The following is a 56,599-nucleotide window of genomic DNA, read 5'->3' as shown; positions in this document are numbered from 1 at the left end:
ACTTGCTACCGTTAAGCTTTGCCGCGCGGGTGGTCCTCCTGGGCAGAAGCCGCGCCGGAAGTATTTGAACAACGAGACGAGCAGAACGGCAATCGCAATGAAATCAGACAATATCGATGTGATGGAGCGCTTGCGCCGCGACCTGGAAGACAGCTATGACGAGGAATTCGAACTGGAGCTGGACGACAGGATCGAGGACGCGGCTAAGAATGCAGAGACCGGCGCCATCAATGACGCGCGCGAAGAGCGCCGTCATTACTTCCGCGAGCTGTTTCGCCTTCAGGGCGAACTGGTCAAGCTGCAGGACTGGGTGGTGGCCAGCGGCCATCGGGTGGTTATTGTTTTCGAAGGACGGGATGCCGCGGGCAAGGGAGGCATCATCAAGCGCATTACGCAGCGCCTGAATCCGCGCGTCTGCCGGGTTGCGGCATTGCCGGCGCCCAACGACCGGGAACGCACCCAATGGTACTTCCAGCGCTATGTCGCCCATCTGCCGGCCGCCGGCGAGATTGTATTGTTCGACCGCAGCTGGTACAACCGGGCCGGCGTGGAGCGGGTCATGGGATTTTGCGACGATGCGCAGTATGAAGAATTCTTCCGCTCGGCGCCCGAGTTCGAACGCATGCTGGTGCGTTCCGGCATTCAACTCATCAAGTACTGGTTCTCGATTTCGGACGAGGAACAGGAGTCCCGTTTCCTTGGCCGCATCCATGACCCGCTGAAGCAATGGAAGCTGAGTCCGATGGACCTGGAGTCGCGCCGGCGCTGGGAAGATTACACCCGCGCCAAGGAAGTCATGTTTGAACGCACTCACATGCCCGAGGCGCCCTGGTGGGTCGTGCCGGCCGACAACAAGAAGAAAGCGCGTCTCAACTGCATCCATCATCTGCTGAGCCAGATTCCCTATCAGGAGATCGAGCATTCGCCGATCATATTGCCGGAGCGAAAACGGCATGAGGATTATGCGCGCCGGCCGGTTCCGCACGAGATTTGCGTGCCCCAGATTTATTGAAACAAGCGGATCCGCCTGCGGTGCTGTCATGCCGTTTCACTGCGAGTCCGGTTCGGCGAGCCGCGTGCCGAATGTGCGTTGACATTGCTTTAACGCAAACGACGCTGCTGAGAATTGGCGTACATCTAGAGCGGATTGCAGGCGGATGGTCGGTCGCCTCGGCTTGTCCTGGGCGCACGGCGCTTCTCCCGCCTTGCCATGCATCCCAAGGCAAGGCGATTCCTCCGTACACCCACCGGCAATCCGTCTGGGCGTGGTCCAGGCATGCGTGGCTCAAGCCGCGCACTGGATGCCGGCTTCAATGAAATCTTTCGCCGATACCGTTCTCCACCTCTCTCATCGATTGGCTTGGGACCGGTGTTGGCTTGCCAAGGAATTCCGACTTTATGCGTCCTTCACTGCGTGAGATTGTTCGTCCCCTGGTCCGCCCTTTCCTGGGCAACGGCAAGCCGCTGGAAACTCCTGATGCGTCCGGCACTCCCGGCATGCCGCTCCCTTCGCCTCCACTGGAAGCCGGTTCGCAGAACGTGCGCGCACCGGTGCGGCGACCGATCGATATCCGCCCGGAATGCTATCAGGCTTGTCCTACGGTCAACAGCGGATGGCCGATGGCCTTCGTTGTTCAGGACCGGTCCGACTATGACTGGCTTGAACGGATGATTCACGAGACCGGTTATTACGAAGAGTCCAGGCCATGGGGCTACAACCTTGATGTCGACAAGAGGACGATGGCGCTGATTGCCTCGTATTTTTCGCCCGGCATCGCGCTCGATATCGGCTGCAATACCGGCGCGGTCATGCAGGCGATGCTTGAGCTCGGGGTGTCGTCCCATGGCGTCGACATCAGCAACTTTGTCAAAAGCAAGGCTCCGGAATCGGTCAGGGACAATATCTTCGTCGGTGACATTCTCACCATCGAAATGCCCGCGACATACGACCTGGTGCTGGCGCTGGATATTTTCGAACACCTCAATCCAAACCGCCTGAGCAGCTATCTGGAAAAGCTGGCCTCGCTTCTGGATGACGACGGCTACGTCTTTCTCAATTCGCCCGCGTGGGGGCCGGATCGCAATTACGGCACCGTCTTTCCGCTCGGGCATTCGGAATACACCGATGCCTATCCATCCTGGAGCGAACAGGCCGAGCGCAGGGAATTGTTCGACAGGTTCCCGGTGGATGAAAACGGCATTCCGCATATGGGGCATCTCATCTGGGCGGGCAGCGCATGGTGGGAGGATCAATTCAATGCCCACGGCCTTTACCGCCAGGATGCAGTCGAGGTGGCGATCCATCAGAAATTCGACTGGTATTTCAATCTTGCATCGATTGCCCGCCGCTCCTTCTATGTGCTTTCAAAGCACAAGCAGAATCCCAACAACGAGACGGTGGTTTCGCGGATTCACGGCTGGGATAAAGGCTCGGTCGTATACAAGTAACTTTGCCCGGGTATCCCCACAGGATGGGCGGCAGCGCATCCCGGCTGCCGTCATTACATTCGGGGATACGCTGCGGAATGGGCGAATCAATGCTTGTAAGGCGGCTTCACGCGAGTGAAGTCCTTCCACAGCTTGCGTATGCCCGAGCCGCTGCCGTAAATGCCGGCGGCCAGATAACCCCTCGCAAACGATGCCTCGACCGCCGAGGCGGGATGCGACAGATGCAATTGCGCCAGCAGTTCGGTTCCGACGGCGGCATCGTTGAGCCAGCCGAGTTCTTCCTGCATCGCCGAGAGCGCGGAAAGATAGTGGTTCACGCGCTGCTTCGGATAAAGTGAGGCAAAGAATTCACTGGCATAGCGCGCCTTTTTGGCGGCAATGCGCACGCGGTGGCGGGATTCCGGTTCATTGTCGTCAAGACGCTTGCCCCGCTTGAGCAGACGGCGCTCATTGTGCCTGAGCATGGCCTTGGCGAATTTCGAAACCGGCGCGTCGAACTGCCCGGCTTCGCCGTCGCCGAGACTGTCCCGCCAGTGCCTGCCGGCCAGCCATTCGGCAAGCTGCAATTGCAGCCGGGTGTACTCGACCGAGCCGACTTCCTCCGCGGCCTGCATGCGATACCTCGAGGCATTCTCGGCGGCTGCGGCGGTCAGTTCGCCGATATCGATATCCGTGGGAGCGTGCACCGCCACCCGTTCCAGCGTGGACCCGGCCAGCACCTGCCAATCCCGCGCGGCGCCGAGGCGCGTCGCCAGCTGCCTGAGTTCTTCCTGGATGACCGCGGGGCAGGCGATGATGTCTTCGAACATGTCCAGCGCCGAACGCAGGCGGCGCAATCCCACCCGCATCTGGTGCAGGCTCTCGGCATCGGTGTCGTGCATCACCCTTTGTTCGTTGCCGTGAACCTGTGCAAGGCAATTCGTGACAATCGCAATGAAGGCCTGTTCGATCGTCATGTCCGTCTTCAGCTTCAGCTTTTCCGCCTTCACGACCTTGGGCTTGGCGCGAGCCAGCAGTGCATAGCCGCGCTCGGCCTTGCTCAGCGAGCCGATGCGCATCGGGACTGCGTCGAGCAGTTCCAGCGCAAAGGCGAACAGGTGCTGCGGCGAACCGGACTTGACTTCCAGTTCTATTTCGGAAACCGGCTCGCGTTTATCCCCGTGCACGATATGTCCGCGGTCGATGGCCATTTCGACTTCGGTGCCCGCCGGCAGGCGCAGCTGGCGGATGGTGCGCTCGATGTCCAGTGTGAAGATGGGCTGCAGCTTGTCTTGCAGTCCAGGCTGGTCGAGGATTTTTGTCACGCCCGGATTGCCATCGGCCATGCGTTTCAGGGCGTTGATATCGGGATGGTCCGTGTCGATGCCGGCCTCCCACTCATCGCGCCGATGCAGGCCGGACTGCACGCTGCCGCCGGCCTTCAGGGTTTGCATGCGCTTGCCCGCCGCCTTGCGGACCCGCAGGCCCATGCCGTTGCTCATCAGGTCGTAGCCAGGCGTGTCGAAATACACATCCTTCTGCGCCTGTATCACGGGCTTGCCGACCGAGACCCGGTTCAGCGATTGCAGATCTTCAAGTTTTCCAAGCAGGCTCTCATCGACCAAAAGCTTCATTTCAGTTTCCATCAGGCGCCCTCTATACGAATTGTTATTTACGATTATTCAATGAAAACCGGCCATCGGTGCTGACTTAGTACAAGCCGCCTCCCGCACAAGCGTCCCCTCGCTGCGGCTGTCATTGGTCAAGACAGAGAGCAAGGGCGAGGCATTGGCCGCAGCAAGGAAAGTCAGCTCGGGCGGTCCGGCATGCGAACGAACTTCACCGGCCCGGCCGAGCGGGGGATGGCAACCAGATGGGAGGGATGTGTCACGGCGTAGTTGCAGATGCGTGGCCCCGAGGGAATTCTTTCACTGTACTCGACGACGACGCTGCCATCCTTCCGGTACACGCGTTGAATGCGAACCGCATGGCAGCCGTTCGGACGCTCGCCGGTAAAAATGCCGACGACCATCTCCTCGCTGAAATCAATGCGAGGCAAGGGATAGGGATGATGGCGGTTGGCCTTGTGCTCGGCCCAGAGCCGGGACCAGGTTCGCTGGTCCCGCACGGTGACCGTCATTCCCGCGTCCAGGCCGGAATAGATATCGGAGTCGACCGTTTCCCAGGGAATCGGACCGTCGCTGCGCAAGCCTAGGCCGGCACATGCGCAAAGCAGAACGGAAGCCGCCATTACCGGCAGCCGGTTCATGAAATTTTCCAGGTCATCACGGCGCACTCCATGAATGGGATTGTGTATTGGAGGTTTTTCATTGCCGAAAATTTCATCGGGACGTCATCAACCTAGAAAGGTGACGTCTGGACACTTAATAGGCTTGTCATATTTCTCCACGACAATACGCGCATTCCCAACGACAATGAGCAACATTACAAGCGCATGACTATTCGACAACGCATTACCCTGCTGGTCGTCCTGATGTTTGCCGCGATATGCGGGATTGGCGGCTATGCCTTTCAGCAATTCCGACAGGGCGCCACGCAAGTCAGGCTGGTTACCGAAGGCGTCGTGCCGAGCGCACTCGCATCGGCCGACCTGGTTTCGCGCCTGAAGGATGTGCAGCTCGCCACCATCGTCCTTGCCAGTGCGCCGGACAGGCAGATGATGGAGCAGGCGAAGGAAAAACTGGCCGCTTCCCGGAAGCAGCTGCGCGAGGCGATCGCGCACCAGGTGGCGCAGGCCGCCGGCAGCCGCCAGAAAGGCCTGATGGAACAGGCTGGCGAAAGCCTCGACAATTATCTGTCCGCCATCGAAGAGACCATGCGGTTCAAGGATGCCGGCAAGAATGAACTTGCCCAGGCCAACCTGTTCGGCAATGTCGTCCAGTACCAGGGCGAGCTGGAACAGATCGTCGATACCCTGCGCATCGAAAAGAACCGCGCGAAGGATGACGCGATCATTGCGCTCAATGACAATCTCGCGACCACCACCACCACGCTCTCGGTGGTGACTCTGCTGGCGGCATTGATCCTGTCGGCCGTCGGCATGCTGCTCTACCGCCGCATCACCGGCCCCATCAGCAGGATGCAGGCAATGATGAGCGAAATCGCCGCCAGCCAGGATTTCACCCGCCGCGTGCCGGTGCAGACCATGGATGAAATCGGCCGCTCCATCGTCGCCTTCAACGGCATGATCGAGAAGATCGAGGAAAGCTCGGCCCAGGTCAGGCAGAAGACCGCCGACATCCAGGCCATGCTGGAAAACATGCCGCAGGGGATCCTGACCGTGGTCGAGGGCGTGCGCGTGCATCCGGAATATTCCGCCCATCTTGAAACCATCCTGGAAACGGATGACATCATCGGCCGCAACCTGATGGACCTGCTCTTTTCCGGTGCCAACCTGGGCGCCGACGCCCTGGCCCAGATCGATGCCGCCGTCCGTGCCAGCATCGGCGAAGATGCGATGAACTTCGAGTTCAACCAGCATCTGCTGGTGGGCGAGTTTGAAAAGACCATGGCCGATGGCCGCGTCAAGGTCCTCGACCTGAGCTGGTCGCCGATCACCGACGACACCGATACGACGGTGCGCCTGATGCTGTGCGTGCGCGACGTCACCGAACTGCGCAAGCTGGCGGCCGAGGCCGGCGAGCAGAAGCGCAAGCTGGAAATCATCGGCGAAGTGCTGGCGGTGAGCCAGGAAAAATTCCATGAATTCATTGTCGGGTCGATGAAATTCGTCACCGAGAATGAAGTCATCATCCGCGAGCATCCCGAGCTGCATGCCGATGCCGTGGCGCAGCTGTTCCGCAACATGCATACCATCAAGGGCAATGCGCGCACTTATGGATTGAACCACCTGACCAATGTCGTCCATCTGGCCGAACAGACCTGTGAAGAACTGCGCAAGCCGCGGCCCAAGCTGGCCTGGGACCAGAGCATGATGCTGCAGGAACTGTTCAAGGTGCGCGACATGGTCGAACTGTATGCGGACATCAATGAATTCAGTCTCGGCCGCAAGGGGCCTGGCTTGCGTGCCGGCGCCGGGCGCTACCTGATGGTCGACCAGGAGCATGTGCTCGAAAGCCTGCACCGCCTGGAAACGGTCAACACGGCCAACCTGCACGAGCTGCTGTCGGCGCATGAAACGGTGCGCAGGAATCTGCGGCTGCTCGGTACGGAGACGCTTGCCGAAACGCTCGGCAATGTGCTTGACTCGCTGCCCTCGCTCGCTTCCGAGCTGGACAAGGAAACCCCGACAGTAAAGATCATCGACAACGGTTACCGGGTACGCACCCAGGCAGGCGGTGTACTGAAGAATGTCTTCATGCACCTGATCCGCAATGCGATGGACCACGGGCTGGAAGTTGCCGAAGTCCGCAGGCTGCAGGGCAAAACGCCTGCCGGCACGATTCACATCAGCGCGGACGTGGCGGGCGGCATGCTGAGGCTGGAACTCGGCGACGATGGCCGCGGCCTGGCGCTGTCACGCATTCGCCGCATCGCGGCCGACAAGGGCCTGATCCATCCGGCCGCCACCTTGAGCGACGAGGAAGTCGCACAGCTGATCTTCCGGCCCGGCTTCTCCACCGCGGCGCAGGTCACGGAAATTTCAGGGCGGGGCGTCGGCATGGATGCGGTGCAGGATTTCGTGCGGCGCGAACATGGCAGCATCGAAATCCAGTTCTGCGACGACCGGGCCGGCGCCGACTACCGGCAGTTCCGCACCATCGTGATGCTGCCGGCCGGCATGGCGGTGGCCGGCGACATGCCGCCGGCTGCGCTTGCGCCGGCTGACAACGGCACTCGCGGCAACACGGCAGCAGGAGCGCAATTGGGAAACGAACAGCACGCCGGCATGCCAGAAGCTAGCGCGGCGCAAAAGGAAGCAGTGTGATCGAGCAATATCTGATGGGCGGGATTGCCGGCGGCATTCTCGCCGCCATGCTGGCGATGGTCCGGCTGAAGACAATACGCGCGCAGGCCGAAGCCGAAATTCGGCGCGCAGGCGATGAGCAGCTTGCGGCCCTGGCGCAGGCGGAAGCCAGGCATGCAGCCGAGCTTGCGCAACGCGAGCGTACGCTCGACATGCAGCAGGCCGAGATCGCGCAGCTGCAGGAGCTTGCCGAAGAACAGGCGCGGCGGATCGGAGAGCAGGAAACCTCGCTCCGGGATGCCGCCGAACGGCAGAACAGCTGGAGCGCCGAAGCCGCGCGCATCACCTCGGAAGCCGCCCGGCTCAAGGGGCTGGCGGCCACGTTCGAGCGCTGGCATGAACAAATGGATTCGCTGATGGCGCAGAATCAGGACATGCATGCCAAGAACCAGGAGCTGGCATCCATCGTCAAGCATGTCGTGATCGTATCGCTGAACGCCTCCATCGAGGCTTCCCGCGCCGGGCAGGCAGGCCGGGGCTTTGCGGTGGTTGCCCATGAAGTCAGGTCGCTGGCGCTGCGCACCGAAGGCCTGTCGCGCGATTACAGCAACAGCCTGCATCGCAACGACATGACCACGACGGCCACCTTCCAGGACATCCAGGCCGGCGGCAAGATGATCATGGCATCGCTCAGCAGCATCGAGGCCTGTGCCGGGCAATTGCAGCAAAAGCTGGAATGGGCATCCGCATGATCAGCGAACAGGCCAGGAAAAGCCTGGACGGCATTTTCATCAGGGCGGTGCAATCCAGGCTGGCGCTGCACGCAGGCGACACCTGCGAAGTCAGGGCCATTTCCGATGGCGCATCCCATGCGCCGGATGGACAGAGCATGGTGGTGCTGACAATCTCGTCGCTGCATTTCCGCCTGCTGATGATGTTTCATTTCGACGAGTCGCCGCAGGCGCTGGCTTACTTCGCGGGCGATGCCGAAGGCAAGCCATTCCGCGAAATCTTTTATGAAACCGCCAATCTGTGCTGCGGCGCGGTCAATCAGGAATTGCTCAAGCATTTCCCCGACCTCGGCATGTCGACGCCTTTCACGCTCGACAGTCGCTGCGCACTGTTCCTGCGCGAACTCAATCCCGGCTTCACGGCCCGCTATGCCATCGTCATCAACGACTCGCTGCGCCTGTCGGCAACGCTCTGCCTGTGCGATTACGCAAGCATGGACTTTTCCTGGGACGGCAGCGCAGTCGAAGACGTCTCGGGCGAACTCGAATTGTTTTAACCGATGTTTTGAAGAAGGAATAAGAAAATGGCCAAGGTACTGGTTGTAGATGATTCAAGCACCGTGCGCGATGAAGTCGCCGGTTTCCTCAAGAAAAGCGGGCTCGATGTCGCCACCGCGGTGGACGGCAAGGATGGCCTGTCGAAAGTGAAGGCCTTGCCGGGCATCCGGCTGGTGGTGTGCGACGTCAACATGCCCAACATGGACGGCCTGACCATGGTGGAGAAGGTCCGCAACGAACTGGGCAACAAGAGCGTGAACATCGTCATGCTGACGACCGAAAGCAGCCCCGCCATGAAGGAACGCGGCAAGGCGGCCGGCGTCAAGGGATGGATCGTCAAGCCGTTCAAGGGCGAGGCGGTGCTGGAGTCCTTCCGCAAACTGGCCAGTTAAAAGACTTGATGCGCATCGGCATGCCACATGCCGGCGCGCCTTGCAGTCGCCGGTGCTGTTCCTCCGGGCTTGCCGTATCCGCCGATCCCGCATAATCTAGGACGTATTGCATAAGCCTCGCAAGCGGTTCAAGTCGCGTTGCGTCGATTAGAGCGTTTTCGCCTTGACCTGCCTGCCAATCCCGGACCGATCAGCAGTTTGGAAAACACAACTTAGCCCCTCTCCCGCAGGCGGGAGAGGGGTTGGGGTGAGGGCGATTGCAAGGGCCTGAAAGGTCTAACTATTTCTCTCACTCCGCGCCAAGACCCGCACGATCGACAAGGCGCGTCTCCAGCGCCACTTTCGCTTCCAGATACGCCGCCCTGCGCAGCACGCATGTCGCTTCGCGTTTCTTCAACTCCTCTTCCGCCAGTCCGGGCGCTGTCAGCGCCGTAAGGCATGTCGCATAATCCTGCATCGCCTGCCGCAATGACGCCGTCAGCGCGTCGACACTGATGACTCCGACTGGCTGCTTGTCTCCGTATTGTCGAGGAGTTCCCGCAGCGGATTGGAATTCCGCAGCGGCGCCCGTCTTGATGAACTTCATGTTCATATTCAGTAAGGCTGGTGAGGATTCATTGCATCGGCGATGGCATGTACCGTCGCGCGTAGCGGCTATCGAGGTTGGGCGGGGGAGTAGAACCAGCTGGTCTGCGCAGTGGACATTGGTATCCCTGGCCGATTTGTCGCAGACCCATGCCGAGGCGGGTTGAATTTGCCAGTCCGCTCAGTCCCGCGTCTTCGATGAGAACCTGGTAACGCAAGCGCTGCACTTCATTGATTTCCTCCAAGGCGCTCGCAATGCTTAATGACAGGCCGGGCGATTTGGTGCCGGGAGCGTCAAGCATGGTATTCAGTTGTTGCATCAGGTGCCCTTTCATTGGAACAACACCAGACTAAACACTGAATGCTTCACTCGTATTACGAATGCGTGTCAATTTCGTGACGGCGTAAGCGTGTCATTTGCAAGCCGGGACGGACTGACTCGTCGAGGCGAAGTCCAAGAACCCTTCCCCGGCGTGATCAGAGCGATGATCGACGAGAATCCATCCTTCGGGTATCGGGCAGTGGCGCACCTGCTGAACTTAAACAAAATACAGGCAAGTCTTGCCATCGGTGGCGAAAGCGCCGAACGAACGGTGGGCAACAGATCTGTGTCGAGTTTGGACTGGCCAAGACGGCTGGGCGGTGTTGGCCCTGGTGATTGACTGTCATACCAGAGAGTTACTGGGTTGGCATCTATCACGCTCCGGGAAAGCCAAGACCGCTGAGTCTGCGCCCGAACAAGCGCGGACCACCCGCCACGGGACCCCGGGACGTGTGGCTGTAACGTTCCTGCTTCGTTCCGATAGCGGCTTGGCCTCTACCAGCCGCAGCTACGCGGCACGTTAATGTTTATTTGCAACACATGAAAGCGATTTGGGTCGCGTTTGGACGAGGCGGAGGGCCGGCGAGCTAGGACTCCGGCCGTCAATCTTGAAGTGCGGAATTATTTACTGCAACAGCTTCAACAGCTTCCTGCACAGTGCCGCGCAGGATAATTTGTTTGCACCGCTGTGGCGCTATGGACTGACACCGCATCCTTTCTTTGCAACCACTATTCCGCGCCGCTCGAGGAATGCCGCGCGGAGATGCGCCGTAGTCGTTTTCGCTTCCGGCGAAAATCTGCGCGGCGCTCAATATTGCCAATTCCAAGGAGCAAGTTTCTGATTGTGGAAAGTGTTTATCCACTGCTCCGTATGGAGAGGGGACCACCTGCCGCCCAATGCACCGGCTCCGCGCAAGGCATTGCGGAAACTTCTCTCAAGACGATCCAGAGTCTTGGAATTGCATTTACCCGCATTGCGCCTGACGGCCCGGAGTTCGTTCTGTATCAACTTTGCCGCGAGATCGCTGTTTGGACGTTCACTCGTCCCAAAGTTGCCGGCATCGATCTTTCGCTTCGTGCTGATACCGTTGCTGTTGAGCTGGTTGATGAGGGATGCCAGCAGATGTGCCCGATGGTCAGGATTGCGAATCGTTGCCGGCAGCAATTCGGCCAGCATCTTGATGGCCTTGCGTTGCAGGTCGTAGTTGACGCTGGCGGACTGCAGCAAGTGCGGAAGGTGAAGGTCAATAAAGGTCCCCAGCACGGCAACCCGGTCCACGGGCTCAAGATCCCTAATCTTATGATTGATCATGCGAAGAACATGGTTCTCGTCATGGTATCGCTTGCCCATTTCAAAGGGTACAAGATAGCGTCCGTTGCTATCCACGGCAGTGTAATCGCGGCAAACGCTCCGCATCAGTCCGACGAGCGTATTCCTGTCACGCCGGGATGTATTCGAAAGAAGTACGCGATTCTTATTCCAGCTCTTATGCTGGGTTTCGGGGGCGTATGGCCGGGCTTTCGCCAACTTTTCCTGTTCGTTGTACTGCAGGTAGGCCTGATTGATCACGGCCGGCCGGCGACGGGGAGGGGCGATATGTCCCGCATGCTGTTGAGACACGGGCTGCGTCGTGGAAGGGCGGCGCGCTTGTTCACCTCGAGGTTCGACGCGAGTGAAAACCGGATCACTCGGCCCGTATGGCCGCGTAAATCCCGACGGGAAGTTGGCATGGCGCATTCGGCCTCAGCGGAATAAGTGAAGGTTTGGCCGCTCGTCATGCATCCTCATGGCTTCTCTGGCTGCCTTGACGAATTGGTTACATAGTGTTGAGGATAAATCCTTCCTGAAGCCCATATTGCCGTGCAATGAAAATTGTTGAAGATCATGGTCGATAAGCCGCCGCCGGTACCGACGAATCTTCCTCCCGCCCTTCCTTTCATGTCTAACGGAAAAATGAAGCTCCATAAACGAAGCTCCATTAAGGTGCGGAAGTTTTGCTGAACGCAATGCCGGTAGAGGAAACGGCAGTTAAGGTTGTGGGATGCACATTGGTGCCAAAACAGGAAAACCCCCATGAACCTCGAAAAAGTGGTTTTTGCGTTCTTTATCGTGTTTGCCGCCACGCTAAACTTCGGCTTCTTCCTCGGCGATATCGACCGGCCGGAGCTCCACAATATTTATGAACTGTTCGCGGCCATCGTCGTGAACATGATCGCCACCGTGCTCAAGTTCGGCGACCGTACCCAGATCGGCGCGGTTCTGCTGTCGACCAGTCTTGTGGCCGACATCCAGCTGATCGCGGCCGCCGTGCTATGGGCGGTGGTGGTGCATGTCACGGGCACCGGCATGACTCCGGAACATACGTCCAGCGTGGTTTCGCTCTCGGGCGGGGCATTGCTGGCCAACATCGTCTCGCTGATCATGCTCATCGTGGAAACCGTGATGATGCGTCGCTGAACCCTGTCGCGACTCAGGGCATAGCAGACATGAACAGCGTTTTCTTCCTCGTCCTGCGGCGCATGCGCGCGCCGCTGATCCTGCTGATCGTGTTCTATGCGATATCGGTGCTGGGCCTGACGCTCGTGCCCGGCGTGAACGATGACGGCACGCCCGCGCCGCCGCTGAGCTTCTTCCATGCATTCTATTTCATCAGCTACACCGCGACCACCATCGGTTTCGGCGAAATACCCCGCGCCTTTTCCGACGGCCAGCGTCTGTGGGTCACGGTGTGCGTCTACCTCACCGTGATCGGCTGGTCCTACTCCATTCTTACGCTGCTGGCGCTGGTGCAGGACAAGGCATTTCAGAACACGCTGATCACCAGCCGTTTCGCGCGGCGCGTGGCGCGCATCCATACGCCGTTCTATCTGGTGTGCGGCTGCGGGGAAACCGGCAGCCTGATCTGCCGCGCCCTCGACATTCTTGGCCACGATTTCGTCATCCTGGACAAGGATGGGCAACGGATTGAAGAACTGGAGCTGGAAGAATTCATTACCAATGATCCGGCGCTGGCGGCAGACGCCAGCGTCACCAGCAACCTGCTGCTGGCCGGGCTTCGGCACCGCTGGTGCCAGGGCGTGCTGGCGGTGACCAATGACGAGAACGCCAATCTTGCCATCGCCATCAACGTCCGGCTGCTGAATCCGTCGATACCGGTGCTGGCCCGCGTGCGCAGCCCGCTGATCGCCGACAACATGGCATCCTTCGGCACCGATCATATCGTCAATGCCTATGAGCGCTTTGCCCAATACCTTGGCCTTGCCGTGGCGTCGCCCGAACGATTCCGCCTGATCGAGGTGCTGACCGGGCTGCCAGGCACGCCGCTGCCCGAAGTGCATCGTCCGCCCCATGGGCACTGGATCATCTGCGGCTACGGCACCTTCGGCCGGGCCATCGAACGTTGCATGCAACTGCCGGGCATCCAGCTGACCTTCATCGATCCGCGTGCCTCCGGTCCGGGATGCGAGCGCATCGTGCGGGGCACCGGCACCGAGGCCAGCGTGCTGGAAAACGCCGGCATCCGCCAGGCCAGCGGCATTGTGGCCGGCAGCGACGACGACCTGAAGAATCTGGCGATCGCCATGATGGCCAAGCAGATGAATCCGGATATCTTCGTGGTTACCCGGCGCAATCATGCCGCCAGCGATGTCCTGTTCGATACCTTCGACGCCGACTTCAGCATGGTGCATACGCGGGTGGTGGCGCAGGAATGCATCTCCGTACTCACTACGCCGCTATTGGCGCGCTTTCTCGCCGGCGTGCGCTCCGCCGAGGCCGACTGGAGCCGGGAGCTGACCGTGCGCATCGAGTCCATCTGCGGCAATGTGGTACCGGAGGTGTGGGGGATCATGATCGATGCCGACGGCGCCTCAGCGGTGCACAAGGCCTTGAAGAAAGGCCGGCGTATCGTCATTGACCAGATCATCCGCGACAATGCCGATTGCCAGCACAGGCTCCCGCTCGTGGTGCTGATGCTGATCCGCGGTGGAAATCAGCAACTGCTTCCCGATGCCGACTGCGCGCTGCAGCCGGGAGATGCCCTGCTGCTGGCAGGCCGGCATGAAGCGCGCTCGATCATGACATTGACGATGCAGAACGCCAACGCGCTGCAATACGTCCTGACCGGGCGTGACGAGTTTGCGCAGACGGCGTGATTGGCCGCGTGGCGCACGCTGCTAACGCTGCTGACCGAGAGCATGGGCGCAATGACTGCGCCCTCGCACTTTATTCCTTGAAATAGACCACCTGATGCGTCGCGGCCAGCAGCTTGCCGTCGCTGCTCCAGACTTCGGCGCTCTGGTCAAAGAATCCTTGTCCGAAGTGCAATGCCTTCGCAATGCCGAGCAGCGGCTCCGTGCCCTGGGCCTGAAGCCGGGCGGCGTCGGCGTGGAAATAGGTGGTGAGCGCCACCGTGCCGATAGGTACCCATTTCGGACGGCGCACGAAGAGGCGGGGGAAGAAGGCATCGCAGAGCGCCGACAGGGATACAAAATCCAGGGGGCGGGGCGGCTGGTCGCGAATCCAGAGCCGGCTTTGGGAGGGATGACCGTCTTGCACGGCGGAGTCGGGGCCGCCGTCGATGAAGCGCATCTCGTAACGGCTGGTCCAGGCGGCGCGTGGGATCGCGGGAGCTTCCGCCAGGCCGGAAGCCGCAGGCACGTCGGGGAAACGCGCATCGGTCGCGCTCCAGGTATCGCGGCGCAGCGCGGTGACTGCCGTCGCAAAGGCCGCGACCTGGCCTTCCTGCGTCAGTTCCACCGACCAGTGCTGGGTGGTGCGATTGGTGCGCAAGGGCCGGGCCCTGACCATGAAGCCGCCGTCCGCGATCGGCGCCGCATAATGAACAGTGAGCGATACCGGATCGCCCAGCAGGGCCGGATCGCTCATGACGGCATTCAGCAGGGTGGCGCCGATTACGCCGCCGAAAGGACCGACCATGTTGCCATAGGCGGGATGGGTGCGGCCCGTAAAGCCGCCGTCGCCGGTTGGCGTCAGCGCGATGGCGGCGTCGAATTCATGCGTCGATGCGTTGTGTGTCTCCATAATGCTCCTTGTTGTTGGGTCTGCAGGCGCCCGGGGTGCGGATGGCACATTGTAAGAGCGGATGGGAAAGCCCGCTGACCGCTCCCGACATTCACGCCGCGATCTCCTTTCCGGCATTGACGCAGGCATCTCCAGTGCTGTCATCCATCTCGCTCACGTCATTGTTCGAGGCGGCGCATCGAAACGATGCATGGCATGCCGCACGTTCGCGGTGCATCGCATGTTGTCATGCTCTCTTGTAATGCAGCGGGCCCCAGTTTGAGGCGCGGAATACCCGATTTTCCCAGGCTGCGCCTTGAAACCGCTTGGCATGCTGATTGCTAAAGCTAATGCAAAGCAATTGTGCTTTATCAAAATGGAGTCCAATGCCGGTCTCCATGGACAATGGTGTCCTGTGGATCGAAACACGGCGGCCGACGCCTGTGGGTCGATGCACGCAAACGGTGGTTTGCCTATGTCAGAGTCAATCAGCAAGCATCTTCATCCTCACGATCCGCCAGAACTCGGCACGCGTCTTATCGCCTCCACAGGCATTCACTTCCATTTTCCTTGCACGTCCCGTCCGGGCGCAGGTATGCGCGTCAATGCGCATGGCATTGCGCGACAAACACGCCGGTCGCGCCCGCATTGCTGAACACGCAGAGGGATCGATCGCTGACGCCCTGCTGATGCCCTTGCGGCTGGTGCTCTTATCAATCGCATCGCGCCGCAATGCGGGCAAACCTGGCGGACCAGAGGGATAGGGCCAACGCATGTCCATCGCCGCCGACATCACCGACTGGACCTCGAAACACCGCTGAACAACACGACCTTGCAGAGGGAGAAATTCATGAAAATCATCGTCATCGGCCACGGCATGGTAGGCCACAAATTCCTCGAAAGCCTCGATGAAGCAGGCTTGCGCGATGCCGACGTCACGGTGCTGTGCGAAGAGCCGCGCGCGGCCTACGACCGCGTCCACCTGTCCGAATTTTTCGCCGGCAAGTCGGCCGACGATCTCTCCCTCGTGGCGCCCGGCTTCTTCGAGCGCGGCAACCTGCTCCTCAGACTCAATACCCGCGCCGCCGCCATCGACCGTCAGGCCAGGACGGTGACGACCGCCAGCGGCGAGGTGCTCCCCTACGACAAGCTCATCCTCGCCACCGGCTCCTATCCTTTCGTGCCCGCCATTCCCGGCAAGGACCGTGCTGACTGCTTCGTCTACCGCACCATCGAAGACCTGGAAGCCATGCTTGAATGCGGCGCCCGTTCGCGCAGCGGCGTGGTCGTCGGCGGCGGCCTTCTGGGCCTGGAGTGCGCGAAGGCCCTGCGCGACATGCAGCTGCAGACGCACGTGGTCGAATTCTCGCCGCGCCTGATGGCCGTGCAGGTTGATGATGCCGGCGGCCGCACCCTGCGCAACAAGATTGAAGACCTCGGCGTGCAGGTGCATGTCCAGAAGAACACCGTCGAGATCATCGACGGCGAACAGGCGAAGCACCGCATGGTGTTTGCCGACGGCAGCCACCTCGAGACCGACATGATCGTGTTCTCCGCCGGCATCCGTCCGCGCGATGAACTCGCCCGCGCCAGCGGCCTGGACATCGGCGCGCGCGGCGGCATTGCGATCGATAACCAGTGCCTCACCTCCGACAAGAACATCTATGCCATCGGTGAATGCGCCGCCTGGAACGGCCAAGTATTCGGCCTGGTCGCGCCGGGTTACGACATGGCCCGCATCGCCGCGAAACACCTGGCCGGCCAGGAAGCGACATTCGCCGGCGCCGACATGAGCACCAAGCTCAAGCTCATGGGCGTGGACGTGGCCAGCATCGGCGACTGCATGGGCAGCATCGCCGGCAGCCGCGCCTACCAGTTCAACGACGAGCGCAAGCAGATCTACAAGAAAATCGTCGTCTCCGACTGCGGCAAGCAGTTGCTGGGCGCGGTGCTGGTTGGCGATGCCGCCGAATACGGCACCCTGCTGCAGATGATGCTCAACCGGATCGAGCTGCCGAAGGATCCGGAATTCCTGATTCTGCCGCAGAGCGACGGCAAGGCCAAGCCAGGCCTTGGCGTGGACGCGCTGCCGGCTTCGGCGCAGATCTGCTCCTGCAACAATGTCTCCAAGGGCCAGCTGTGCGAGGCGGTTGCCGGCGGCGCCGTCACCATTGGCGAACTCAAGTCCTGCACCAAGGCAGGCACCGCCTGCGGCGGCTGCGTGCCGCTGGTGACGCAGGTGATGAAGGCCGAGATGAAGAAGCAGGGCCTGGCGGTCAACAACCACCTGTGCGAACACTTTCCGTATTCGCGCCAGGAACTGTTCCACCTGATCCGCGTCGGCAAGATCAAGACGTTCGGCGCATTGCTGGCCGCGCATGGAAAGGGCCTGGGCTGCGATATCTGCAAGCCGGTCGCCGCCAACATCTTCGCCTCCTGCTGGAATGACTTCCTGCTCAACCAGGAACACGCCAGCCTGCAGGATTCCAACGACTACTTCCTCGGCAACATCCAGAAGGACGGAACCTACTCGGTGGTGCCGCGCATGGCGGGCGGAGAAGTCACTCCCGACGGGCTGATCGCGGTCGGCCAGGTGGCCAAGAAATACGGCCTGTACACCAAGATCACCGGCGGCCAGCGGGTGGATCTGTTCGGCGCCAGGGTCGACCAGCTGCCCGCGATCTGGGAAGAACTGATCGGCGCCGGCTTCGAATCCGGGCATGCGTACGGCAAGTCGCTGCGCACGGTGAAGTCCTGCGTCGGCTCGACCTGGTGCCGTTATGGCGTGGACGACAGCGTCGGCCTGGCGATTGAACTGGAAAACCGCTACAAGGGCCTGCGCGCGCCGCACAAGATCAAGTTCGGCGTATCGGGGTGCACGCGTGAATGCGCCGAGGCGCAGGGCAAGGACGTGGGCGTGATCGCCACCGAGAAGGGCTGGAACCTGTATGTGTGCGGCAACGGCGGCATGAAGCCTCGCCATGCCGAGCTGCTGGCATCGGATTTGTCAAAGGAGCAACTGGTGAAATACATCGACCGCTTCCTGATGTTCTACATCCGCACCGCCGACCGCCTGCAGCGCACCAGCGTCTGGCGCGACAACCTCGAAGGCGGCCTGGACTACCTGAAGGAAGTCGTTGTGAACGACAAACTCGGGCTGGCGGTGGAACTGGAAGCGGATATGCAGCACGTAGTAAACACGTATGCCTGCGAATGGAAGAACGCGGTCAATGATGAACAAACCCGCAAGCGCTTCAGGCAATTCGTCAACAGCGACATCGCCGACGAGAACGTGGTGTTTGTCGAAGAGCGAGGTCAGATCCGTCCGGCGCGTCCGGATGAGCGCAAGTCCACGTTCCCGATCATCCCGATTGCCACGGTTGAAGAAACAGCTTGAGAGAGGAATAACGAAAATGGAAGCGATGCTGGAAGCAGTATTGGACGATGCCACAACGGAAGCAGTCATCGGAAACGCGGGCATGACCTGGAATGCGGTGTGTTCGATCGATGAGATCGTGCCCAACACCGGGATCTGCGCACTGGTGCAGGGGCGTCATGTGGCGATATTCCGCTTGCTCGGCGACGCGGAGCAGGTCTTCGCGATCGACAACTTCGACCCGAATGCGCAGGCCAGCGTGCTCTCGCGCGGACTGGTCGGCAACCTCGGCAGCAGGATCGTGGTGGCATCGCCCATCTACAAGCACCACTTCGATCTGGAGACCGGCGAATGCCTGGAAGCGCCGGAGAACTCCGTGGCTGCCTACCGGGTACGGGTGGAGAACCGTACCGTCTGGGTTAGGGCGTGAGGCCTGTCGATCGGCTGGGGCTTGGCGCCTGAGGCCAGGGCCATTCAAGGCAAATAGCAGAAGCAGTCTGAAACCGAGCTTGCGCTTCCCGCCTCCTCTACCTGCCATGGCTGGCGGTAGGGAAGGGGGGAAGGCTTGACCTGCTTCGCCTTGAAGAAATGGAAGGCGCCCTGCCCGCGGCAAGCAGCGCTTCAGCTCTTCAGCGCTTCAACACTCCCAAGGTCATAACAATTCAATTCATCGTAATCAACAGGGAAGGAAACATCATGGCCTATCTAGCGCCTTCGGAATTCGTCACCAAGATGGTCGACGCAGGGGAATCGAAAATCTACATGGCAACACGCGACACCCTGATCCGTGCCTACATGGCTGGCGCGATCCTCGCGCTTGCGGCCGTGTTCGCCGTCACCATCTCGGTCCAGACCGGCCAGCCCCTGCTGGGCGCGGTATTGTTCCCGGTGGGTTTCTGCATGATCTACCTGCTTGGCTTTGATCTGCTGACCGGCGTGTTCGTGCTGACCCCATTGGCCTACCTCGACAAGCGGCCCGGCGTCACCATCAAGGCGATTCTGAAAAACTGGGGCCTGGTTTTCCTTGGCAACTTTGCCGGCGCCATTACGGTGGCGGTGATGATGGCCATCATCTTCACCAACGGCTTCTCCACGGAGCCCAGCAAGGTAGGCCATGCGATCGGCGTCATCGGCGAGAGCCGCACGCTCGGTTATGCGGAATACGGCGCGGCCGGCATGCTGACGCTTTTCATCCGCGGCATGCTGTGCAACTGGATGGTGTCTACCGGCGTCGTCGGCGCGATGATTTCCACCACCGTCAGCGGCAAGGTCATCTCCATGTGGATGCCCATCATGCTGTTCTTCTACATGACCTTTGAACACTCGGTGGTCAACATGTTTCTGTTTCCCTCCGGTCTCCTGCTCGGCGCTCACTTCTCACTGATGGATTACCTGATCTGGAACGAAATTCCGACCGTGCTCGGCAACCTGGTCGGCGGCCTGGCCTTCACCGGCCTGACGCTGTACACCACCCATATCAGGACCGCGCCGAAGCGGACTTTCAAATAATCGTTCGCGTTACCACACGATTCCGGTGGATTTCGCCATTGATTCGCGGCGGCGGCATCGGAATGAAAGGAATGAAATCGCCCCAGACCCGTTCGGACCTGGGGCTTTTTTACACACTCGGCACAGCACATGAGCGACCAGTTACAGATCTCCATCGGCCAGTACTCCGACAAGGGACGCAAGCCGGGCAACCAGGATTTCCATGGCGCCTGCCTGCCGAAGGAGCCCCAGCTGAGCATGAAAGGCATCGCCATTGCGCTGGCCGACGGCATCAGCAGCAGCGACGTCAGCCATATCGCCAGCCAGTCCGCGGTAACCAGCATCCTGGAAGACTATTACTGCACTTCCGACGCGTGGTCGGTGAAGACCTCGATAGAACGCGTCCTGGTCGCGACCAATTCCTGGCTGCATGCGCAGACCCAGCAAAGCCAGTACCGTTTCGACAAGGACCGGGGCTACGTCTGCACGCTGAGTGCGATGGTCATCAAGTCGAATACCGCACATCTCTTTCATGTCGGCGACGCCCGCATCTACCGGGTATGCGGCAACGCGCTCGAGCAGCTCACCAATGATCACCGGGTCTGGGTATCGACGGAAACAAGCTACCTGGGCAGGGCGCTCGGCATCGACGCGCATGTCGACATTGATTACCGGGCATTGGAAGTGGCGGCGGGCGATGTATTCGCGCTGGCAACCGACGGCGTGTACGAGCATGTCGATGCCGCATTCATTGTTGCCGAAATCGCACGCGCGGGCGATGACCTCGATGGCGCGGCGCGGCGCATTGCGGAGGAGGCCTTGCGCCGCGGCAGTTCCGACAATCTTACGGTGCAGATCGTGCGGGTTGATGCCTTGCCCAGTCCGGAGGCCAACGAGATCTACAGGCAGTTGTCGGCGCTGCCTTTCCCGCCGCTGCTGGAAGCGCGCGCGATATTCGACGGCTACAGGATCCTCCGCGAAGTGCATGCCAGCAGCCGCAGCCATGTCTACCTTGCGATCGACGAGGAAACCGGCGCCCAGGTCATCCTGAAAACGCCATCCATCGACATGCGCGACGATCCGGCTTACCTGGAACGCTTCCTGATGGAAGAGTGGATCGCACGCCGCGTCAATAGTGCCCATGTGCTAAAGCCCTGCCCGCAAACCCGCAAGCGCAATTACCTGTATGTCGCCACTGAATACATCGATGGCCGCACCTTGTCGCAATGGATGATCGACCATCCCGATCCGGCGCTGGAAACCGTGCGCATGATCGTGGAGCAGATCGCCAAAGGTCTGAGAGCCTTTCACCGTCTGGAGATGGTGCACCAGGATCTGCGGCCGGAAAACATCATGATCGACGGCACCGGCACCGTGAAGATCATTGACTTCGGCGCCACCCGCGTCGCCGGCATGATGGAAATCGCCTCGCCGTTCGAGCGGCGCGACTTGCTCGGTACCGCGCAATACGCGGCGCCGGAATATTTCATCGGGGAAGGCGGTTCGACGCGTTCCGACATCTATTCGCTGGGCGTGATCGCCTACCAGATGCTGACCGGAAGGCTGCCTTACGGCGCCGAGGTCGCCAAGCTGAAAACCAGGGCGGCGCAACGCCATCTGAAATACCTTCCCGCCACGGAAGCAAGGCGGCACGTTCCACACTGGGTCGACGAAGCAATCCGGATGGCGGTGCATCCGCAGCCCGGCCGGCGTTACGAAGACGTGTCGGAATTCGTGTTCGACCTGCATCATCCCAACAAGGCTTTCCTGAACAGGACCAGAGTGCCGCTGATCGAACGCAATCCGGTCATGTTCTGGAAAGGACTGTCCCTTGTCCTGATGATCCTGGTTCTGGCCCTGCTGGGAACGAAGTAGCATGCCAGAGCCGCAAGGCGCCTCCGGCATGCAGTGACAAGGGCTGCGCCGTGGGCTGGCGCAGCCGATACCGATGTTGCTACTTGTCCGCCAACCGTTATTTGATGGCGATCGGATTGATGATCGCCTGGACCGCGCCGGTGATCCGCGACGGCCCAAGGGTGAAGAACGATTCCCAGGCCTGGTCCTTGACCATCTCTTCGGTGTTCATGTTTTCAAGGATATGGATGCCATTCATCGTCAGCAGGATCTGGTGAACTTCAAAGGTGCCGGCCTCCGGCTCGGCAGGCAGCACCTCAACCGCCCAGCTGTCGGAACCCACCATGGCCACGCCGAGCGACGCGAGATACCTTGCACCCTCGACGCCGAGGCCGGGCTCGCCCGCGTTGTAGCGCGCATCGTCCTTGCCGATCAGCTTTGCCCATCCGGTATAGAAGAGAACGACATCGCCTTTTTCAATCGACTTGATGCCTTGCCTTTTCATTGCGCCTTCGATCTCCGCCTTGTTGAAGGGCGTGCCTTCCTTGACCGGGTTCATGCCGAAGTAGGCTGTCATGTCCAGCAGGACGGCGCGGGTGGCGATGGCCGGCACATTCTCGATGCCGAGCTTTCTCAGACCATCCTTTCTGACAAAGTCGGATGCCTTGTTGCAGTTGTAGTAGACATTGTCGATGCCGATATGGCCGAGACCGTCAAGCTGGGACCCGATGCCGACCCAGCCGTTGATGATGTCGTCGTTGTAGCTGGTCTTGCTCGGACCCAGCGGCCCGTTCTCCTGCCCAGGCTGTACAACGGTCAACTCGAAGGTGCGTGGCGCGAAGGCGGGGGTATTCTTGTTGGTTTCGATACCGAGCCGGTAAGCCTTTCCTGTCTTGATCAGCTTGCTTGCCTGGAGCGTCTTTTCCGGCGTGACGTAATTCAGGTTGCCGATCTGATCGTCGGGGCCGAATTTGGAGGGAAAGCAGGTTTGTTCGGCATGGGCAGGCACGGCCAGCATGGATGCCGCGATGGCGCTTGCGGCGAGAAGCCTGGTCCACAGGACAGATTTGTTGAACATCGTTTGTCTCCTTGAATGGATGATTGGATCTTGAATGCAACGATGATTTCCACCTTCAGGTAACCACTTGCCAATCGAATTGGGCCTTAAAAATTCAGTTCTGAAAATTCAGACTGGATCCGGTCAATTCGTTTCGCTCAGCGAAATGCCATTTTTGCAAGTGATCCCGAGGATTATGAGCATGTGGAATGGGCATAAGTTGCAGCATTGCCGCGGCTTTCCAACGGCGGCCTCGAATCAACCGCCGGCAAAGTATCCAGACGCGCGGAAGCTCAATGCGGCAGGAAAACTTGTTTTCGGTCTCACGCGAAAACATGAATCAACGCTGGGTTGATAGGGACAAGGATGGTTTTGCTTGATCTGCGGAGAACTAAACACGGTCTTTCCCGGCATGACCATTCATCATGCCGTGCACGCCTGTCCCGATGGTCACGCCAGCTTCTTCTGTGCTTCCGTAATCGTCCAGTAATAGATCGTGCTGCCTTCGACGATTTCCGTTTTTTCCGGCGGCCATTCATCGCCCATGTCGAAGGCATGCGAAACGATGCGGGTGCCGGGCTTCAACTGTTTCCATAACTGCGGACGCAATTTGCGGTTGACGCTGTTGAGCAGATACAGGGTCACCACGGTCGCGTCGGAGAGATCGGTGGCGAACAGATCGCCGACCTTGAATTCGGTCTTGCCGCCGACGCCGGCTTTTTTCGCATTCGCCTTGGCTTCGCTGATGCGCTGCGGATCAATGTCGATGCCGATTCCCCGTGCGCCGTACTTCCGCGCGGCAGTCACCACCAGCCTTCCGTCGCCGCAGCCGAGGTCGTACAGCAAATCGTTCTTGCCTACCTTGGCGATCTGCAGCATGCGGTTGACGACTTCCTGAGGCGTGGGCACATACGGTACGTCGAGTTTCGGCGTGGCCGCGCTGTTTTGTGCGAGCGCCTGAACGCCTGGAAAGCAAGACGCTGCCAGAAACGCGCATCGTTTCAAGGTCTCGCGGCGGCTGGACACAAAGGGGGAATGGAGATCGATGAGTCGCATACAAATTCCTTCATCACGTAAGTGCTGTTTGGAAATGCCGGAACATCACGGTCAGACTTGATTAAATGTTCATCATAGAACCGGTTGCGCCGCAGCGGTCCATTCGGGCGACACAACTCCGTTTGGTTTTGTGATTGCTCAATGCTTCATGAGCCGAGCGCCGGGTAGGACCATGCCAAGACCATGGAATGCAATGCGAAAAAATGATGTCATCGTTGCGGCTCGCCGCTTTTTAAGCTTGCAAGTCTTTGGTTTAAAAATTAATCATTAAAAAAGACGCTTTCACAAGCTTTTGCATCGGCGCAACAAGCGAATTAATTTGTTGATGACAAACATTTATTGTTTGCCCTCTGCATTTGAAAGAGACTTTAATATCCGCGTACTCCCTGCACACGCAACCGATATGCATGGCGAGGATAAGGCCGATGCGCATGGCAGTCGCCAAGCTCATCGGCCAATGGCATACGCGGTTTCACACCCTGTCGAGCGCATCGGCGCCGACAGCCGCGAGGCGGGCCGGGATGCCGGACGGGGTGTTTTTTATTGCCGGCACCGCCGCGCTCCCGGGCACCGCTGCGCATCCGTACAAGCATTTCGAGCGGCATGCATCGCCGCCCGCGTTGCGCGGCGCAGCAAGGCGCGCGATTGAACGCCATGCCGAGCCGTGCTGTTTACCTCCTCAGATCATTTCCATAGCGAGCACTTGCTCTGCGCCTTGGTGGTAAAGGCTTGTTCGCCGGGAATGGTCTGCACTACCTTGTAGTAGTCCCATGGATACTTGGACTCCGACGGCTCCTTCACCTGCATCAGATACATGTCGTGCACCATGCGGCCATCCGCGCGGATCTCGCCATTCTTCGCAAAGAAGTCGTTGACCTTCATTTTCTTCATCTGGGCCATCACCTTGTCAGGATCATCCGTGCCCGCGGCCTTGACCGCATTGAGGTAATGCATCGTCGCCGAATAGTCCGCGGCCTGGATCATCGACGGCATTTTCTTCATCACGCCGAAGAAGCGCCGCGCCCACTGGCGGGATTCTTCGCTCTGGTCCCAATACCAGCCGTCGGTCAGGTACATGCCCTTGGTCAGGTTCAGTCCCAGCGCATGTACGTCGTTGATGAACATGAGCAGGCCCGCAAGCTTCATGCTCTTGGTGATGCCGAATTCATTGGCGGCCTTGATCGAATTGATGGTATCGCCGCCGGCGTTGGCCAGCCCGAGTATCTGCGCCTTGGATGTCTGCGCCTGCAGCAGGAAGGAAGAGAAGTCCGAGGCCGAGAGCGGATGCTTGACGCTGCCGACGATAGTGCCGCCGGCGGCTTTCACCACTTCGGCAGTGTCTCTTTCCAGCGATGCGCCGAAGGCATAGTCGGCGGTGAGGAAGAACCAGTTCTTGCCTCCCTGCTTGACGATGGCCGAACCGGTGCCATTGGCCAGGGCCACCGTGTCGTAGGCATAGTGCACCGTGTAGGGCGTGCAGTCTTCATTCGTCAGGCGGGCAGTGGCGCCGCCGATGTTGATGTAAGGACGCTTCTTTTCCGCCGCGATCTTGGCCATCGCAAGGCCGGCTCCGGAGTTCGAACCGCCCAGCAGCATGTCCACTCCCTGCTGGTCGAACCATTCCCGCGCCTTTGAGGCGGCGATATCGGCCTTGTTCTGGTGGTCGGCCGAAACGAACTCGATCGGCTTGCCCAGTACCTTGCCGCCGAAATCGGCAATGGCCATCTTGACGGCTTCGGCGCCGCCCGCGCCATCGATGTCGGCATACAGGCCCGACATGTCGGTAATCAAGCCTACCTTGACGACATCGCCGGATACCTGAGCCTGGGCGGGAAGGGCGGTCCACATGGCGATGGCGGCGCTTACCGCTGCCACGACGCTTGTCTTGTTCATCATTGTCTCTCTCCTTATGGGTATGTATGTCTCCTGCCCGGCTGCGCGGTTGGGGCTCCAGACTTTGCATTTCCTGGCTGCCGGCGGCAGGGGCATAGGCAGTATTGGCCGGGGCCTGCGGTGAGTGCATTGATATTTGTCAGTACCAAATCGCGTCCGGCACGGAGATTGGGGGCAGTCTACTTATACTGAACCCGCCAGCAGCGCCGGCGGCATACGGCAGTTAAACATCGGCGAAATCACAGGAACGCACGCAGGCTGCGGATGGACGATGCAAGTCCGCATCGGACAGGCTTGCGTAATGTTCCATACAAAGGAGTGAGACATGAGGATAGACAAAGGACAGTCACTGTTAGCGCCGGTCACGGCCGCAGTGATGGCGGCAGGAGTGCTTGCGGCATGCGGCGGCAGCGACGACGGTCCGGTTGCGGCGCCGGCGGCGTCGACGCAGGCGCCCATGACCTGCGCGCAGCTGAACGGCATGAATATCCCGGCGGCGTCGATCGGTCTGCCGACCACCGGCGCGACGGTGACCAGTACCCAGGTCGTGCCTGCCGCCGGCACCGGCGCCACGGCTGTCGGCGAATATTGCCGGGTGCAGGGCGACATCAACCCGGTCGACCCGACGGCGCCGAAGATCAAGTTTCAGGTCAATCTGCCCACAACCTGGAACAGCAAGGCAATGATGTTCGGCGGCGGCGGATACAACGGCACCATCGCCACCGGCATCGGCAATGTCCCGGCCGGCCCGGCCAACCAGCCCGTGCCGCTGGGGCGCGGCTATGCGACCTTCGGCAGCGATTCCGGCCATCAGGCCAATGCCGCCGGCAGCCGCGACGGCAGCTTCGGCGCCAACAATGAAGCCTTGCGCAACTTCTCCGGCGACGCATTGAAGAAAACGCGGGATGCGGCGATGGCGATCATCAAGGCGCGTTATGCGACCGACACGGTACAGAAAACCTATTTCGCCGGCGGCTCGACCGGCGGCCGGGAAGCGCTGCTTGCAGTACAGAACTGGCCGCAGGATTTCGACGGCGCCATCGTTCTGTATCCCGCCTGGAACGCGGCAGCCCTCGATCTGCAGTTCGGGCGTATCACGCGCGAACTTGCCAAGCCGGGCGCCTACCCGAACCGCGCCGAGCGCAAGCTGATGTATGACGCCTCGATGGAAGCCTGCGACGGCCTGGACGGCGTGCGGGACGGCCTGATCAGCAATGTCAGCCAGTGCAATGCCACCTTCAACCTGGCGACCGCGACGCTGAACGGCGCGCCGCTGCGCTGTCCGGATGGTCTCGACACCGGAGATACCTGCCTGTCGGATGCCCAGATCGCTGCGTTCAATGTCATGAATACGCCGATTGTGCTCAACTATGCGCTGGCCAGCGGCGAGACCACGTATCCGGGCTTCAATACCTGGGGAACGGACTTCGGCATTCCCGGCACCAGCCCGCTGCAGCCGACCGTGCTGACGCTGTCGCTCGGCACCGATCAGCCGGCCAATCCGATGCCGCCGGTGACGGCAACGACAAGTCCGCCATACGGCAGCACCTTCTGGGATCAATGGGTGAAGTACTTCGTCACGCGCGACCCGAACTTCAATTCGCTCGCGCTGGATCCGCAAAACCCGGGACCATGGCAGGCGCGCATTGTCGAACTGACCGGCATTCAGGACGCCAACAAGACGGACCTGTCGCCATTCCTGAACAAGGGCGGCAAGATCCTGATGGCTCACGGCTCGCATGACGCGCTGGTCAGCACCCGCGCAACCCAGCAGTACTACGACAGGCTGCGCAATGCAATGGGCGCCGCCAGAGTGGACAGCTTCATGCGCTATTACGAGATTCCGGGATACGGCCATGCCGCCAGCAGCGTCTTCAATGCTGCCTGGGATTCGCTGACGACGCTCGAGAACTGGGTGGAGAAAGGCGTCGCACCGCCCAACCAGACGGTGGCGGACACGGCCGGCGTACCGGGACGCACGCGGCCGCTCTGCGACTATCCCAGCTGGCCGAAGTATCGCGGCAGCGGGGATGTCAATGTCGCGCAGAGCTATACCTGCGCCACGCAATAGACTGCGGAACGAGGCCTGAGGAAGGGCCTGTACGCTTGGTGGCCGGTGCGGTCCGAAGGATTTTTCCCGGACCTCATCCGGCCATCGTCGATAAGCTGGCGATGTCCTCGCCCTTTCCCTTCGGGGAAGGTGGGGCCTGGCTTTGCTACACAGGCGTTGCGCTTGCGAGACCAACGCGATCTACCGCTTGCCGGATGCCGGGCCACGCCGCGCCGTAGCTCGGGGCGGGTTCAAGGTGTGCTGACCAAGCCGGCACTTTTAGTGCGCCGGGTGTTTCAAGCCTCTCCGTAAACGGGGCGAGCGTTCTTCATGCCGGCAGGCCGCTCCACGCGTTCATGATCAGACGCCTTGGCCAAGGCTGCGGATGCGGCAGTCGAGGCAGGCTTCAATGCAGCTTGCCGATGCCATTGGCCGGATCGGCGGCACATAGCTGGACCGCGGCCGGCAATGATACCGGGCGGCCAATATAGAATCCCTGAATCCGTGTCACGCCCAGGGCCTGGAGCGTGTGCATTTCGGCGGCCGTCTCGACGCCCTCGGCAACAATGGAGGAGCCGGTTTCTTCGGAAAAGCGGGCGAACGCCGCAGCCAGTGCACGGCGCGAGGTATCGCCGTCGATATTGCGGGTCAGGCTCATGTCGAGCTTGATCCGATCCGGCATCAAGTGAAGGATGTGGCGGAAGCTGGAATAGCCGGCGCCGGCGTCGTCCACTGCGACCTTCAGCCCGCGGTCGCGGTAAGGGCGTATTTTCCTGACCAGGTCATCATAGTGTTCGACGACAGCATGCTCCGTGATTTCGAGCATGACCCGGTGGAGCGATTTTCCCTTGAAGAACTGGTCCATCGTTCCTTCGAGTATGTGTTCGGGCGACATGTTGACAGAAACATAAACATCGGCCGGCAGGTCCGTCAGTCCCTGCAATCCCATCCGTACCGCGCGTGCCTCGAGTTCGGCGCCAAGGCCGATCTCATTGGCTTCGCTGAACCAGATATCCGGCGGGCGCTCCGGTCCGGAGATGAAACGCGACAATGCCTCAAACCCGACCACCTTGTGCTGAACGAGGTCATAGATTGGCTGGTAGACGATGGCGAGTCCGTCGTCGTGCAGGGCCGCCTGCAACCTGGAACTGATTTCCTCGCGCCGACGCGTCGCCTTGCGTTCGCGCTCGATCAGTTCCCCGGCCACGTCGGCAAATACGCGCATCATGCTGAGGTCGCGCTCATCCAGCGTATCGTCGGCCGCATGGCTGAAACAGCAGAATGTGCCGTAGACGCTGCCGTCTTCCATGCGAATCGGAACGCTCAGATGCGCACCCACCGGAAGCGCGTGGGTCGGCGGCAATGCCGCGGCGACCGGATTCAGGCGTGCGTCGGGAATGAGCTCGGGCAAGCGTCCGTCAACGACACGCTGGCAAAAGGATGTTTCCAGCGGGTCGCCGGCACCTAGTTGTACCGGGTTATCCGGTGTTTGCGGATCAACCTGGCGGAATACCCGGTTTCCGCTGGAAAATTCGGAAATGAAGGCGACATCCATTTTCAGGTGCCGCCGGATGGCCGCGAGCATCTGCGACAAGGAAGTATCGTGAGGCTTGTTTTCCGATATTACGCCTTCGAGTAGCAGGTCTGACAATAACAATATTTTCTCCCTTGGTTCAACCCGACTAAGAGCACAATGGCAAGGAAAGGTTCGTGTCCTCTCTGTACGCAATCCGCCCCGATCCGAAGCGGGATTTACGCTGCCGGCATGCGCACAACAGGATTTCCCCGTACATTCTTTGCGGACCAGTGTTATTCTCAAGTCGAATGCGTGTTATCCAAAAATAAAAGCTGACGGCAGGGAGGCATAGTGATTACATTTGAGCCTTTTCACCAGCAAGCGGAGCAAACGGAAACCGGTCCGTACCGGCGGATTTGGCATTGTGGAAGTTTTTTTCAAAAAAGGATGCAATGCCTGCAGGCTTCGGATGTTCGGATTCATATCGTTCGCACCGACATGATGGCTATGCGAATGACATCGGCATGACTTGCCAAATCCAGTATGCACGCTTGCCCTGCGCTTGCTTCCAATGCCGCACGAGCACCATCCCGACCCAACTTACTTGACATTATGGACAGCGGTAAAAAAGACGGCTTGCAGGGCCCTTATCTCAATGATTTGCGCAAACGGCGCATGTCGATCGTGATTTATCTGATGAACGGAATGAAACAGACTGGTGTCCTCGAATCATTCGATCAGCATTCCATTCTTCTCAGGCAGGGGCACAATCTGCAACTGGTCTACAAACATACGGTAGCGACCATGATGCCCGCGCCCAAGGAAGGCCTCAAGCCGAAGAGCCGTCCGTACGAAGCACCTGCCGCCGCGCGCAGCGAGCCGGGATCCTCGACCGTGCCGGTCATTCGTCGCAAGGTGACGCGCCGGCTGGTCAAGCCCGAAGAGTGAGACTGGAAAGTCCGACCCGCCGCTGCGCAAGGAAAGTGTCCTATTCTTTGGCGTCGGTGGCCCTGCACAATGAAATGCAGGGCCAGGCCCGGGGCACCCGGATCGGTGAATGAGTCTTGCCCGGATCTCGCTATTGCCGCCGAGCGAGGAAGCCGCCAACTACGGTCGCGCCGCTGCTGTTCGTCAGCGTGTAGGCACCGCCCAGTTCGGCCGGGCTCGCGCCGCTCACGCCGCCCGAGACAACCGGTCCGAAATAGCGCCCGCTGACCCCGCCGCTCAGGGTGCCGTTGCTGGTTGATGCGGTCAGGTAGTTCGCGACATTGCTGCCGCTGGCGCCCATGTAAGTCGCCGCATTGATGGTCGCCGGCACCGGTGTGGCTGCCGCATCATAGGTTTGCGTGTTCTGGATGGATACCGTAGCCTGCCGGGTACTGAAGTTGACGCTGACGGTGGCAAGTCCGTAGTAGAACGAAACTTCCGATGTGGCATTGGGCGCGTACCAGCCATAGGCAAAACCGTAATAGGTCGCGGTTCCGCTGGCGGGGATCGATACGGGAGGAGTTACGTTTCCGTAAGCAACCATACCGCTGCGGCTCTGGTTGTGCTCATCGGTCCCGGGACCGCCCGTCCATTCCACAATGTCTACCGTATCCTGGGTCACCCAGGCGCCGAGGTTTCCGTATTGATAGCCCCAGTTGGAGAAGTGGCGGTATCCCTTGGAACCGGGGAAGGGTACGCCGATACCGCTTCCGCCCTCCAGGATTGTCGGATTGCCGTTGGCATCGGGCGGCCCGTCTCCCGCATGTACGTCACCGTCACCGTGCAGACGGCTTGCCGTGGCGATGTCCGGATTGATGCCGCCGGTACGCCAGTTGCCCGTCTGAAATTGAATGCCGCTGGTTTCCGTCGTGGGACACGGGTTCATGTCCGCCGAACAGCGCGAGGGATTGCCGCTGCGCGGGAAGTACCGGTTGTTCGCATAGTTCAGTTGCGTGCCGGCCGGACCCTTCGTGCCGAAATCATAGTAAGCCAGATCGCTGCTGGGCGGGAGCGATCCGAACACCAGCGCGCCGCTGGCGTCGCGTGTCACGCGGCCGGCAGTGGGAGTGAATGTTTCAATGATGATTGGCCGTTCGACCTTGCGATCCCAGGAAATGCCGAGGTTGCTCAGCAGGACCGCCGGAGCGGAAATCGTGCCGTCGCTGGACTTGCTCACACGGATTTCCGCCACGCCGCCGGACGCCGGCGCCAGTCCATAAGCACCTGCCGGATTGGCGATGGGCTTTACCAGGTCACTTGTGGATTTGCCATACACCTGCACGCCGGAACTCGTCAGTGCAATACCGTTTTCAAGTCTGATCACGCTCGGACCGCTGCACTGCACCGCGGAGCCGCCCACGCAGGACATGGTCATCGGCACCGATGATGGCACAGCCGCAGGAAGTCCGGACGACGGTGCGGGACTTGGGGATGGTGTTGGTGACGGCGTGGGCGTGGGCGCTGGTGCCGGTGCCGGCGATGGCGATGGCGATGGCGATGGCGATGGCGATGGCGCCGATGACGCGTATTCGCAGATCTTGTCCGCACCCGGCAGCGGATCTCCGAATGTCTCGTTATTGCAGCCGATTGATCCGGTGGCGGTGCGCACTGAATATGTTCCGCCCAATCCGTAACGTACCTGCGTCGTACCAGTGAAGGTGCAGGTGCCATACTCGTCAGCGCACTTGGTCCATACGGTTGGACTAGGAGCTGGCGCGGGAGCAGGAGCAGGAGCAGGAGCAGGAGCAGGAGTCGGCGAAGGTGCTGGTGCAGGCGACGGAGTCAGTGTCTGGTACTCGCAAATCTTATCCGCGCCCGGCAAGGGATCGCCAAACACTTCATTGTTGCAGCCGATCGAGCCGCTTGCCTGCAATGTCGCGTAGGTGCCGTTGAGGCCATAGCGAACCTGTGTAGTACCGGGCACGGCGCATGTGCCGTATTCATCCGCGCACTTCGTCCAGGTTTCCACGAAAGTCTCCGGCGCAAGCGATGATGAAGAGGCTTGTTGAGCCGAATCAGCTCCGCCTCCTCCACATCCACTCAGTCCGCTGATCATCAATAAGACGAGACCGGGCACACGCCCGTGGCGATTCGATTTCAAAAGCAACTCCCTGATAAAAATTTCCTCACACTCTACTATTGCCGATTATTTAACACTTGACCCCTGTCAATCTGCTTCCTATCGTGTCCGATGCGCCACAACCAGGGCATCAAGCTGTTTACCTGCGCCGGCGACACGCTTGATCGGCCATCCTCTACTTCTCAAAAAAGCTTTGCTTTCCTCGATAGTTCAACTATCATTGAATTAAATAATTCAACGAACATTGAAATGGAATCCAAAGACGTCATCGGTGCGCTTGCCGCGCTTGCGCAGGAGACCCGGCTCGCAGTCTTCCGCCTGCTTGTCCAAGCCGGTCCCAAGGGGCTGGCGGCGACGCAGATCGCCGAGGGAGTCGGCATTGCGCCATCCTTGCTCTCGTTCCACTTGAAGGAGTTGCTGCATGCAAGCCTGGTGACTCAGACCAGGGAAGGGCGCTCGCTTATTTACGCGGCCAATTTCGAGGTCATGAACGGTGTCCTCGGATTTCTGACCGAGAACTGCTGCGGCGGGAATGTTTGTTCGCCTGTCCGCGTTTCCAATTGCTCTAACGAAGGAGCCTGCTCATGAAACGCCTGCACGTACATGTCTCCGTTGCCAATCTGGCCGACAGCATCAAGTTCTATTCGGGGATGTTTGCTGCCGAACCTGCCGTGGTAAAGAGCGACTATGCAAAGTGGATGCTCGACGACCCGAGCGTGAATTTCGCCATCTCCCGGCGTGGTGCAGTAACCGGACTGAACCACCTCGGCATACAGGTCGAATCGGCTGCTGAATTGGGTGATATGCAGTGCCGCCTCGGCGCCCTGCAGCCGGATGTGGAGAAGGAAGAAGGCGTGGCCTGCTGCTATGCGAAGTCGGACAAGTATTGGGTAAATGATCCCTCCGGCATCGCATGGGAGACTTTCCATACGCTTGACAGCATTCCGGTATTCGGTGAGCCAGACAAGACCGCCGCTACCGAGGGCAGCACCGAGCCATGCTGCGTGCCGCTCGCCAAACCCAGGATCGAGCTCTCGGCAGACGCATCCTGCTGTGTTCCGAGCGCGAAGAGCGCTTCCGGTAACTGCTGTTAAGCCTGCTAGGCCATGGCTACGCTTCAACCCGGCATGCCGGCCTTGCGTGGCCCCTGCTGCCAGCTCCGTCAGCCGAAGCCGAAATAAATCCCGCAATCTCATTTGGCGCGTTATGACGTGGGATTGGTATCAACCATCAACTTGAGCAGCAAGATCCCGAAAAACGATGACTGAGAAGACCTTCAACGTATTGTTTCTTTGCACGGGCAATTCCGCCCGCTCCATCATGGCCGAGGCACTCGTGACGACCATGGGCCACGGCCGCTTCAGGGGCTTCAGCGCCGGCAGCAAGCCGGGCGGCAAGGTTAACCCGTTTGCCATTGAACAGGTAGAAAAAACCGGATACCCGGTCGACCAGCTCCGTAGCAAGAGCTGGGACGAGTTTGCGGCTCCCGATGCGCCCCGCATGGATTTCATCATTACCGTTTGCGACAACGCCGCAGGAGAGGTTTGTCCGATCTGGCCGGGCCATCCCGCTACCGCGCACTGGGGCTTCGAAGACCCGGCGGCAGCCGAAGGTTCGGACGACGAGAAGCGTGCCGCCTTCGAAAAGATTTTCAAGCAGATCGTGTCCAGGATGAATGCATTCGTCAGTCTCCCGCTGCACATGCTTGAAAAACACGCCATTCATCAGGAAGTCAAGAAGATTGGCGATACGCCGGTTAACCCCGCCTGAGTCGCCAGCCTGCTTTTCTACCAGCTGTTCCTCTGTCGCCGGCCGACAGGCGCGCGGCGGTTTTTTATCTATATTTTCGCGATGACTACTACGCATACCACCGCCGTTGCCGGAGGTGCCATTCCGGCGATCGGCTTCTTCGAACGTTACCTTACCGTCTGGGTCGCTCTTTGCATTCTGGCCGGGATCATTGTCGGCAAAATATTTCCATCGGTCTTCCAAGCCATCGCGCAGCTCGAAATCGCGCAGGTGAATGTCCCGGTCGGCATTCTTATCTGGGTGATGATTGTCCCGATGCTTATCAAGATCGACTTTGCGGCACTCGCGCAGGTGAAAGGCCATTGGCGCGGTATTGGTGTCACGCTGTTCATCAACTGGCTTGTCAAACCGTTCTCGATGGCGCTGCTTGGCTGGATATTCGTGCGACATGTATTTGCCGCATGGCTTCCCGCCGATCAGCTCGACAGCTATATCGCAGGTCTCATTCTGCTTGCCGCCGCGCCGTGTACGGCGATGGTCTTTGTCTGGAGCCAGCTCTGCAAGGGCGACCCGTATTTCACCCTGTCGCAGGTGGCGCTGAACGATGCGATCATGATTGTGGCGTTTGCGCCGCTGGTTGCGCTTCTGCTGGGCCTGTCGTCCATCAGCGTGCCGTGGGATACCCTGATGACTTCGGTGGGCCTGTACATCATCGTACCGGTCATTCTCGCGCAGCTGATCAGGAAATCCTTGCTGGCCAAGGGGCCCGGTCATCTGGAGCGCGCGGTAGGAAAACTCGGCCCATTCTCGATCTCCGCTCTGCTGCTGACCCTTGTGCTCCTGTTTGCTTTCCAGGGCAAGGCAATCACCGAGCAGCCGATAGTCATCGCCATTCTGTCGGTACCGATCCTGATTCAGGTGTTCTTCAACTCGGGCCTTGCCTATCTGCTGAATCGAAAGCTGGGTGTTGCGCACTGCGTCGCCGGTCCATCCAGTCTCATCGGCGCATCAAACTTCTTCGAGCTGGCCGTAGCGACCGCGATCAGCCTGTTCGGATTCCAGTCCGGCGCTGCCCTGGCGACAGTCGTCGGCGTTCTAATCGAAGTGCCGGTGATGCTGCTGGTGGTTGGCGTCGTCAACCGCTCCCAACGCTGGTACGAGGCAAAGGCATGACACCATGAACATCAAGATCTATCACAATCCCGATTGCGGCACCTCCCGGAATACGCTGGCGCTCATCCGCAATGCCGGCGTCGAGCCGCAGATCATCGAATATCTGAAAAGCCCGCCGAGCCGCGGGGAACTGAAGAACATGATTGCGGAAGCCGGTTTGACAGTGCGCGATGTCATCCGGAAAAAGGGAACACCTTATGCCGAGCTTGCATTGGACGATCCCGCCCTGACAGACGAGCAGCTGCTCGACGCAATGCTGGCCAATCCAATTCTCATCAACCGGCCGCTAGTGGTGACGCCGCTGGGTGTTCGTCTCTGCCGGCCATCGGAAGCGGTGCTCGACATCCTGCCGTTTCCGCAGAAAGGCCCGTTCAGCAAGGAAGACGGGGAAGTGGTCATTGATGCTGCAGGCATGAGGGCCAACAACAATGGCTGATTTGTCCAATCTTCCCAATGTCAGTGCCAGGCATCTGGACCTTCCCACGACCGAGAAACTGGATGCGGCCGAGAGGGCGACGCACCCGCCGCGCATCCTGCTGCTGTACGGGTCGCTGCGGGCAACCTCCTATAGCCGGCTTCTTACGCTGGAAGCCGAACGGCTGCTGCGGCAATTCGGCGCCGAAACCCGTGTATTTGATCCGCACGGACTTCCCATGGTGGACAGCTGCCCGCCGGACCACCCGAAGGTGCAGGAGCTGCGTAGTCTCTCCGCATGGTCGGAGGGCCAGGTATGGTGCAGCCCGGAGCGTCACGGCGCCATGACCGGGGTATTCAAGTCGCAAATCGACTGGTTGCCCTTGGAAATCGGAAGCATCCGCCCAACGCAGGGACGAACGCTCGCAGTCATGCAGGTTTCAGGAGGTTCCCAGTCGTTCAATGCGGTCAATCAACTGCGGGTTCTTGGACGATGGATGCGGATGGTAACCATACCGAACCAGTCATCGGTGGCAAAGGCATATCAGGAGTTCGACAGCGATGGCCGCATGAAGCCGTCGCCGTACTATGAACGCCTCGTTGATGTCATGGAAGAGCTGTACAAGTTTACACTGCTGGTAAGGGACAGGTCCGATTACTTGACCAGCCGCTACAGCGAGCGTAAGGAAGCATTGCCGGCTGCCGCCGCCCTTGCCGCGGCTGCAATGACGCATGAAAACTTGCCTGACGAGACCGACGACGAACTCGAATGAAAACATCGGATTCAATGCTTGAATGCAGTGCTCTGGTCGACGACTGCATCTTTCTCCTGCCTGGCGAGCTTTTACAATCCGGTCCTTGCATTGCACCGAGCAACCGGACTTCAAACGCGAACAGGGCGCTTGAAGTCCGGGGATGGCAGTGATCATGCTGAATTTCGGCGAAGGCTGAAGCAGCCGCAACAATCCCATGTCATTGCGGTACGCCTACGCTTGCAGGTGCCGCAATAAATGTCTTGCGCAACGATGCCGCAGCAGACTTATCTAGTTTCCTTCGCTGCCTTTACCTCCGCCTTGTTCTGCGCCTTAGCCACATCGGCAGCCGCATCATGAACTTCTTTCTGCGTTTTCTGGTGCGCCTTCAGCTTTTTCTTGTCGGCCTGTGCATCAGCCTCCACATTGGCCTGCGCTTCCTTGTTCAGTGCCTTGTTGACGCGCTCATGCGCCTTGATGGTTTCCTGGTCTACCTTTCCTTGCGCCTTGACTTCCGCCGGTGTGCCTTGAGCGAATGCGGCGGCTGCAGAGAAAGAAAGCATGGCCAATAACGTCTTTTTCATAAATATCCTCCTTAACATTAACTTGATACATAACGCGATAGGCCAGCGATCAAGGTTGTTCGTTCCGCACTCAATGGAAAAACTGTAAATAGACGTTTCTGGAAACTTATCAGATGACGAGGCATTAACAATTGCTCACGATGGTTACGATGCATAACAAAATCACAACAACTTGGTGTCTCGAACGGGGTCGTAAGAATGCGGAAGAATGAAGGACATAAAAGAAACCTTTTAAGGAGCCCACCATGTTGAACAAGACCTTGAGCATCGCAATGATTTCCTCGCTGGCATTTACCTTGGCCGCCTGTGACGTTCGCAAGACCGCAGAGGGTAATGTCACGGTTCCTAAATACGAGATCGAAAAAACTCAGCAGGGAAACGTCAAACTGCCCGAATATGATGTCAAGACACCGGAAGTCGCTGTCCGCCAGGAGGAAAAGACAGTGGAAGTGCCAACGGTTAAAAAGGAAGAACGCACTGTCACGGTACCAAACATCGACGTGACCCCGGCACGCGATAAATAAGCAGCGTATGGCCAGCAAAGGGCCGCATCGAAACGAGTGGTTGCACCGACGCAACCACTCCCGAAATCCTTGTGTGAGAAATCCGGTTTCAGCAGTGCCAACCATGAAACCTTATTGTTGGGTGAACGGACTAAGAGCTTTGACGCTTGACTCGTCCACACCGCAAACTTCGCATTTACCAAAGGAAATTTCATGGCAAAAAACGTAAAAAACAAGTATCCCGCTGACAAAGCCGGCACCAAGTACAGTGAATTCAGAAACACCAAGCGCATCGCTCCCGGCAAGACCCGTACGGAGCAGGCAAAACAGTCGACCAATGTTCAGGCTTCCGGCACTGAACAAGGTACGGCCAAGACCACCTGACGCCGGATAAGCCGGTAATTGCCGGACATATCCGATACGTTCTGAAGTGAACCGAGCCGGCCTGAGCACAGCCATGTGCCGGCTCGCACCATCCCTGATGCTCTTCCCATGGAATCAACAATTCCATCAGCATCTATGGACTCGGCCCGAAAAATGCTGCATTTTTCGGATCGCTCGCCTCTCGCTCTAAGTTCAGGAGAGGGCCGGGGTAAGGGAATCCGGCCCAAGCTACTTTCCGGGCCGGATCCATAACGACGACTTCGAGCACTAATTCCGAGAATCAATTCCGAACGGAATGCATGAAGTGGATAACGTGTTCATGCGCGTCATGAAACAAGACTAGAAAGCTCATCCTTCTATTTCAAGGCGGCAAACAGAGTAAATCGCTCACTCCGGGTATTAATCCAAGGGTTGTTTCATATCGTCAAGCCAAAGCCTGGATCATTGTGGAGATGGGAGTGCATCAGCCCGGACGGCACCGACGAGGCATGGTCGATGATGATGCTGATCAACATCGCTATCGTTTGGTTCCGCACTGTGTCCAGCGGCAAAACAGGATCGAATACAATGGGCCGCTGGGAAGGGCAGGCACATCAGCTTCCAGTGCGAAAACATTAGAATAACAATGGACATGCAAACCACGGTCGTCAATTGCACCGCATACCGGAACGGCTTCAAGCTGGGGGATATCCGCATCGAGGAAATCAGCAATGTTCTGCTTGAAGACGATACCTTCGTCTGGGTCGGCCTGGTTGAACCGGACGATGCGCTTTTGCTGAAGATGAAGGAAGAGTTCAATCTGCATGAACTCGCGATCGAAGATGCCCGCAATGCGCACCAGCGGCCGAAACTGGAGGAGTACGGAGAGACGATCTTCATGGTCCTGCATACCGTTCATCTCGTGCCGAACGCGATTGAAATCGGCGAGACGCATATCTTCGTCGGACCCCGCTTTGTTCTAACCGTGCGTCATGGCCCTTCCGCCGGATACAAGGCGGTACGCGAACATTGCGAGAGCATGCCCGACCGCCTTGCGAAGGGACCGGGCTTCGTGCTTTATGCGATTGTCGATTTCATTGTCGACCAATATCAGCCGGCGCTCGATTTTCTGCAGGAGCAGTTCCGCCGGGATGAACAGGAGCTCTTCACCCCCGGCTCGCAAAAAGACAGCCTGCCCGATTTCTATCAACTCAAGAACAGGCTTCTGGTGCTGCAGGGCGCCGCATCGCCGCTGGTCGACATGTGCACGCGGCTGCTGCGCTTTCATAACGAAATCATTCCCAAGGATATTCGCGTCTATTTCCGCGATGTTCTTGATCACGTCGCGCGCATCTTGCAAACAAGCGACCGGATGCAGGAAATGATCAATGCGGCGATGCAGGTCGCACTTGCGCAGGTAACCATCCGCCAGAATGAAGTCGTCAAGCGGCTGGCAGGCTGGGGAGCGATCCTTGCAGTACCGACCATGCTCTTCAGTCTCTACGGCATGAACTTCAAGTTCATGCCGGAACTGGAATGGAGATGGGGTTATCCCGCCGTGCTGGGCATCATCGTGGTCGGCTGCGTGGCACTGCATCGACGCTTCAGGAAGGCGGGGTGGTTGTAACCGGATCAATCCGCGGCGGTGCTGTTCCTCAGCAGGGCGGTATAGTTCATCGCCAGCACCTGCGCCATGGCGCCGACCAGGGAGGTGTCGACCTCATTGCCTTCGCGTCCTGTCACTTCACCGACAATGGCCACCGCACGTTTCAATTGTGCCTTTGAAAGATCGGAGGCGGCGTTCAGAAGCAGGATGTCTTTTTCCGAAAACTGCGGTTTCGCGTTGTTCATGGCACTCTCCTCGAATGAATGAAAACTGCAAGCTACCTTCGTGCCAGTGTTGGGGAATTCGCCCGATAATTCAACAGGAATTCAGCATAAGCATGAACATTTTCAAACATGCCGGCTGATCCAGCGTCACTGCGGTCAATGCGGTAGCGCCCGTGGCTAGAGCGGATTGCAGATGAATGTTCGGTCGCCTCGGCTTGCCCTGGGCGCATGGCCGCGTTGTTCGTCGCTGGTGTGGCCCGCCACACGGCGCTCCTCCCGCCTTGCCCTGCACCCCAGGGCAAACCGATTCTTCCATATATCACCTGCAATCCGCTCTAGACTGCGCGGTCCGCGCTCATCTGCAATCAGCCCTACCGCCGATCAACCTTCCGATAACCGCTGTCGACCCATGCGGATGCAACCTGCTTGCTCAGCCTGAAGCCGGCAGCGACGCGGACTTTGGCAAGCTCCTCTCCCGCTTCATCACAGGCCGCTAGCACCGCGTAGGAATCATCGTCATCGGGAACAATATCCAGCGTAACGGTAATGACAGCCGATCGGGTTTGTACCATCACGCTCTTGTGAAGCATGGCCTGCAGCTGACGTTCCTGCCGGCGACGCATGTCTGTTGCGGTTCTGATGAGCGTTTCGAACGCGGAGCCGTCCAGCGGCTTGGGATGAATCTTGTCCCGGTCAAGCTCCCAGGGACAGACCAATGCAGGCTCGGATTCGCCGTTCCTCTGGATTTCCGCGGCCCAGCCATTATTGGCTTCGTTTCTGATGACGCGCACCGTCCAGGTGTCGTCGGACCAGTGCCGAGGTTCCTGAATACCGGGCTCTGACGGTTCGGGCCCGGACTCCGGCTCCGAATTTCCTTCGCCTTCCTGTTCCAGATCTGCAGATTCCGGTTCGATCGCCAGCTCCGTGCCTGTCCTTGTTTCCACTTCTGTCACGGGGAGCAATGACGGCGGTTCCTGCGCCTGCCAGCCTGCCTCGTGCAGCAGCGCGAATTCCGGTTCGCTTTCCGTATGTTTCCCGGCCTTTCTTTTCTGCCGTTGCTGTCTGGGCCGCTGTTCGGCAGGAGCGGACGCCGCGTCGGGTTCCGTCGCGGCAGACATCCGGTCATCCCCGGGCGAGGCATGCGTGGCACCTATGCCGACCGATTCGGAGACTGACCCGGAGTCAAATAACAGGCCCAGCTCCATTTGATCCGGATGCTGGAAAGTTTTCCTTCGCTTCATCGACCTTCCCTAAAGTCCGGACGCCGTTCCGATGTCCGATCATGCCGATCCTGCACTGCGTGCGTTTGCTGCCCGCGGATCCTTGTCAATATTGTCAACCGTCCCAAGGCTGCCGCAAATGACCCTGGGGGACGCCAAGGGACATTTGAGGGCATGAAACATCCTGAGTTCAGCCGGATTGGATTTTACCCATTCCATGTGGGTACTGTATAGGCATACATATGATTTGGGCAAGGATTGTCGTTCATTGACCATGTTGTGGGAGGGGGAGGAGCGGCAAGACGTCTTCACTTCCTTCAGCCCGGCCGATGCATGGCGCTACGGAGAAGCGCAGCATTGTTGCCGCAGCCAGGTTGCCGCATCATTTTCCGCAGAATCGCTGTTCAAACCAGCGGGTGAGCATTGCGCGTTCATAAGGCAGCGGCGTGCTTTCGCCGCGCAGGTGGTGGCTGCGCAGGAGGTATTCGATATCACGGATGTCTTCCTGCGTTTCTGCCGCCGCGTGGCCGTCACGCTGCAGCACATAGGTAAGCATGATGCGCGGCCAGGTAATTTCGCGCATGGTGCGGTTCTGCCGGGACGGCCCTTGCCACCATTCGACCTGGCCTGCCAGGTCGATGTCATGAATGCGAATTTCCAGTGAATGACCTTGATGCAGGCATCGGCTGCCCAGCTGCTGCAGATGGCGCTCCAGGGTCGCCAGAACGATTGCGTCCGCACCGGGAGCCTGCCGGTTCAGCCGCGCATCGGTAAAGTTTTCCGGCTGTATGAAGCCTACCTTCGTCTCGCCGGCGACTGCATTCAAACCCGAAAGCAGCATTGCCGCGGTTAGTGCCAGCAAGGCGAGGCGCCTGGAAGAGGGATACATCATCTTGATGAAAGGGGAGTGATGCCGGCCGAACCGGCTTTCAGCGTTTGGACGCCGTAACCATGATTCCGTTCTGGCCTGAAGCGGTGAGTTTCCAATGACAGGCGATTCCCGGCTGACTTCGTGGGTGACTACCGGCACCGCGGCCGACCTTATTGAAAAAGCGAGACAACCGCCTCCACCGGCATGCGCTGCACGCCATGCGCCTGCGCGTGTTCGAAGAATGCGCGCTCGCCCGCCTCGAATCCCGTCACCGGGCTCATGCAGTCGCTCAGCAGCACAATGCGCGGCGAATGCTCCCGCTGTCCGCCGACGAAGCGCAGCAACTGCTCCACGCTCGCGCTGACGCAATGACTTGAAGCTTCGCCTGCCACCAGCAGCAGGTCCGCATCGCTGATCAGGGATAGGGCCAGCTTGCGATTGAATTGCGTGCTTTCCTCGTCCTCGAACGGCACCTCGGCCTCGAAGACGCCATAGTGTTCCGACAGCAAATACTCACCCTTGAGCACCTTGCGTACCGATGCCTGGTGCAGGAATTCCCACTGGGCGAGGCTTTCCGCCACGGCCGGATGGATATTGTGGCCCCAGGTCCCGGTAACGCAATGCACCGGCCAGACCATCAGCTTGTAACGCTTGCCCGCTTCGAGTTGCTCAAGCATGCGCAGCACTTTTTCGGTCAGGGCTTCATTGCGGGGCAGAAACCTGTGCGCCCGCACATCGGCGGCGCTCACTTCGGTGAAAGCCGGCACTTCGCTTCCGTCACCTCTTTTCCAGAAGCTGGTGCGTTCGACGGCAACGCTGGCATGGGAATCGAGCGTCACGGTAATTCCGGAAATCCGTTGCCCGTGGCGGCCGATGAATGCGGCGAGGCGCTTCATGTCGGCGTCGGCGCCGGGTACCGGCAATGCCGCTCCCGGAATGTCGCAAAAGTCGTTCTGCGGATCGATGATGAGAAGCCTGATATTCATGTTTTCTTCCATTCCCGTGAATCGGCGTGACCTGCATGGCGTTCGCTCATTTTGCAGCTCTCCGCTTGAAGAAGCAGGCGGCCTGCAGAAAATGGCCCGGCGCGGTTACACTGGCACCCGCAGCTTCCCGGCCTTCATGCGCATCTCTGTTCATCTGACCGCAGTTGCCGTGTCCAGCGGGCGCCGGAAAGCATTCTTTCAAAAAGTAGACCACTCACAAGCCATATCGATCCATGATGCGCAGTCACGATTGGCACAGCTTACACAAGGAATTGAGCATGACACCACAAGACATATCCGCAAGCTTCAGGCAGGCCCGGCTCGATGGCAAGGCATTGCCCGCCTATCCCGGCGGCACCGTTCCAGCAGACCTGGAGAGCGCGTATGCGATTCAGGACATGAGCATCGGCGCCTGGCCCGACCGGGTGGCGGGCTGGAAGGTCGCAATGATCCAGCCTGCATGGCGCGAAACCTATCCTGCCGAACGCGTCATCGGCCCGGTATTCGAGAAAGCGGTGTGGCATGCCGCAGAGGCGGAGGTGGAGATTCCCGTCATCGACGGCGGATATGCGGCGGTGGAAGCCGAGTTTGCATTGCGGATTGGACGAACCATTCCTCTGGAAGCCAGGTTTGCCGATCCATCGGAGCTGCTGCCTTACGTGGATGGCGTGCATGCGGCGATCGAACTCGCCGGCAGCCCGCTGGCCAGCCTCAGCGCTCTGGGCCCGGGCGCCGTGGCATCCGACTTCGGCAACAACAGCGGCATGGTCGTCGGGCCGGCATTGGGAATGGAACTGCTTGCCGATCCTGCCCGCGGAATCTCGGAGACCTTCGTCAATGGCGCAAGCGTCGGCAGCGGCGGGGCCATGCGCGTGCCGGGCGGACCGCTCGCCGCCGTGGCGTTTCTTGCCGAGACACTGAAGAAGCGCGGACGCACACTTAATGCGGGCGAATGGGTTTCCAGCGGCGCCACCACGGGTATTCACCCGGTCAAGGCGGGCGATCATGTGCTGGTCACGTTTGGCGGGCAAGTGCGGATCACCGCCCGCATCATCGCCGCGCGGACCTGACGCCTTCCATTCGCGCAGAAACCCTGGGCGAATGAACAATATAATACCGGGATCGACAACCTGCCTGCGCATGCGCGGGCCTTTCATATCTGCAACATGCACCGCCAGACCCAATCCCCTAATCCCATGTCTTCCTCCAACCAAACCATGCATTGCGCAAAGTACGCCGGGCAATCCCGGCGGTTCAAGACCCTCCTGGTCGCCACCGTGCTTGCCTGCGGCAGCCATGCGGCGTATGCCCAGCAGGCCCAGCAGGCGCAGACCTGGCCAACGGCCCCGATCAAGATGCTGATTCCATTCCCGCCCGGCGGCGGTACGGACATCCTGTCGCGGCTGGTATCGAACAAACTTGCCGAAACCAACAAATGGACTATCGTCGCCGAAAACCGCCCCGGCGCCGGCGGAACCATCGGCATTGCGGAAGCCGCCAAGGCCACGCCGAACGGCTACACCATGGTGATGGGACAGAAGGACAACATGGCCGTCGCGCCCTGGCTCTACAAAAGCCTGTCCTATGAGCCGACAAAGGATCTGACGCCCGTGGCCCATGTGGCCTATACGCCGGTCGTCATCGTCACCTCGGCCAACTCCAAGTTCAAGACGCTTGCCGATGTGGTGACCGCCGCGCGCGCCGCGCCCGGAACCATCCCCTACGGTTCGCCCGGAAACGGAACCACCATCCATCTCGCCGGGGAAGCGCTGAACAACGCCGCCGGCATCAAGCTGGTGCATGTGCCTTACAAGGGATCGAGCGCGGCAATGACCGATGTGATGGGCGGCACGCTCGACCTCGCACTGTCGTCGGTGCCGTCGGCTTTAAGCCAGATCCGCTCCGGCAAGCTCAGGGCGCTCGCGGTGACCTCCGCTGCGCGCAGCACCTCGCTGCCGGACGTGCCCACCGTGGCGGAATCCGGCTACAAGGGCTTCGATGTCAGCACCTGGTATGGCGTGTTCATGCCGGCCGGCGCGCCGAAAGATGTGGTTGTGCGCCTCAACAAGGAAGTCAACCGCCTGCTTGAGACACCGGAAATGAAGAAGGCAATCCATGCGCAGGGCGCGGAGCCGCAGGCGATGACGCCGGAAAAATTTTCCACCCTGCTGCAGGGCGATTACCGCAGCATGAAAGACATCGTGAAGCAGGCAGGCGTGACGATCGAATAACCGGCCGTCATGAACGCCTGAAATCATGACGGCATGAAATCGCCATCATGCTGTCGTGCCGTCATGCGCGGTATACCCGGCGGCTCACGCTTCGTCCGCCACTTCCTTGTACTGTCCCGCCATGCGCTGCTGCATGGCCGGCGGCACCGCTTCATAGTGGCTGAAGCTGATGGTATAGCCGCCGCGGCCGGCGGTGGAGGAATGCAGGCGCGATTGATAGCCGTTGAGTTCGGATAGCGGGATCAGTCCGCTTACCAGTGCGCTGTCGCCATGGCCCCTGCGCATGCCGCTGATCTGCCCGCGCCGCACCGAGAGATCGGCGGTGATGTCGCCCATGTTTTCTTCCGGCCCCGTTACTTCAATGCTGACCACAGGCTCAAGCAGCAACGGCCTGGCTTTCATCACCGCATCCCGGAACGCCTTGCGGCCCGCCACGATGAATGCGATTTCCTTGGAATCGACGGAATGGCTCTTGCCGTCGTGGACGGTTACCCGCACATCCTGCATCGGATAGCCGGCCACCGGCCCGGCTTCCATCGCCTGCAGTATCCCTTTCTCGACGGCGGGCAGGAACTGCCGCGGGATGACTCCACCCTTTACCGCATCGACGAATTCAAAGCCCGACCCGCGAGGCAGCGGCTCGACTTTCAGGAACACTTCGCCGAACTGGCCAGCGCCGCCGCTCTGCTTCTTGTGCCGGTAATGCCCCTCGGCGACCGCGGCGATGGTTTCGCGATAGGCGATTTTCGGCGGATGCGTGATGACCTCGGTCTTGTACATTTCGGTCATGCGGTCCAGCACGCTGCGCAGATGCAGCTCCCCCAGGCCCGACATCACGGTTTCGCCGGTGCTCATCATGCGGTCGACACGCAGGCAGGGATCTTCCGCGCAAAGCTTCTGCAGGATGTCCCACAGGCGCTGCTCATCGCCGCGCTTGCGCGGCTCGATGGACAGGCCGTAGATCGGCTGCGGCAGAGGAATCGGTTCGAGGTGGATATGCGCATCCTCGGCGGCGTCATGCAGGATGGCGTCATAGAAAATGTCGTCGATGCGCGCGACCGCGCAGATGTCGCCCGGCACGCCTTGCTGCACTTCGATCTGCTCCTTTCCCTGCAGCTTGTACAAGTGGGACACGCGAAAGGGCTTGCGCTGATCGCCGATGTAAAGCGTGCCGTCACGGCGCACGGTGCCCTGATGAATCCGGAACATGCCAACCTTGCCGACATAGGGATCCGCCGCGATTCTGAAGACATGGGCCAGCACATGCTGAGCCGGGTCGGGCACCGCGTGAATCCGCTTCCGCGCCTGCGGCTGCCCGGGAGTATCCTGGTAGAAGACCGGCGGGTTGCATTCGGCAGGATTGGGCATCAGGCGGGCGAAGATATCCAGCAATTGCGCAATCCCCGCGCCGGTCTGTGCGGAGACGAAGCAGACCGGTATCAGATGGCCCTCGCGCAGGGCCTGCTCGAACGGCGCGTGCAGGATTTCGGGATCGATGTCCCCCTGGTCGAGATAGGTTTCCATGAATGCGGCGTCGACTTCGACCACCTGGTCCATCAACGCCCTGTGCGCAGCGGCCACGGTGGAGAAGTCCGCATCGCCGTCCGGCTGGAAGAAGCAGTCGGCGACTTCATGCGCGCCGGCCGCCGGCAGATTGATGGGAAGGCATTCCCTTCCGAACAGTTCCTGGATGCGCAGCACCAGCGCAGGCAGGTCGATGCCGGGCGTATCGATCTTGCTGATGATGATCAGCCGGCACATGCCGCGTGCGCCGGCCAGTTCCATCATGCGCGAGGTCATCATTTCTATTCCGCTTTGCGCGTCGATGACCACCGCCGCGGTGTCGGCTGCGGGGAGGGCGCTGATCGCCTGTCCGATGAAGTCCGGATACCCCGGCGTATCCAGCAGGTGGATGCGCACGTCCCGGTAATCGATATAGCTTGGCGTGGTGAACAGCGAATGCCGATACTTGCGCTCGAGCGGATCGTAACCGGCAACCATGTTGGTTCGTTCCGCAGCCCCGTTTCCGCCGCTTCCGTTGTTTCCCCCGTGGCCGCGTGATGTGCCGGCTGCCTGCAGGAGCGTGTCGACAAGCGTTGTCTTGCCGCATCCGCCGTGCCCGACAAGCGCGATATTGCGAATGGCTTCAGTACTGTACGGCATGGTCGATTCCTTCCTGCAACGAAGCGTAAAGGAAATGAAAGGAGATGCAGCTGAAGATGTCTCCATTATCGCTGGCGTTTGCGGAATGGGCAAAGAAATCAGGCAAGGGATGCAGGCGTGGCCACATCCGGCTTGCATGCGCAAGCTTCCTGCCTATACTGAAAAATCGTCCAATTGCCCGTGGAGGTTTTATGAAGCGCGTTCTCCTTGCCCTGCTCGCATTTGCCGCCTTTGCCGGTTCCGCCGGCGCAGTCGATATGCGCGCCCCGGCGGCCGACGACATGGCCAACTGCACCGGCTCTCCCAAAACCGGCGACCCGAGCTGACACCACTCCTGACCGGAAAACTCCAGCAAGGCAACGTCAGATCAGCATCAGGCATCCCATTCCGGCGCAAAGCCGGGATCGGCGATGCGTTCGTTGCGGTCCAGGGCTTTGATTTGAGCGAGGTCCTCTTCCGTCAGGCGCAACTCCAGCGCGGCGAGATTGGATCGCAGGTTGTCCATCTTCGTGGACGAGGGAATCACAGCGTATCCTTGCTGCAGCAGCCAGGCGAGCGCAACCTGTGCCGGCGTCGCGCGATGGCGCGCGGCAATCTTCCGTACTATCGGATCCTGCATGACCCGCCCGTAGGCGAGCGGCATATATGCGGTGAGGTGGATGCCCTGGCTGCGCGCGAATGCGGCCAGCCGCCGGTTTTGCAGGAACGGATGAATCTCTACCTGATTCGTGGCGATATTGCCGGCACCCACCGCATCGATGGCTTGCTGCATGTGTGCGACGGTGAAGTTGGAAACGCCGATCAGCCGTGTCAATCCGCGCTCGCGCGCCTGCATCAGGGCATGCATCGTTTCCGCGACCGGCACCGCGTCTGCCGGCGATGGCCAATGGATGAGCGCCAGGTCCACCTGCCGCACGCGCAGTTTGTCGAGGCTTTCCTCAAGACTGGCGACCAGTTTGCCGGCGCCCATGTTCTCAATCCAGATCTTGGTCGTGATGAACAGGTCTTCGCGCGGGATGCCGCTCGCTTCCAGCGCTGGACCGATGTCGGCTTCGTTGCCGTAGATTTGCGCAGTGTCGATATGCCGGTAACCCGCAGTCAAACCATTGCGTACCGATTCGACGACCTGCTGTCCCTGCAGGCGGAACGTACCCAGGCCGATGGATGGAATCTGCATGATGCTCCTTGTTTCAAAAGAAATGAAAAATAATCTGAAGTCGACCGGCTCTTAATGCGCCGTCACGGCTGCGGGGCGGGCCGCGGCCGGCACGCCGCTGCGGCGGTCAAGCCTGCCCGCCAGCGTGGTCAGCCCGATTGCCGCCACCACCACCAGCGCGCCGATCCATGGCGTCGCCGTCAGGCCGAAGCGCGCAACAACCAGTCCGCCCAGCCACGCTCCTCCCGCAATGCCGAGATTGAATGCGGCGATATTCAGCCCCGAGGCCACATCCACCGCCTGCGGCGCATGGCGCTCGGCCTGCTGCACCACGTAGACTTGAAGACCCGGCACGTTGCCGAATGCCACGGCTCCCCAGGCCAGCACGGTGGCGATCGCCAGCCATGGATGCGAGGCGGTAAACGTGAAGACGAACAGGACGGCGGCCAGCAGCGAGAACACGATCTGCAATGCCCGGACCGGTCCCTTGTGGTCGGCCAGCTTGCCGCCCCAGATATTGCCGGCGGCCACCGAGACGCCGTAGACGAGCATTACGAGGCTGACGCTCGATGCGGAAAAGCCGGTGACTTCCTGAAGCATCGGCGCCAGGTAGGTAAAGGCGATGAAGGAGCCGCCATAGCCGAGTGCGGTCATTGCATAGACCAGGAGCAGGCGCGGTTTCTTCAGAACCGCAAACTGTCCGGCCAGCGATGCCGCAGGAGGCGTGGCAATGGTGTCCGGCACCAGGATCAGGCTGCCGACGAAGGCGATCGCGCCGAGCATCGACACGGCGAGAAAGGTGGTCTGCCAGCCCAGGGTTTGTCCGATGAAGGTGCCCAGCGGCACGCCGGTCACCAGCGCCACGGTGAGTCCCGTAAACATCAGCGCGATGGCGCTGGCCGCCTTCCCGCGCGGTACGAGGCCGGTGGCAATGGTCGAGCCGATCGAAAAGAAAACGCCGTGGGCCAGGCCGGTCAGCACGCGCGCAGCCATCAATGCCGAATATCCCGGCGCCATCCAGGCCACCAGGTTACCCAGGGTGAACAGGGCCATCAGGCCAAGCAGCAATGGCTTGCGCGGGACGCGGCCGGTCAGCGCCGTCAGCACCGGCGCGCCGACGGCCACACCCAGCGCATACAAGCTGACCAGCAAGCCGGCCGACGGCACCGAGACCTGCAGGCTGGCGGCGATGGTGGGGATGAGGCCGACGATGACGAATTCCGTCGTGCCGATGGCGAACGCGCTCAGGGTCAGCGCCCATAATGCGAGAGGCATGCAATTCTCCTTGAAGAAGTAACGATGGCTCGCAGTGTGCGCGTTCCGCCCGCAGACAAACAGCGGGTTGACTACAATACACTTTTGACTCGGAGTCACAAATGCTGAATGTCGATGCCTTGACAGCCTTTGTCGCGGTGATAGAAAGCGGCTCCTTTTCCGCGGCTGCGGAGCGCCTCGGGCAGACGCCGTCGGGCATCAGCCGCACCATTTCCCGTCTTGAAACGCAGCTTGGCGTCACGCTGATCACCCGCACCACCCGGCGGCTGGACCTGACGCGGGAAGGCGAATGGCTGTTGTCCCGCGCGCGGCAGATCCTTGCCGATTTGCAGGAAACCGAGGAAGAACTCGCAGGGCATCTTGCCGAACCGTCCGGCGTGGTGCGCCTGAATGCCGCCACGCCGGCGCTCGATCACCTGGTGGCCCCGTTGGCCGCTGAATTCCTGGATCTTTATCCCAAGCTCAGGCTGGAACTGGTCAGCGGGGAAACGGTGATCGACCTGATCGAGGAGCGGGTCGATGTGGCCATCCGCATCGGCAACCTGGCCGATTCCACGCTGAATGCCCGGCGGCTGGGCACCAGCCGGCTGCGGCTGCTGGCCGCGCCGGAATACCTTGCGCGGCATGGTGTGCCGAAAGATGTGGCCGAACTGGAGGGAAGGCATCGCACCATCGGCTTCACCGCGCCGGCATCCCTCAATATCTGGCCGTTGCGGTGCGACGGCAGGGAAGGTTATGCAATCACGCCGTCCATCGCTGCCTCCAGCGGAGAAACCCTGCGCCACCTGGTACTGTCCGGCGCCGGCATTGCCTGCCTCGCCGACTTTCTTACGCATGCCGACCGTGCGGCCGGCCGCCTCGTCAGCGTACTCGAAGGCGATACCCTGCCATGGTCGCAGCCCGTGTGGGCGGTGTTCTACAAGCAGGGCGCACTGGCCCCGCGTGTAAGCGCCCTGGTGGATCTGCTGGCCCGGCGCTTGACCGGTTCAGTTCTTGACGACGAGCGCATGCGTGCCTGAACGATGCGCTCCTGCATCAGCAGCTCATCGCATCGCGCCAAACACCTTGCCAAGTATCTTGCTGCCGGTACCGACCGGATCCTGGCGAATGGCTTTCTCTTCTTCCGCAATCATGGTGAACAAGCCATCGAGCGCCCGCTGCGTGACGTAATCCTCGACCGTGACCTGCTGTCCCGCGATGCCGAGCTTGGCGACCTGGCCCATCGTGGCATTGTATTGGGTCGAAAGGGCGGAGCGATCGGTAACCTTCTTCACGATCGGCATGAACTTTTCGGCGAGCTGAGTCGAGGTCTTGTCTCTGAAAAATTGCGTGACCGAGGTATCGCCGCCCGTCAGTATCTGCTTTGCGTCCGTTACCGTCATCGACTTGACGGCACTGAGCAGCAGCGGCTTGGCCAGCGGCACCGCTTCTTCCGCCGCGCGGTTCATCGATACGACCAGCTCGTCGAGCTGCTGCCCGCGGCCCGCCATCTTGACCAAAGGCCGTGCCTTTTCAAGAATGGGCGGCAACTGGATTTTGACCTTGTCGTTGCCCAGAAAGCCGTCTTGGACTCCCAGCTGGCTGACTGCGGCATTGGCGCCTTTTTCGAGGGCGGTTTTCAAGCCGGTGGTTGCGTCCTTGTTCGACAGGTCCGCCATTGAAACGGCGATAGCGCTTGACGCAACAAGATAAAGCGGCAACAGGACCGACTTTCGAAGTGAGAAGATTGGCATTGCAGACCGTGAAAGAGAATGAGTTGTGCGGAAGTCCGAGTCTACGCCGATCCACCCGTTACAGCCAGAGAGGATGCCTTGCTGAGTAATTGCAGCCTTGCTTTACACTGCCCGCTTTGTGGAGCATTGCCCTGACAGATCATGCATGACGCGCCGCAGCTGTCATTCCTTGATCAGGGACCGATGTCGAGACAGATGAATGACAGACTTCCCGAAGCACAGCAATTGCAATTGCAAATGGTGCGTGAGCGTGACAGCGGCTCCAAGGATACTATCCGGCATAGCCTGTTCCGTCCGTCGGTAAAGGGCGCTCACGACTTGTCATCCTGGCCACAGCATTGACATCTGCCGCATCTCGAAACTTCCTGTACGGACCGATATAATCCGGGCGGAAGACGTTTTTACGTTGTACGCCGTCAGGCATCGGGGCCGCGGCATGACTTGTTTAGAGAGCGATGGGCCTTTGCGTGAGCGTTGATATGGATGACCTGAATGCACCGCGCATCTGTCACATTGACATGGACAGCTACTTCGTCTCGACAGAGATCCTCCGCTACCCTGATCTGAAGGGCGTGGCGGCCGTGGTAGGCGGCGGGAGCAGGCATCAGCCCAGACTAATGCCCGACGGGACCAGGCAATACGCACGGTTGAAAGACTATGTCGGCCGCGGCGTGGTCACTACCGCAACCTACGAAGCGAGGGCGCTCGGCGTATTTTCAGGCATGGGCTTGATGAAATCCGCCAAGCTTGCGCCAGAAGCCGTACTGCTGCCGACCGACTTCCAGCGTTATAAACATTACTCCGCCCTGTTCAAGAACGCGGTCAGGACCATCGCATCGACTATCCAGGATGTCGGCATCGATGAAATCTATGTCGACTTGAATGGCATACCGGGTGACGTTCTCGCCATCGCTCGAAGCATCAAGCACGCGGTCACGGACGCAACCGGAGGACTGACCTGTTCCGTAGGAATTGCGCACTCCAAGCTCGTAGCCAAGATTGCAAGTGACCTGCAGAAGCCGAACGGTCTCACGGTCGTGCCGATGTCAGCCATCCCCGACATTATCTGGCCGCTGGCTGTGAGCAAGGTAAATGGCATCGGCCCAAAGGCTTCTGCCAAGCTCAATGCCTTGGGAATCATGACCATCGGCGAATTGGCCAAGGCCGATCCCGCCCTTCTTCAGGAGGCTTTCGGCCGGACTTACAGCGAATGGCTGCTGCGCGCCGCGCATGGTGTCGATCGACGTCCGGTCACAACCGAGCGCGAGAGTAAAAGCATGAGCCGCGAGACAACCTTCGATAGGGATTTGCATCCGAAGGGCGACCGCGGGCGGCTCGGAGAGATCTTTACCGACCTGTGCATACGCGTATCGGAAGATCTCAAGCGCAAGGGCTATGTCGGTCGAACAGTCGGAATCAAGCTGCGGTTTCAGGATTTTCAAACTGTCACCCGGGATTACAGCCTTCCCGAATTGACGGACGATGCCTTAGTGATAAGGCGTGCGGCCACGGAGTGTCTTAAAAGAATAAAACTGAATCAAAGGATCAGATTGCTCGGCGTGAAGGTGTCGGCGCTGGAAAGAAGTGATTCGACCAAGCTGCAATTGTTTCGCCAAGCGGATTTGTTTGAGTAAGCTGCATTCAACGAGGGCTGCGAACGTTTCGGCGTTGCGTTGCCTCGCGTATCCCATGCGTACGTCTTGACCGGAGAGTACTCCCGCAATCAGCCGGTCTGCTCCGCCGGCAGTGGAATGCCGGCTTGAGTTTCATCCATTTGCAATGACCCCAACGGTTATTGGGGTGACGTTTTCCACGGCGCGCGACTATGCAAGGAAGCTATTTCCCATACCTTCCTTCCAGCCTAGCGGGATGCGGCCGCCCCACTGGCCCGCGCCATATGCAGTTTGTTGTAGCTGTCGATCAGGCGCTGGTGCCTGTCGAGTCCGTCCAGTTTCATGCTCGTCGGCGTCAAGCCGAAGAAGCGCACGCTGCCGTCCACTGATCCCAGCACCGCATCCATCCGCGGATTGCCAAACATACGCCGGAAATTCGCCACGTAATCGTCCAGTTCCAGGTCGTCATCGAGCAGCACCTCCAGCACCACGTTCAAGGCTTGATAAAACAGTCCGCGCTCAACCGTGTTGTCGTTGTACTGCAGGAAGGCGCCCACCAGCTCGTGCGCCGCTTCAAATTGCCGCAAGGCGAGATGAATAAGCAGCTTCAACTCGAGAACCGTCAACTGCCCCCATTCCGTATTCTCGTCAAACTCGATGCCGATCAACGTGGCGATGTCGGAGTACTCATCAAGCTCACTGTTCTCCAAACGTCCAAGCAGCGCTTCCAGGCTCGCGTCGTCGAGGCGATGCAAGTTCAGGATATCCGCGCGGAACAGCAGCGCCTTGTTGGTGTTGTCCCAGATCAAATCTTCCATGGGGAAAACTTCCGAATAGCCGGGCACCAGGATGCGGCAGGCAACGGCGCCTAGCTGGTCATACACTGCCATGTACACTTCTTTGCCCATCTCTTCGAGAATGCCGAGCAAGGTCGCGGCTTCGTCGGCATTGGAGTTTTCACCATGGCCGGAAAAGTCCCACTCAACGAAATCGAAATTCGCCTTGGCGCTGAAAAAGCGCCACGACACCACACCGCTGGAATCAATGAAGTGTTCGACAAAGTTATTTGGCTCAGTCACTGCGTTACTGACAAAGGTGGGCTGAGGCAAATCGTTCAGGCCTTCAAAACTGCGGCCCTGGAGCAATTCGGTCAGGCTCCGCTCCAGCGCAACTTCGAAGCTCGGGTGCGCGCCGAACGAAGCAAAGACGCCGCCGGTTCGCGGGTTCATCAAGGTGACGCACATCACCGGGTAGACTCCGCCCAGCGATGCATCCTTTACCAGCACCGGAAAGCCTTGCTCTTCCAAGCCCTGGATACCGGCGAGAATGCCAGGGTATTTCGCCAGTACCTCGTACGGCACATCTGGCAGTGCCATTTCGCTTTCGAGGATTTCGCGCTTTACCGCCCGTTCAAAAATCTCGGACAGGCATTGCACCTGCGCTTCGGCCAGCGTATTACCAGCGCTCATGCCATTGCTGCCGTAGAGATTCTCGACGAGGTTCGACGGGAAATACACCACTTCGCCATCGGACTGCCGCACATACGGCAGCGAGCAGATACCGCGTTCCACATTTCCCGAGTTGGTGTCGTACAAGTGCGAGCCACGTAATTCACCATCGGGATCGTAGATGGGCAGGCAGTATTCATCGAGAATCTCCGCCGGCAGCGCATCCTCAGGGCCGGGCTTGAACCAGCGCTCGTTCGGATAATGGACAAACGCCGCATTGGCGATGTCTTCGCCCCAAAACGTACCGCTATAGAAATGGTTGCAATTCAGCCGCTCGATAAACTCTCCCAATGCCGACGCCAGCGCGCTCTCTTTGGTCGATCCCTTGCCATTGGTGAAACACATCGGCGAATGCGCATCGCGGATATGCAAGGACCAGACATTCGGAACGATATTGCGCCATGAAGCAATTTCGATCTTCATGCCCAAGCCTGCCAGGACTCCGGACATATTGGCGATGGTTTGTTCCAGGGGCAGGTCCTTGCCCGTAATATAGGTACCCGCATCGGAAGCAGGCTTCAGCGTCAGCAAGGCTTGAGCATCGGCATCCAGGCTCTCGACCTCCTCGATCACGAACTCGGGCCCGGCTTGCACCACTTTTTTCACCGTACAACGGTCGATCGACCGCAAGATACCCTGGCGGTCCTTGGCCGAAATATCCGACGGCAACTCGACCTGAATCTTGAAGATCTGCTGATAACGGTTTTCCGGATCGACAATATTATTCTGGGACAACCGGATATTTTCAGTAGGAATATTGCGGGTTACGCAATACAACTTCACAAAATAAGCGGCACACAAGGCTGACGAGGCCAGGAAGTAATCGAAAGGACCGGGCGCCGAACCATCGCCCTTATAGCGGATAGGCTGGTCGGCTATGACCGTGAAATCATCAAACTTCGCTTCGAGACGAAGCTTGTCGAGAAAGTTAACCTTAATTTCCATGGGAGAATTCCAAAATAGTGCCTAGAGTGATTTAGCCGCCATTATCCGCTCTTTTGTAGCCCGTACGGCAGCGGGGGTGATAGGCTGTACGCCACGTCTTCGCAGGGAACAGGAGAGCCACTCGATCGGACGGCACGACTTTTATTCAGAAGAGACGGCCAAGCCTGTGCGTGCCGTGCATACTGCGCAATGTGGCCTGTGGCCGGCCCCGGTCGTCACGGACATCGAAGCCGACTAGCCCTGATGCCCCTGTACGTTCCTATGGGATGCATCATGTACTCGCGGATGTGCTTGAAGGCGACTATGACGGGAAATGAACCAGAAAACAAAAAAGCCAACCTGTGAAGGCTGGCTTTTTCGCTTGTACTTGGTAGGCCGTGCGGGATTCGAACCTGCGACCAACGGATTAAAAGTCCGCTGCTCTACCAGCTGAGCTAACGACCCGAAGCGCGGAACTATACCAGAAATTGCCGGCTTGCCAAAATGGTTCTCGAACTTAGTGAGTCTATCAGCATACCGCTCCCGCATTGTGCCGCCTTGCCTTACCTCTATAGTGTCTTTGCCGGTGCGCACTGTTATTGTCATTTTAATAGGATCTCTTGGTGATGGCGCCTTGACCGGCCATATGCAACAACATCGCCGGTACGATGCTGATTGTCCACAATGATGAAATGAACGCATCGTCGATAGTAAAAAACGAAAACCATGTCTACTCACTCTACTCAAGTCGACTTGTATCGGCAGTCACCAAGTTTGCGCGGCTTATTTCGTTGCACGACTGAAAAAGGCGAGCACCGGAATTTTAAGATCGGGATTTCCGCTTTGCGGTCAGGACGATGTCGATGTTGAAAATCGCTGGAAATGCATCAAATGCGGTGAGCATGAAAAGCTTTCGAGCGGCATACAGATGCCATCAAAATGCCTTGGTCGAGGAGGTGAATTGCAAGCCTTTCACTTGTGGTTTTTCGCCACAAAAAAATAGTTGGCAGTCGCCGAAAGCCTTTGCTATAGTTCGGCTCCCGTCGCGAAACGCAGCAAACAAAGCGAAGCGCGGCAGGGACAAAACGGTGCAGCAGGAGTCGCAATATCGACCCTTGAAGCCCGCCAGCCGGACCCTATATAAGGTGGACGGCGACAGACACGACGCTCTGTCAGGCAACAGGTCTTTAACAACCAACAACCGATAAGTGTGGGCGCTTGATGAAGCGGGCCGGCGGCGCAAGCTGCAAGCTCAAACAACATGAAGT

53 protein-coding genes and 1 tRNA gene are annotated in these 56,599 nt (G+C 59.5%); 31 read left to right on the top strand and 23 right to left on the bottom strand.

Annotated elements, in window-relative coordinates; all coding sequences use genetic code 11:
- Positions 1 to 97 precede the first annotated feature (97 nt).
- Complete coding sequence (ppk2, locus tag FH061_RS27305) at positions 98 to 1,012, top strand: polyphosphate kinase 2 (RefSeq protein ID WP_151638984.1); 915 nt, start codon at positions 98 to 100, stop codon at positions 1,010 to 1,012.
- A gap of 386 nt (positions 1,013 to 1,398) precedes the next feature.
- The gene (locus FH061_RS27300) at positions 1,399 to 2,448 is read left to right on the top strand and encodes a class I SAM-dependent methyltransferase (RefSeq protein WP_151638983.1); all 1,050 of its coding nucleotides are present in this window, start codon (positions 1,399 to 1,401) and stop codon (positions 2,446 to 2,448) included.
- A gap of 86 nt (positions 2,449 to 2,534) precedes the next feature.
- Here FH061_RS27300 and FH061_RS27295 read toward each other — a convergent pair whose 3' ends face one another.
- Both FH061_RS27295 and FH061_RS27290 read right to left on the bottom strand, forming a co-directional pair.
- Entirely contained in the window at positions 2,535 to 4,061 is a 1,527-nt protein-coding gene (locus FH061_RS27295; protein ID WP_192805281.1) for a CYTH and CHAD domain-containing protein, read from the bottom strand.
- Between the two features lie 173 nt (positions 4,062 to 4,234).
- Positions 4,235 to 4,696 carry a protease complex subunit PrcB family protein gene (locus tag FH061_RS27290; protein WP_151638981.1) on the bottom strand — a complete coding sequence of 154 codons (462 nt, stop codon included), beginning with the start codon at positions 4,694 to 4,696 and terminating at the stop codon, positions 4,235 to 4,237.
- A gap of 186 nt (positions 4,697 to 4,882) precedes the next feature.
- On the opposite strand from FH061_RS27290, the gene FH061_RS27285 reads away from it, so the two are divergent.
- Genes FH061_RS27285 through FH061_RS27270 form a run of 4 tightly spaced genes read left to right on the top strand, consistent with a single transcriptional unit; the run spans position 4,883 to position 8,996 of the window.
- On the top strand, positions 4,883 to 7,336 hold the full coding sequence (locus FH061_RS27285; RefSeq protein ID WP_151638980.1) for an ATP-binding protein: 2,454 nt from the start codon (positions 4,883 to 4,885) through the stop codon (positions 7,334 to 7,336).
- Positions 7,333 to 8,067: a methyl-accepting chemotaxis protein gene (locus FH061_RS27280; RefSeq protein WP_318841060.1), complete on the top strand. Its 735-nt coding sequence runs from the start codon at positions 7,333 to 7,335 to the stop codon at positions 8,065 to 8,067. Before FH061_RS27285 ends, FH061_RS27280 begins: the two co-directional genes overlap by 4 nt.
- A complete protein-coding gene (locus FH061_RS27275; RefSeq protein ID WP_225984921.1) occupies positions 8,052 to 8,603 on the top strand; it encodes a hypothetical protein in 552 nt (183 codons plus the stop codon). The genes FH061_RS27280 and FH061_RS27275 overlap by 16 nt, the downstream gene beginning before the upstream one ends.
- A gap of 27 nt (positions 8,604 to 8,630) precedes the next feature.
- On the top strand, positions 8,631 to 8,996 hold the full coding sequence (locus FH061_RS27270) for a response regulator (protein WP_151638979.1): 366 nt from the start codon (positions 8,631 to 8,633) through the stop codon (positions 8,994 to 8,996).
- 289 nt (positions 8,997 to 9,285) lie between these two features.
- On the opposite strand, the gene FH061_RS27265 is transcribed toward FH061_RS27270, so the two are convergent.
- Together FH061_RS27265 and FH061_RS27260 are read right to left on the bottom strand one after the other, a co-directional pair.
- Entirely contained in the window at positions 9,286 to 9,582 is a 297-nt protein-coding gene (locus FH061_RS27265; RefSeq protein WP_151638978.1) for a hypothetical protein, read from the bottom strand.
- A gap of 28 nt (positions 9,583 to 9,610) precedes the next feature.
- The gene (locus tag FH061_RS27260; protein ID WP_151638977.1) at positions 9,611 to 9,901 is read right to left on the bottom strand and encodes a hypothetical protein; all 291 of its coding nucleotides are present in this window, start codon (positions 9,899 to 9,901) and stop codon (positions 9,611 to 9,613) included.
- 250 nt (positions 9,902 to 10,151) lie between these two features.
- Between FH061_RS27260 and FH061_RS27250 the strand changes: the two genes are divergently transcribed.
- The gene (locus tag FH061_RS27250) at positions 10,152 to 10,427 is read left to right on the top strand and encodes a DDE-type integrase/transposase/recombinase (RefSeq protein ID WP_225984922.1); all 276 of its coding nucleotides are present in this window, start codon (positions 10,152 to 10,154) and stop codon (positions 10,425 to 10,427) included.
- Between the two features lie 284 nt (positions 10,428 to 10,711).
- On the opposite strand, the gene FH061_RS27245 is transcribed toward FH061_RS27250, so the two are convergent.
- The gene (locus tag FH061_RS27245) at positions 10,712 to 11,473 is read right to left on the bottom strand and encodes a hypothetical protein (RefSeq protein ID WP_151638976.1); all 762 of its coding nucleotides are present in this window, start codon (positions 11,471 to 11,473) and stop codon (positions 10,712 to 10,714) included.
- Positions 11,474 to 11,977: 504 nt separating this feature from the next.
- Here FH061_RS27245 and FH061_RS27240 point away from each other — a divergent pair.
- Together FH061_RS27240 and FH061_RS27235 are read left to right on the top strand one after the other, a co-directional pair.
- On the top strand, positions 11,978 to 12,361 hold the full coding sequence (locus FH061_RS27240; protein ID WP_151638975.1) for a DUF6394 family protein: 384 nt from the start codon (positions 11,978 to 11,980) through the stop codon (positions 12,359 to 12,361).
- Positions 12,362 to 12,390: 29 nt separating this feature from the next.
- Positions 12,391 to 14,058, top strand: a complete 1,668-nt coding sequence (locus FH061_RS27235) for a potassium channel family protein (RefSeq protein ID WP_151638974.1) — start codon at positions 12,391 to 12,393, stop codon at positions 14,056 to 14,058.
- A 70-nt stretch (positions 14,059 to 14,128) separates the two neighbouring features.
- On the opposite strand, the gene FH061_RS27230 is transcribed toward FH061_RS27235, so the two are convergent.
- The gene (locus FH061_RS27230; protein ID WP_151638973.1) at positions 14,129 to 14,947 is read right to left on the bottom strand and encodes an acyl-CoA thioesterase; all 819 of its coding nucleotides are present in this window, start codon (positions 14,945 to 14,947) and stop codon (positions 14,129 to 14,131) included.
- A 463-nt stretch (positions 14,948 to 15,410) separates the two neighbouring features.
- On the bottom strand, positions 15,411 to 15,800 hold the full coding sequence (locus FH061_RS27225) for a hypothetical protein (RefSeq protein ID WP_151638972.1): 390 nt from the start codon (positions 15,798 to 15,800) through the stop codon (positions 15,411 to 15,413).
- On the opposite strand from FH061_RS27225, the gene nirB reads away from it, so the two are divergent.
- The 4 genes from nirB to FH061_RS27205 all read left to right on the top strand — a co-directional run bounded on the left by nirB (position 15,777) and on the right by FH061_RS27205 (position 21,665).
- Positions 15,777 to 18,323, top strand: coding sequence for a nitrite reductase large subunit NirB (gene nirB / locus FH061_RS27220; RefSeq protein WP_151638971.1), 2,547 nt, complete (start codon positions 15,777 to 15,779; stop codon positions 18,321 to 18,323). The two genes, FH061_RS27225 and nirB, sit on opposite strands and share 24 nt — an antisense overlap.
- Before the next feature lie 82 nt (positions 18,324 to 18,405).
- A complete protein-coding gene (gene nirD, locus FH061_RS27215) occupies positions 18,406 to 18,732 on the top strand; it encodes a nitrite reductase small subunit NirD (protein ID WP_151638997.1) in 327 nt (108 codons plus the stop codon).
- Between the two features lie 266 nt (positions 18,733 to 18,998).
- Positions 18,999 to 19,811, top strand: coding sequence for a formate/nitrite transporter family protein (locus FH061_RS27210; RefSeq protein ID WP_151638970.1), 813 nt, complete (start codon positions 18,999 to 19,001; stop codon positions 19,809 to 19,811).
- 129 nt (positions 19,812 to 19,940) lie between these two features.
- Positions 19,941 to 21,665 carry a bifunctional protein-serine/threonine kinase/phosphatase gene (locus FH061_RS27205; protein WP_151638969.1) on the top strand — a complete coding sequence of 575 codons (1,725 nt, stop codon included), beginning with the start codon at positions 19,941 to 19,943 and terminating at the stop codon, positions 21,663 to 21,665.
- A gap of 97 nt (positions 21,666 to 21,762) precedes the next feature.
- Here FH061_RS27205 and FH061_RS27200 read toward each other — a convergent pair whose 3' ends face one another.
- Entirely contained in the window at positions 21,763 to 22,722 is a 960-nt protein-coding gene (locus FH061_RS27200; protein WP_225984920.1) for a cyclase family protein, read from the bottom strand.
- A gap of 67 nt (positions 22,723 to 22,789) precedes the next feature.
- Between FH061_RS27200 and FH061_RS27195 the strand changes: the two genes are divergently transcribed.
- Positions 22,790 to 23,056: a hypothetical protein gene (locus FH061_RS27195; protein WP_151638968.1), complete on the top strand. Its 267-nt coding sequence runs from the start codon at positions 22,790 to 22,792 to the stop codon at positions 23,054 to 23,056.
- Between the two features lie 95 nt (positions 23,057 to 23,151).
- Here the strand turns inward: FH061_RS27195 and FH061_RS27190 are convergent, their stop codons facing one another.
- Positions 23,152 to 23,757, bottom strand: coding sequence for a class I SAM-dependent methyltransferase (locus FH061_RS27190; protein WP_151638967.1), 606 nt, complete (start codon positions 23,755 to 23,757; stop codon positions 23,152 to 23,154).
- Positions 23,758 to 24,441: 684 nt separating this feature from the next.
- Positions 24,442 to 25,650, bottom strand: coding sequence for an ABC transporter substrate-binding protein (locus FH061_RS27185; protein ID WP_151638995.1), 1,209 nt, complete (start codon positions 25,648 to 25,650; stop codon positions 24,442 to 24,444).
- A gap of 325 nt (positions 25,651 to 25,975) precedes the next feature.
- On the opposite strand from FH061_RS27185, the gene FH061_RS27180 reads away from it, so the two are divergent.
- Positions 25,976 to 27,721, top strand: coding sequence for a tannase/feruloyl esterase family alpha/beta hydrolase (locus tag FH061_RS27180; RefSeq protein WP_225984919.1), 1,746 nt, complete (start codon positions 25,976 to 25,978; stop codon positions 27,719 to 27,721).
- Between the two features lie 385 nt (positions 27,722 to 28,106).
- Here the strand turns inward: FH061_RS27180 and FH061_RS27175 are convergent, their stop codons facing one another.
- Complete coding sequence (locus FH061_RS27175; protein WP_225984918.1) at positions 28,107 to 29,357, bottom strand: sensor domain-containing phosphodiesterase; 1,251 nt, start codon at positions 29,355 to 29,357, stop codon at positions 28,107 to 28,109.
- Between the two features lie 402 nt (positions 29,358 to 29,759).
- Here FH061_RS27175 and hfq point away from each other — a divergent pair, with 402 nt between their 5' ends.
- Positions 29,760 to 30,164, top strand: coding sequence for an RNA chaperone Hfq (gene hfq, locus FH061_RS31680; RefSeq protein WP_151638966.1), 405 nt, complete (start codon positions 29,760 to 29,762; stop codon positions 30,162 to 30,164).
- 130 nt (positions 30,165 to 30,294) lie between these two features.
- Here the strand turns inward: hfq and FH061_RS27165 are convergent, their stop codons facing one another.
- The gene (locus FH061_RS27165) at positions 30,295 to 31,572 is read right to left on the bottom strand and encodes a HupA family protein (protein ID WP_151638965.1); all 1,278 of its coding nucleotides are present in this window, start codon (positions 31,570 to 31,572) and stop codon (positions 30,295 to 30,297) included.
- Between FH061_RS27165 and FH061_RS27160 the strand changes: the two genes are divergently transcribed.
- The 7 genes from FH061_RS27160 to arsH all read left to right on the top strand — a co-directional run bounded on the left by FH061_RS27160 (position 31,571) and on the right by arsH (position 36,392).
- Positions 31,571 to 31,837, top strand: coding sequence for a hypothetical protein (locus FH061_RS27160; protein ID WP_151638964.1), 267 nt, complete (start codon positions 31,571 to 31,573; stop codon positions 31,835 to 31,837). The two genes, FH061_RS27165 and FH061_RS27160, sit on opposite strands and share 2 nt — an antisense overlap.
- A gap of 695 nt (positions 31,838 to 32,532) precedes the next feature.
- Positions 32,533 to 32,871, top strand: coding sequence for an ArsR/SmtB family transcription factor (locus FH061_RS27150; protein ID WP_151638992.1), 339 nt, complete (start codon positions 32,533 to 32,535; stop codon positions 32,869 to 32,871).
- On the top strand, positions 32,868 to 33,377 hold the full coding sequence (locus FH061_RS27145; protein WP_151638962.1) for an ArsI/CadI family heavy metal resistance metalloenzyme: 510 nt from the start codon (positions 32,868 to 32,870) through the stop codon (positions 33,375 to 33,377). Before FH061_RS27150 ends, FH061_RS27145 begins: the two co-directional genes overlap by 4 nt.
- 166 nt (positions 33,378 to 33,543) lie before the next feature.
- Positions 33,544 to 34,053 (top strand): arsenate reductase ArsC, encoded by a 510-nt coding sequence (locus FH061_RS27140; RefSeq protein ID WP_151638961.1) that lies wholly within the window; start codon positions 33,544 to 33,546, stop codon positions 34,051 to 34,053.
- Between the two features lie 81 nt (positions 34,054 to 34,134).
- Entirely contained in the window at positions 34,135 to 35,205 is a 1,071-nt protein-coding gene (arsB, locus tag FH061_RS27135) for an ACR3 family arsenite efflux transporter (protein ID WP_151638960.1), read from the top strand.
- 4 nt (positions 35,206 to 35,209) lie between these two features.
- Positions 35,210 to 35,641 carry an arsenate reductase (glutaredoxin) gene (arsC, locus tag FH061_RS27130; RefSeq protein ID WP_151638959.1) on the top strand — a complete coding sequence of 144 codons (432 nt, stop codon included), beginning with the start codon at positions 35,210 to 35,212 and terminating at the stop codon, positions 35,639 to 35,641.
- Positions 35,634 to 36,392, top strand: a complete 759-nt coding sequence (gene arsH, locus FH061_RS27125; RefSeq protein WP_151638958.1) for an arsenical resistance protein ArsH — start codon at positions 35,634 to 35,636, stop codon at positions 36,390 to 36,392. The genes arsC and arsH overlap by 8 nt, the downstream gene beginning before the upstream one ends.
- A 266-nt stretch (positions 36,393 to 36,658) precedes the next feature.
- On the opposite strand, the gene FH061_RS27120 is transcribed toward arsH, so the two are convergent.
- Positions 36,659 to 36,955 (bottom strand): hypothetical protein, encoded by a 297-nt coding sequence (locus tag FH061_RS27120; protein ID WP_151638957.1) that lies wholly within the window; start codon positions 36,953 to 36,955, stop codon positions 36,659 to 36,661.
- A 245-nt stretch (positions 36,956 to 37,200) separates the two neighbouring features.
- On the opposite strand from FH061_RS27120, the gene FH061_RS27115 reads away from it, so the two are divergent.
- From FH061_RS27115 to corA, 3 genes are all read left to right on the top strand, one after another.
- The gene (locus FH061_RS27115; protein WP_192805279.1) at positions 37,201 to 37,479 is read left to right on the top strand and encodes a hypothetical protein; all 279 of its coding nucleotides are present in this window, start codon (positions 37,201 to 37,203) and stop codon (positions 37,477 to 37,479) included.
- Positions 37,480 to 37,671: 192 nt separating this feature from the next.
- On the top strand, positions 37,672 to 37,842 hold the full coding sequence (locus tag FH061_RS30735; protein ID WP_192805278.1) for a hypothetical protein: 171 nt from the start codon (positions 37,672 to 37,674) through the stop codon (positions 37,840 to 37,842).
- A gap of 625 nt (positions 37,843 to 38,467) precedes the next feature.
- Positions 38,468 to 39,448 carry a magnesium/cobalt transporter CorA gene (gene corA, locus FH061_RS27110; RefSeq protein ID WP_151638956.1) on the top strand — a complete coding sequence of 327 codons (981 nt, stop codon included), beginning with the start codon at positions 38,468 to 38,470 and terminating at the stop codon, positions 39,446 to 39,448.
- Positions 39,449 to 39,453: 5 nt separating this feature from the next.
- On the opposite strand, the gene FH061_RS27105 is transcribed toward corA, so the two are convergent.
- From FH061_RS27105 to FH061_RS27090, 4 genes are all read right to left on the bottom strand, one after another.
- Positions 39,454 to 39,672, bottom strand: coding sequence for a hypothetical protein (locus FH061_RS27105; RefSeq protein ID WP_151638955.1), 219 nt, complete (start codon positions 39,670 to 39,672; stop codon positions 39,454 to 39,456).
- 350 nt (positions 39,673 to 40,022) lie between these two features.
- Entirely contained in the window at positions 40,023 to 40,769 is a 747-nt protein-coding gene (locus tag FH061_RS31675; RefSeq protein WP_318841055.1) for a hypothetical protein, read from the bottom strand.
- 484 nt (positions 40,770 to 41,253) lie between these two features.
- Positions 41,254 to 41,733: a DUF3016 domain-containing protein gene (locus tag FH061_RS27095; protein WP_225984917.1), complete on the bottom strand. Its 480-nt coding sequence runs from the start codon at positions 41,731 to 41,733 to the stop codon at positions 41,254 to 41,256.
- 179 nt (positions 41,734 to 41,912) lie between these two features.
- On the bottom strand, positions 41,913 to 42,728 hold the full coding sequence (locus tag FH061_RS27090) for a cysteine hydrolase family protein (protein ID WP_151638954.1): 816 nt from the start codon (positions 42,726 to 42,728) through the stop codon (positions 41,913 to 41,915).
- Positions 42,729 to 43,006: 278 nt separating this feature from the next.
- Here FH061_RS27090 and FH061_RS27085 point away from each other — a divergent pair, with 278 nt between their 5' ends.
- Together FH061_RS27085 and FH061_RS27080 are read left to right on the top strand one after the other, a co-directional pair.
- Complete coding sequence (locus tag FH061_RS27085; RefSeq protein WP_151638953.1) at positions 43,007 to 43,798, top strand: 2-keto-4-pentenoate hydratase; 792 nt, start codon at positions 43,007 to 43,009, stop codon at positions 43,796 to 43,798.
- Between the two features lie 126 nt (positions 43,799 to 43,924).
- Positions 43,925 to 44,959, top strand: a complete 1,035-nt coding sequence (locus FH061_RS27080) for a Bug family tripartite tricarboxylate transporter substrate binding protein (protein ID WP_225984916.1) — start codon at positions 43,925 to 43,927, stop codon at positions 44,957 to 44,959.
- Between the two features lie 84 nt (positions 44,960 to 45,043).
- Here the strand turns inward: FH061_RS27080 and fusA are convergent, their stop codons facing one another.
- A complete protein-coding gene (gene fusA / locus FH061_RS27075; RefSeq protein WP_151638952.1) occupies positions 45,044 to 47,122 on the bottom strand; it encodes an elongation factor G in 2,079 nt (692 codons plus the stop codon).
- A 191-nt stretch (positions 47,123 to 47,313) separates the two neighbouring features.
- On the opposite strand from fusA, the gene FH061_RS31550 reads away from it, so the two are divergent.
- Positions 47,314 to 47,448 carry a hypothetical protein gene (locus tag FH061_RS31550; RefSeq protein WP_264158761.1) on the top strand — a complete coding sequence of 45 codons (135 nt, stop codon included), beginning with the start codon at positions 47,314 to 47,316 and terminating at the stop codon, positions 47,446 to 47,448.
- 47 nt (positions 47,449 to 47,495) lie between these two features.
- On the opposite strand, the gene dkgB is transcribed toward FH061_RS31550, so the two are convergent.
- Together dkgB and FH061_RS27065 are read right to left on the bottom strand one after the other, a co-directional pair.
- Positions 47,496 to 48,299 carry a 2,5-didehydrogluconate reductase DkgB gene (gene dkgB, locus FH061_RS27070; RefSeq protein ID WP_192805277.1) on the bottom strand — a complete coding sequence of 268 codons (804 nt, stop codon included), beginning with the start codon at positions 48,297 to 48,299 and terminating at the stop codon, positions 47,496 to 47,498.
- Positions 48,300 to 48,350: 51 nt separating this feature from the next.
- Positions 48,351 to 49,553: an MFS transporter gene (locus tag FH061_RS27065; RefSeq protein ID WP_151638950.1), complete on the bottom strand. Its 1,203-nt coding sequence runs from the start codon at positions 49,551 to 49,553 to the stop codon at positions 48,351 to 48,353.
- Between the two features lie 101 nt (positions 49,554 to 49,654).
- Here FH061_RS27065 and FH061_RS27060 point away from each other — a divergent pair, with 101 nt between their 5' ends.
- Positions 49,655 to 50,572: a LysR substrate-binding domain-containing protein gene (locus FH061_RS27060; protein WP_151638949.1), complete on the top strand. Its 918-nt coding sequence runs from the start codon at positions 49,655 to 49,657 to the stop codon at positions 50,570 to 50,572.
- 24 nt (positions 50,573 to 50,596) lie between these two features.
- Here FH061_RS27060 and FH061_RS27055 read toward each other — a convergent pair whose 3' ends face one another.
- Positions 50,597 to 51,286: a DUF4197 domain-containing protein gene (locus tag FH061_RS27055; RefSeq protein ID WP_151638948.1), complete on the bottom strand. Its 690-nt coding sequence runs from the start codon at positions 51,284 to 51,286 to the stop codon at positions 50,597 to 50,599.
- A gap of 479 nt (positions 51,287 to 51,765) precedes the next feature.
- Here FH061_RS27055 and FH061_RS27050 point away from each other — a divergent pair, with 479 nt between their 5' ends.
- On the top strand, positions 51,766 to 52,920 hold the full coding sequence (locus FH061_RS27050; RefSeq protein ID WP_151638947.1) for a DNA polymerase Y family protein: 1,155 nt from the start codon (positions 51,766 to 51,768) through the stop codon (positions 52,918 to 52,920).
- Positions 52,921 to 53,147: 227 nt separating this feature from the next.
- Here the strand turns inward: FH061_RS27050 and FH061_RS27045 are convergent, their stop codons facing one another.
- Both FH061_RS27045 and FH061_RS27040 read right to left on the bottom strand, forming a co-directional pair.
- The gene (locus FH061_RS27045; RefSeq protein ID WP_151638946.1) at positions 53,148 to 55,352 is read right to left on the bottom strand and encodes an OsmC domain/YcaO domain-containing protein; all 2,205 of its coding nucleotides are present in this window, start codon (positions 55,350 to 55,352) and stop codon (positions 53,148 to 53,150) included.
- 368 nt (positions 55,353 to 55,720) lie between these two features.
- Positions 55,721 to 55,796, bottom strand: a tRNA-Lys gene (locus tag FH061_RS27040).
- Positions 55,797 to 56,599 lie beyond the last annotated feature (803 nt).

Source organism: Noviherbaspirillum aerium (genome assembly GCF_008929045.1).
Taxonomy (GTDB): domain Bacteria; phylum Pseudomonadota; class Gammaproteobacteria; order Burkholderiales; family Burkholderiaceae_D; genus Noviherbaspirillum; species Noviherbaspirillum aerium.
This window is presented reverse-complemented; position numbering and strand designations above follow the sequence as displayed.

Excerpts from the sequence above, each read along its gene's own strand:
- ppk2 (WP_151638984.1), top strand. The coding sequence starts at position 98 with ATGAAATCAGACAATATCGATGTGATGGAGCGCTTGCGCCGCGACCTG.
- FH061_RS27300 (WP_151638983.1), top strand. The coding sequence starts at position 1,399 with ATGCGTCCTTCACTGCGTGAGATTGTTCGTCCCCTGGTCCGCCCTTTC.
- FH061_RS27295 (WP_192805281.1), bottom strand. The coding sequence starts at position 4,061 with ATGAAGCTTTTGGTCGATGAGAGCCTGCTTGGAAAACTTGAAGATCTG.
- FH061_RS27290 (WP_151638981.1), bottom strand. The coding sequence starts at position 4,696 with ATGAACCGGCTGCCGGTAATGGCGGCTTCCGTTCTGCTTTGCGCATGT.
- FH061_RS27285 (WP_151638980.1), top strand. The coding sequence starts at position 4,883 with ATGACTATTCGACAACGCATTACCCTGCTGGTCGTCCTGATGTTTGCC.
- FH061_RS27275 (WP_225984921.1), top strand. The coding sequence starts at position 8,052 with ATGGGCATCCGCATGATCAGCGAACAGGCCAGGAAAAGCCTGGACGGC.
- FH061_RS27270 (WP_151638979.1), top strand. The coding sequence starts at position 8,631 with ATGGCCAAGGTACTGGTTGTAGATGATTCAAGCACCGTGCGCGATGAA.
- FH061_RS27265 (WP_151638978.1), bottom strand. The coding sequence starts at position 9,582 with ATGAAGTTCATCAAGACGGGCGCCGCTGCGGAATTCCAATCCGCTGCG.
- FH061_RS27260 (WP_151638977.1), bottom strand. The coding sequence starts at position 9,901 with ATGCAACAACTGAATACCATGCTTGACGCTCCCGGCACCAAATCGCCC.
- FH061_RS27240 (WP_151638975.1), top strand. The coding sequence starts at position 11,978 with ATGAACCTCGAAAAAGTGGTTTTTGCGTTCTTTATCGTGTTTGCCGCC.
- FH061_RS27235 (WP_151638974.1), top strand. The coding sequence starts at position 12,391 with ATGAACAGCGTTTTCTTCCTCGTCCTGCGGCGCATGCGCGCGCCGCTG.
- FH061_RS27230 (WP_151638973.1), bottom strand. The coding sequence starts at position 14,947 with ATGGAGACACACAACGCATCGACGCATGAATTCGACGCCGCCATCGCG.
- nirB (WP_151638971.1), top strand. The coding sequence starts at position 15,777 with ATGAAAATCATCGTCATCGGCCACGGCATGGTAGGCCACAAATTCCTC.
- nirD (WP_151638997.1), top strand. The coding sequence starts at position 18,406 with ATGACCTGGAATGCGGTGTGTTCGATCGATGAGATCGTGCCCAACACC.
- FH061_RS27210 (WP_151638970.1), top strand. The coding sequence starts at position 18,999 with ATGGCCTATCTAGCGCCTTCGGAATTCGTCACCAAGATGGTCGACGCA.
- FH061_RS27205 (WP_151638969.1), top strand. The coding sequence starts at position 19,941 with ATGAGCGACCAGTTACAGATCTCCATCGGCCAGTACTCCGACAAGGGA.
- FH061_RS27200 (WP_225984920.1), bottom strand. The coding sequence starts at position 22,722 with ATGTTCAACAAATCTGTCCTGTGGACCAGGCTTCTCGCCGCAAGCGCC.
- FH061_RS27190 (WP_151638967.1), bottom strand. The coding sequence starts at position 23,757 with ATGCGACTCATCGATCTCCATTCCCCCTTTGTGTCCAGCCGCCGCGAG.
- FH061_RS27185 (WP_151638995.1), bottom strand. The coding sequence starts at position 25,650 with ATGAACAAGACAAGCGTCGTGGCAGCGGTAAGCGCCGCCATCGCCATG.
- FH061_RS27180 (WP_225984919.1), top strand. The coding sequence starts at position 25,976 with ATGAGGATAGACAAAGGACAGTCACTGTTAGCGCCGGTCACGGCCGCA.
- hfq (WP_151638966.1), top strand. The coding sequence starts at position 29,760 with ATGCACGCTTGCCCTGCGCTTGCTTCCAATGCCGCACGAGCACCATCC.
- FH061_RS27160 (WP_151638964.1), top strand. The coding sequence starts at position 31,571 with ATGGTCATCGGCACCGATGATGGCACAGCCGCAGGAAGTCCGGACGAC.
- FH061_RS27165 (WP_151638965.1), bottom strand. The coding sequence starts at position 31,572 with ATGTCCTGCGTGGGCGGCTCCGCGGTGCAGTGCAGCGGTCCGAGCGTG.
- FH061_RS27150 (WP_151638992.1), top strand. The coding sequence starts at position 32,533 with ATGGAATCCAAAGACGTCATCGGTGCGCTTGCCGCGCTTGCGCAGGAG.
- FH061_RS27145 (WP_151638962.1), top strand. The coding sequence starts at position 32,868 with ATGAAACGCCTGCACGTACATGTCTCCGTTGCCAATCTGGCCGACAGC.
- FH061_RS27140 (WP_151638961.1), top strand. The coding sequence starts at position 33,544 with ATGACTGAGAAGACCTTCAACGTATTGTTTCTTTGCACGGGCAATTCC.
- arsB (WP_151638960.1), top strand. The coding sequence starts at position 34,135 with ATGACTACTACGCATACCACCGCCGTTGCCGGAGGTGCCATTCCGGCG.
- arsC (WP_151638959.1), top strand. The coding sequence starts at position 35,210 with ATGAACATCAAGATCTATCACAATCCCGATTGCGGCACCTCCCGGAAT.
- arsH (WP_151638958.1), top strand. The coding sequence starts at position 35,634 with ATGGCTGATTTGTCCAATCTTCCCAATGTCAGTGCCAGGCATCTGGAC.
- FH061_RS27120 (WP_151638957.1), bottom strand. The coding sequence starts at position 36,955 with ATGAAAAAGACGTTATTGGCCATGCTTTCTTTCTCTGCAGCCGCCGCA.
- FH061_RS27115 (WP_192805279.1), top strand. The coding sequence starts at position 37,201 with ATGTTGAACAAGACCTTGAGCATCGCAATGATTTCCTCGCTGGCATTT.
- FH061_RS30735 (WP_192805278.1), top strand. The coding sequence starts at position 37,672 with ATGGCAAAAAACGTAAAAAACAAGTATCCCGCTGACAAAGCCGGCACC.
- corA (WP_151638956.1), top strand. The coding sequence starts at position 38,468 with ATGGACATGCAAACCACGGTCGTCAATTGCACCGCATACCGGAACGGC.
- FH061_RS27105 (WP_151638955.1), bottom strand. The coding sequence starts at position 39,672 with ATGAACAACGCGAAACCGCAGTTTTCGGAAAAAGACATCCTGCTTCTG.
- FH061_RS31675 (WP_318841055.1), bottom strand. The coding sequence starts at position 40,769 with ATGTCTGCCGCGACGGAACCCGACGCGGCGTCCGCTCCTGCCGAACAG.
- FH061_RS27090 (WP_151638954.1), bottom strand. The coding sequence starts at position 42,728 with ATGAATATCAGGCTTCTCATCATCGATCCGCAGAACGACTTTTGCGAC.
- FH061_RS27085 (WP_151638953.1), top strand. The coding sequence starts at position 43,007 with ATGACACCACAAGACATATCCGCAAGCTTCAGGCAGGCCCGGCTCGAT.
- FH061_RS27080 (WP_225984916.1), top strand. The coding sequence starts at position 43,925 with ATGTCTTCCTCCAACCAAACCATGCATTGCGCAAAGTACGCCGGGCAA.
- fusA (WP_151638952.1), bottom strand. The coding sequence starts at position 47,122 with ATGCCGTACAGTACTGAAGCCATTCGCAATATCGCGCTTGTCGGGCAC.
- FH061_RS31550 (WP_264158761.1), top strand. The coding sequence starts at position 47,314 with ATGAAGCGCGTTCTCCTTGCCCTGCTCGCATTTGCCGCCTTTGCCGGT.
- dkgB (WP_192805277.1), bottom strand. The coding sequence starts at position 48,299 with ATGCAGATTCCATCCATCGGCCTGGGTACGTTCCGCCTGCAGGGACAG.
- FH061_RS27065 (WP_151638950.1), bottom strand. The coding sequence starts at position 49,553 with ATGCCTCTCGCATTATGGGCGCTGACCCTGAGCGCGTTCGCCATCGGC.
- FH061_RS27060 (WP_151638949.1), top strand. The coding sequence starts at position 49,655 with ATGCTGAATGTCGATGCCTTGACAGCCTTTGTCGCGGTGATAGAAAGC.
- FH061_RS27055 (WP_151638948.1), bottom strand. The coding sequence starts at position 51,286 with ATGCCAATCTTCTCACTTCGAAAGTCGGTCCTGTTGCCGCTTTATCTT.
- FH061_RS27050 (WP_151638947.1), top strand. The coding sequence starts at position 51,766 with ATGGATGACCTGAATGCACCGCGCATCTGTCACATTGACATGGACAGC.
- FH061_RS27045 (WP_151638946.1), bottom strand. The coding sequence starts at position 55,352 with ATGGAAATTAAGGTTAACTTTCTCGACAAGCTTCGTCTCGAAGCGAAG.